Source organism: Candidatus Paceibacterota bacterium (assembly GCA_028718635.1).
In the GTDB taxonomy this organism is placed as follows: Bacteria; Patescibacteriota; Minisyncoccia; order Phycocordibacterales; family UBA9973; genus UBA9973.
The window spans coordinates 283,623-341,293 of sequence record JAQULK010000001.1 but is presented as its reverse complement, the minus strand read 5'-3'; the positions used below and the strand labels follow the sequence as shown (position 1 = coordinate 341,293).

At 36.4% G+C, this 57,671-nt stretch carries 61 protein-coding genes, 1 tRNA gene and 1 pseudogene (2 of these 63 cut by a window edge); 17 read left to right on the top strand and 46 right to left on the bottom strand.

All coding sequences use genetic code 11. The features are described from left to right. The 4 genes from trmD to PHT16_01840 form a co-directional block, all read right to left on the bottom strand. On the bottom strand, window positions 1-58 hold the start of the coding sequence (trmD, locus tag PHT16_01855) for a tRNA (guanosine(37)-N1)-methyltransferase TrmD (GenBank protein MDD5721173.1). Its footprint begins 578 nt before the window's first position; 58 of the gene's 636 nt are visible here — the first part of the coding sequence; its start codon is at window positions 56-58; the stop codon falls past the left edge of the window. Between the two features lie 104 nt (window positions 59-162). Then, a complete protein-coding gene (locus PHT16_01850) occupies window positions 163-525 on the bottom strand; it encodes a KH domain-containing protein (protein MDD5721172.1) in 363 nt (120 codons plus the stop codon). Between the two features lie 161 nt (window positions 526-686). Beyond that, the gene (gene rpsP, locus PHT16_01845) at window positions 687-995 is read right to left on the bottom strand and encodes a 30S ribosomal protein S16 (GenBank protein MDD5721171.1); all 309 of its coding nucleotides are present in this window, start codon (window positions 993-995) and stop codon (window positions 687-689) included. Between the two features lie 54 nt (window positions 996-1,049). Beyond that, window positions 1,050-1,658 (bottom strand): hypothetical protein, encoded by a 609-nt coding sequence (locus tag PHT16_01840; GenBank protein MDD5721170.1) that lies wholly within the window; start codon window positions 1,656-1,658, stop codon window positions 1,050-1,052. A gap of 73 nt (window positions 1,659-1,731) precedes the next feature. Between PHT16_01840 and rnr the strand changes: the two genes are divergently transcribed. Together rnr and PHT16_01830 are read left to right on the top strand one after the other, a co-directional pair. Further along, on the top strand, window positions 1,732-3,774 hold the full coding sequence (gene rnr / locus PHT16_01835; protein MDD5721169.1) for a ribonuclease R: 2,043 nt from the start codon (window positions 1,732-1,734) through the stop codon (window positions 3,772-3,774). Continuing rightward, window positions 3,774-5,690 carry a CapA family protein gene (locus PHT16_01830; GenBank protein ID MDD5721168.1) on the top strand — a complete coding sequence of 639 codons (1,917 nt, stop codon included), beginning with the start codon at window positions 3,774-3,776 and terminating at the stop codon, window positions 5,688-5,690. The genes rnr and PHT16_01830 overlap by 1 nt, the downstream gene beginning before the upstream one ends. Here PHT16_01830 and PHT16_01825 read toward each other — a convergent pair. The 5 genes and pseudogenes from PHT16_01825 to rpmF form a co-directional block, all read right to left on the bottom strand. After that, entirely contained in the window at window positions 5,687-6,271 is a 585-nt protein-coding gene (locus PHT16_01825) for a Maf family protein (protein MDD5721167.1), read from the bottom strand. The genes PHT16_01830 and PHT16_01825 overlap by 4 nt on opposite strands. A 4-nt stretch (window positions 6,272-6,275) precedes the next feature. Then, window positions 6,276-8,474 (bottom strand): AAA family ATPase, encoded by a 2,199-nt coding sequence (locus PHT16_01820; GenBank protein MDD5721166.1) that lies wholly within the window; start codon window positions 8,472-8,474, stop codon window positions 6,276-6,278. 7 nt (window positions 8,475-8,481) lie between these two features. Beyond that, complete coding sequence (rnc, locus tag PHT16_01815; GenBank protein ID MDD5721165.1) at window positions 8,482-9,177, bottom strand: ribonuclease III; 696 nt, start codon at window positions 9,175-9,177, stop codon at window positions 8,482-8,484. Between the two features lie 22 nt (window positions 9,178-9,199). Next, a complete protein-coding gene (nusB, locus tag PHT16_01810) occupies window positions 9,200-10,153 on the bottom strand; it encodes a transcription antitermination factor NusB (GenBank protein ID MDD5721164.1) in 954 nt (317 codons plus the stop codon). Window positions 10,154-10,331: 178 nt separating this feature from the next. Then, window positions 10,332-10,508, bottom strand: a pseudogene (gene rpmF / locus PHT16_01805) (50S ribosomal protein L32). Between the two features lie 145 nt (window positions 10,509-10,653). Between rpmF and thrS the strand changes: the two are divergent. Beyond that, window positions 10,654-12,399 carry a threonine--tRNA ligase gene (gene thrS / locus PHT16_01800; protein ID MDD5721163.1) on the top strand — a complete coding sequence of 582 codons (1,746 nt, stop codon included), beginning with the start codon at window positions 10,654-10,656 and terminating at the stop codon, window positions 12,397-12,399. Window positions 12,400-12,419: 20 nt separating this feature from the next. Further along, complete coding sequence (locus PHT16_01795; GenBank protein ID MDD5721162.1) at window positions 12,420-13,004, top strand: uracil-DNA glycosylase; 585 nt, start codon at window positions 12,420-12,422, stop codon at window positions 13,002-13,004. Between the two features lie 171 nt (window positions 13,005-13,175). Here PHT16_01795 and PHT16_01790 read toward each other — a convergent pair whose 3' ends face one another. The 29 genes from PHT16_01790 to pilM form a co-directional block, all read right to left on the bottom strand. Then, complete coding sequence (locus tag PHT16_01790) at window positions 13,176-14,222, bottom strand: hypothetical protein (GenBank protein ID MDD5721161.1); 1,047 nt, start codon at window positions 14,220-14,222, stop codon at window positions 13,176-13,178. Between the two features lie 23 nt (window positions 14,223-14,245). Further along, window positions 14,246-17,623 (bottom strand): ATP-binding protein, encoded by a 3,378-nt coding sequence (locus tag PHT16_01785; protein ID MDD5721160.1) that lies wholly within the window; start codon window positions 17,621-17,623, stop codon window positions 14,246-14,248. 122 nt (window positions 17,624-17,745) lie between these two features. Beyond that, complete coding sequence (locus PHT16_01780; GenBank protein ID MDD5721159.1) at window positions 17,746-17,904, bottom strand: hypothetical protein; 159 nt, start codon at window positions 17,902-17,904, stop codon at window positions 17,746-17,748. Window positions 17,905-18,280: 376 nt separating this feature from the next. Then, window positions 18,281-20,098 carry a phenylalanine--tRNA ligase subunit beta gene (locus tag PHT16_01775; GenBank protein ID MDD5721158.1) on the bottom strand — a complete coding sequence of 606 codons (1,818 nt, stop codon included), beginning with the start codon at window positions 20,096-20,098 and terminating at the stop codon, window positions 18,281-18,283. A 6-nt stretch (window positions 20,099-20,104) separates the two neighbouring features. Continuing rightward, on the bottom strand, window positions 20,105-20,878 hold the full coding sequence (gene pheS, locus PHT16_01770) for a phenylalanine--tRNA ligase subunit alpha (protein MDD5721157.1): 774 nt from the start codon (window positions 20,876-20,878) through the stop codon (window positions 20,105-20,107). Then, window positions 20,827-21,066 carry a hypothetical protein gene (locus tag PHT16_01765; GenBank protein MDD5721156.1) on the bottom strand — a complete coding sequence of 80 codons (240 nt, stop codon included), beginning with the start codon at window positions 21,064-21,066 and terminating at the stop codon, window positions 20,827-20,829. The genes pheS and PHT16_01765 overlap by 52 nt, the downstream gene beginning before the upstream one ends. A gap of 160 nt (window positions 21,067-21,226) precedes the next feature. Continuing rightward, window positions 21,227-24,241, bottom strand: coding sequence for an ATP-dependent DNA helicase (locus PHT16_01760; GenBank protein MDD5721155.1), 3,015 nt, complete (start codon window positions 24,239-24,241; stop codon window positions 21,227-21,229). 83 nt (window positions 24,242-24,324) lie between these two features. Continuing rightward, entirely contained in the window at window positions 24,325-25,251 is a 927-nt protein-coding gene (locus tag PHT16_01755; protein ID MDD5721154.1) for a DUF475 domain-containing protein, read from the bottom strand. 40 nt (window positions 25,252-25,291) lie between these two features. Continuing rightward, window positions 25,292-25,690 carry a cupin domain-containing protein gene (locus PHT16_01750; GenBank protein ID MDD5721153.1) on the bottom strand — a complete coding sequence of 133 codons (399 nt, stop codon included), beginning with the start codon at window positions 25,688-25,690 and terminating at the stop codon, window positions 25,292-25,294. Between the two features lie 130 nt (window positions 25,691-25,820). Continuing rightward, a complete protein-coding gene (locus PHT16_01745) occupies window positions 25,821-26,762 on the bottom strand; it encodes a thioredoxin domain-containing protein (GenBank protein ID MDD5721152.1) in 942 nt (313 codons plus the stop codon). 4 nt (window positions 26,763-26,766) lie between these two features. Beyond that, on the bottom strand, window positions 26,767-27,969 hold the full coding sequence (locus PHT16_01740) for a cysteine desulfurase (protein MDD5721151.1): 1,203 nt from the start codon (window positions 27,967-27,969) through the stop codon (window positions 26,767-26,769). A gap of 12 nt (window positions 27,970-27,981) precedes the next feature. Then, the gene (locus PHT16_01735) at window positions 27,982-28,746 is read right to left on the bottom strand and encodes a hypothetical protein (protein MDD5721150.1); all 765 of its coding nucleotides are present in this window, start codon (window positions 28,744-28,746) and stop codon (window positions 27,982-27,984) included. Between the two features lie 5 nt (window positions 28,747-28,751). After that, window positions 28,752-28,838: transfer RNA gene (locus PHT16_01730), tRNA-Ser, on the bottom strand. Window positions 28,839-28,917: 79 nt separating this feature from the next. After that, window positions 28,918-31,140 (bottom strand): NAD-dependent DNA ligase LigA, encoded by a 2,223-nt coding sequence (gene ligA / locus PHT16_01725; protein MDD5721149.1) that lies wholly within the window; start codon window positions 31,138-31,140, stop codon window positions 28,918-28,920. Window positions 31,141-31,227: 87 nt separating this feature from the next. Continuing rightward, window positions 31,228-31,716, bottom strand: coding sequence for a pilus assembly PilX N-terminal domain-containing protein (locus tag PHT16_01720; protein ID MDD5721148.1), 489 nt, complete (start codon window positions 31,714-31,716; stop codon window positions 31,228-31,230). Between the two features lie 35 nt (window positions 31,717-31,751). Then, the gene (locus PHT16_01715; protein MDD5721147.1) at window positions 31,752-32,183 is read right to left on the bottom strand and encodes a hypothetical protein; all 432 of its coding nucleotides are present in this window, start codon (window positions 32,181-32,183) and stop codon (window positions 31,752-31,754) included. A gap of 7 nt (window positions 32,184-32,190) precedes the next feature. After that, a complete protein-coding gene (locus PHT16_01710) occupies window positions 32,191-32,817 on the bottom strand; it encodes a hypothetical protein (protein MDD5721146.1) in 627 nt (208 codons plus the stop codon). Between the two features lie 5 nt (window positions 32,818-32,822). Beyond that, window positions 32,823-33,431 carry a type II secretion system protein gene (locus PHT16_01705; protein MDD5721145.1) on the bottom strand — a complete coding sequence of 203 codons (609 nt, stop codon included), beginning with the start codon at window positions 33,429-33,431 and terminating at the stop codon, window positions 32,823-32,825. Next, window positions 33,428-34,255: a prepilin peptidase gene (locus PHT16_01700; GenBank protein ID MDD5721144.1), complete on the bottom strand. Its 828-nt coding sequence runs from the start codon at window positions 34,253-34,255 to the stop codon at window positions 33,428-33,430. Before PHT16_01700 ends, PHT16_01705 begins: the two co-directional genes overlap by 4 nt. 15 nt (window positions 34,256-34,270) lie before the next feature. Continuing rightward, window positions 34,271-34,756, bottom strand: coding sequence for a type II secretion system protein (locus PHT16_01695; protein ID MDD5721143.1), 486 nt, complete (start codon window positions 34,754-34,756; stop codon window positions 34,271-34,273). Window positions 34,757-34,882: 126 nt separating this feature from the next. After that, window positions 34,883-35,356: a type II secretion system protein gene (locus tag PHT16_01690; protein MDD5721142.1), complete on the bottom strand. Its 474-nt coding sequence runs from the start codon at window positions 35,354-35,356 to the stop codon at window positions 34,883-34,885. 219 nt (window positions 35,357-35,575) lie between these two features. After that, window positions 35,576-36,784, bottom strand: a complete 1,209-nt coding sequence (locus tag PHT16_01685; GenBank protein MDD5721141.1) for a type II secretion system F family protein — start codon at window positions 36,782-36,784, stop codon at window positions 35,576-35,578. A gap of 63 nt (window positions 36,785-36,847) precedes the next feature. Continuing rightward, window positions 36,848-37,906 carry a PilT/PilU family type 4a pilus ATPase gene (locus PHT16_01680; GenBank protein MDD5721140.1) on the bottom strand — a complete coding sequence of 353 codons (1,059 nt, stop codon included), beginning with the start codon at window positions 37,904-37,906 and terminating at the stop codon, window positions 36,848-36,850. Between the two features lie 69 nt (window positions 37,907-37,975). After that, window positions 37,976-38,377, bottom strand: coding sequence for a response regulator (locus PHT16_01675; protein ID MDD5721139.1), 402 nt, complete (start codon window positions 38,375-38,377; stop codon window positions 37,976-37,978). A 37-nt stretch (window positions 38,378-38,414) separates the two neighbouring features. Then, window positions 38,415-40,157, bottom strand: coding sequence for a GspE/PulE family protein (locus PHT16_01670; protein ID MDD5721138.1), 1,743 nt, complete (start codon window positions 40,155-40,157; stop codon window positions 38,415-38,417). A gap of 117 nt (window positions 40,158-40,274) precedes the next feature. Continuing rightward, entirely contained in the window at window positions 40,275-40,706 is a 432-nt protein-coding gene (locus PHT16_01665) for a hypothetical protein (GenBank protein MDD5721137.1), read from the bottom strand. Between the two features lie 27 nt (window positions 40,707-40,733). Beyond that, entirely contained in the window at window positions 40,734-41,336 is a 603-nt protein-coding gene (locus PHT16_01660; GenBank protein ID MDD5721136.1) for a hypothetical protein, read from the bottom strand. A 6-nt stretch (window positions 41,337-41,342) separates the two neighbouring features. Continuing rightward, window positions 41,343-41,942 (bottom strand): hypothetical protein, encoded by a 600-nt coding sequence (locus tag PHT16_01655; protein ID MDD5721135.1) that lies wholly within the window; start codon window positions 41,940-41,942, stop codon window positions 41,343-41,345. A 99-nt stretch (window positions 41,943-42,041) separates the two neighbouring features. Next, window positions 42,042-43,175, bottom strand: coding sequence for a type IV pilus assembly protein PilM (pilM, locus tag PHT16_01650; GenBank protein ID MDD5721134.1), 1,134 nt, complete (start codon window positions 43,173-43,175; stop codon window positions 42,042-42,044). Between the two features lie 161 nt (window positions 43,176-43,336). Between pilM and PHT16_01645 the strand changes: the two genes are divergently transcribed. The 8 genes from PHT16_01645 to PHT16_01610 all read left to right on the top strand — a co-directional run bounded on the left by PHT16_01645 (window position 43,337) and on the right by PHT16_01610 (window position 49,329). Further along, window positions 43,337-44,074: a phosphoribosyltransferase family protein gene (locus tag PHT16_01645; GenBank protein MDD5721133.1), complete on the top strand. Its 738-nt coding sequence runs from the start codon at window positions 43,337-43,339 to the stop codon at window positions 44,072-44,074. A gap of 32 nt (window positions 44,075-44,106) precedes the next feature. Then, on the top strand, window positions 44,107-44,520 hold the full coding sequence (locus PHT16_01640; protein ID MDD5721132.1) for an adenylyltransferase/cytidyltransferase family protein: 414 nt from the start codon (window positions 44,107-44,109) through the stop codon (window positions 44,518-44,520). Between the two features lie 3 nt (window positions 44,521-44,523). Continuing rightward, window positions 44,524-45,120 carry a DedA family protein gene (locus PHT16_01635; GenBank protein MDD5721131.1) on the top strand — a complete coding sequence of 199 codons (597 nt, stop codon included), beginning with the start codon at window positions 44,524-44,526 and terminating at the stop codon, window positions 45,118-45,120. Continuing rightward, on the top strand, window positions 45,117-45,839 hold the full coding sequence (locus PHT16_01630; protein ID MDD5721130.1) for a glycosyltransferase: 723 nt from the start codon (window positions 45,117-45,119) through the stop codon (window positions 45,837-45,839). The genes PHT16_01635 and PHT16_01630 overlap by 4 nt, the downstream gene beginning before the upstream one ends. An 11-nt stretch (window positions 45,840-45,850) precedes the next feature. Further along, the gene (locus PHT16_01625) at window positions 45,851-46,558 is read left to right on the top strand and encodes a glycosyltransferase family A protein (protein MDD5721129.1); all 708 of its coding nucleotides are present in this window, start codon (window positions 45,851-45,853) and stop codon (window positions 46,556-46,558) included. A gap of 5 nt (window positions 46,559-46,563) precedes the next feature. Continuing rightward, complete coding sequence (locus tag PHT16_01620) at window positions 46,564-47,382, top strand: alpha/beta hydrolase (protein ID MDD5721128.1); 819 nt, start codon at window positions 46,564-46,566, stop codon at window positions 47,380-47,382. 74 nt (window positions 47,383-47,456) lie between these two features. Further along, window positions 47,457-48,113 (top strand): phosphatase PAP2-related protein, encoded by a 657-nt coding sequence (locus PHT16_01615; GenBank protein MDD5721127.1) that lies wholly within the window; start codon window positions 47,457-47,459, stop codon window positions 48,111-48,113. Beyond that, complete coding sequence (locus tag PHT16_01610; GenBank protein MDD5721126.1) at window positions 48,100-49,329, top strand: hypothetical protein; 1,230 nt, start codon at window positions 48,100-48,102, stop codon at window positions 49,327-49,329. The genes PHT16_01615 and PHT16_01610 overlap by 14 nt, the downstream gene beginning before the upstream one ends. On the opposite strand, the gene PHT16_01605 is transcribed toward PHT16_01610, so the two are convergent. Continuing rightward, window positions 49,319-49,804 (bottom strand): hypothetical protein, encoded by a 486-nt coding sequence (locus PHT16_01605; GenBank protein ID MDD5721125.1) that lies wholly within the window; start codon window positions 49,802-49,804, stop codon window positions 49,319-49,321. The two genes, PHT16_01610 and PHT16_01605, sit on opposite strands and share 11 nt — an antisense overlap. A gap of 172 nt (window positions 49,805-49,976) precedes the next feature. Here PHT16_01605 and PHT16_01600 point away from each other — a divergent pair, with 172 nt between their 5' ends. The 4 genes from PHT16_01600 to PHT16_01585 are packed head-to-tail and all read left to right on the top strand — an operon-like array spanning window position 49,977 to window position 51,467. Beyond that, window positions 49,977-50,354, top strand: coding sequence for a hypothetical protein (locus tag PHT16_01600; protein MDD5721124.1), 378 nt, complete (start codon window positions 49,977-49,979; stop codon window positions 50,352-50,354). Window positions 50,355-50,370: 16 nt separating this feature from the next. Then, the gene (locus PHT16_01595) at window positions 50,371-50,508 is read left to right on the top strand and encodes a hypothetical protein (protein ID MDD5721123.1); all 138 of its coding nucleotides are present in this window, start codon (window positions 50,371-50,373) and stop codon (window positions 50,506-50,508) included. Between the two features lie 4 nt (window positions 50,509-50,512). Further along, window positions 50,513-51,016, top strand: a complete 504-nt coding sequence (locus PHT16_01590; GenBank protein ID MDD5721122.1) for a hypothetical protein — start codon at window positions 50,513-50,515, stop codon at window positions 51,014-51,016. Window positions 51,017-51,068: 52 nt separating this feature from the next. Then, window positions 51,069-51,467 (top strand): tryptophan-rich sensory protein, encoded by a 399-nt coding sequence (locus PHT16_01585; protein ID MDD5721121.1) that lies wholly within the window; start codon window positions 51,069-51,071, stop codon window positions 51,465-51,467. On the opposite strand, the gene PHT16_01580 is transcribed toward PHT16_01585, so the two are convergent. From PHT16_01580 to PHT16_01550, 7 genes are all read right to left on the bottom strand, one after another. Continuing rightward, complete coding sequence (locus PHT16_01580; protein ID MDD5721120.1) at window positions 51,445-51,864, bottom strand: hypothetical protein; 420 nt, start codon at window positions 51,862-51,864, stop codon at window positions 51,445-51,447. The two genes, PHT16_01585 and PHT16_01580, sit on opposite strands and share 23 nt — an antisense overlap. 28 nt (window positions 51,865-51,892) lie before the next feature. Beyond that, entirely contained in the window at window positions 51,893-53,143 is a 1,251-nt protein-coding gene (locus PHT16_01575; GenBank protein ID MDD5721119.1) for an ABC transporter permease, read from the bottom strand. Further along, complete coding sequence (locus PHT16_01570) at window positions 53,109-53,822, bottom strand: ABC transporter ATP-binding protein (GenBank protein ID MDD5721118.1); 714 nt, start codon at window positions 53,820-53,822, stop codon at window positions 53,109-53,111. Before PHT16_01570 ends, PHT16_01575 begins: the two co-directional genes overlap by 35 nt. 1 nt (window position 53,823) lies before the next feature. Then, a complete protein-coding gene (locus tag PHT16_01565; GenBank protein MDD5721117.1) occupies window positions 53,824-55,476 on the bottom strand; it encodes an HlyD family efflux transporter periplasmic adaptor subunit in 1,653 nt (550 codons plus the stop codon). Between the two features lie 2 nt (window positions 55,477-55,478). Then, window positions 55,479-55,967 carry a DUF5666 domain-containing protein gene (locus PHT16_01560; GenBank protein MDD5721116.1) on the bottom strand — a complete coding sequence of 163 codons (489 nt, stop codon included), beginning with the start codon at window positions 55,965-55,967 and terminating at the stop codon, window positions 55,479-55,481. A 12-nt stretch (window positions 55,968-55,979) separates the two neighbouring features. Further along, the gene (locus tag PHT16_01555; protein ID MDD5721115.1) at window positions 55,980-56,351 is read right to left on the bottom strand and encodes a hypothetical protein; all 372 of its coding nucleotides are present in this window, start codon (window positions 56,349-56,351) and stop codon (window positions 55,980-55,982) included. A gap of 61 nt (window positions 56,352-56,412) precedes the next feature. Then, window positions 56,413-56,979, bottom strand: coding sequence for an RNA polymerase sigma factor (locus PHT16_01550; protein ID MDD5721114.1), 567 nt, complete (start codon window positions 56,977-56,979; stop codon window positions 56,413-56,415). Between the two features lie 415 nt (window positions 56,980-57,394). Here PHT16_01550 and PHT16_01545 point away from each other — a divergent pair, with 415 nt between their 5' ends. After that, on the top strand, window positions 57,395-57,671 hold the beginning of the coding sequence (locus tag PHT16_01545; protein ID MDD5721113.1) for an alpha/beta hydrolase. Its footprint extends 287 nt past the window's final position; the window shows 277 of its 564 coding nt (coding positions 1-277); its start codon is at window positions 57,395-57,397; its stop codon lies off the right edge, out of view.

Here is a 57,671-nt window from a genome sequence, read left to right as displayed (position 1 = left end):
ACTCATTCATGTATGAATCATAAATATTGGGAAAAATTGTAATTATATGAAAACGCATATAGACATAATACACAAAAAAAGAGCGAATACAAAAGTTTTCGCCTGCACGCACTGGACCCTTCTTGCGTGCCAGAAAATTTTTGTATTCGCTCTTTTTAAAAACTAGATTCCTTTCAAGTCTTCCATCGCCTGATCAACCGTTTTCATTGTTGGAGCAGAACTCATATGCCCTCCCATTGATCCCGCTGGTCGTTCAGCCCTTTCGGGTCTGACGGAGCCCTCAGGTTCATTGATCTTTAGGTTAACACGAGCGTTATTTTTCATACCAATGATGCGAAGCAAGGTGCGGATAGCTTTTGCCGTATTGCCCATTCTTCCGATAATTTTACCCATATCGGCAGGGTTTACTGTGAGAGTTATAAGAACTCCCATCTCATCTAAAGTACGTTCGATTTTCACATCGTTTGGATTGTCGACTAGAGCTTTCACTACGTATTCTAGAAATGTCTTATCAGCTTCTTCCATAATGTTTTTTTAATTTAATCTTTTACTAAACTTGCAGTGTTACGACCTGACATACTGCTATACCTGTAATTATAACTAATTAAAATTTTGTAGCAATAAGACCTCACCCCCAGCCCCTCTCCTTATTAAGGAGAGGGTGGCCAAAGGCCGGGTGAGGTGAATTATCTTTTGGCTTTCAATTCCTTTCTTTTAACAGTTGGTTTCTTTTTAGGCAAAACATTTACTTTCTTGCCTTCAATAACTTTTTGATACACCAAAAAATTGTGCATTGTGTCGGAAAGCTTCGCGCCTTTTGACATCCAATATTTTATTCTTTCAGCCTCGAATTTTGTCTCTCCGGCTTTTGGATTATAAGTTCCGACAATTTCTAAAAATCGTCCGCTTTTGGTGCTATTTTTTGAATCAGTCAAAACAACCCGAAACGCCGGATCATTTTTCCTTCCTATTCTCTGAAGTCTTATTTTTAACATAAGTAGAGCTTAGCATAAATTATTAAAAAGGCAAACAAAAAAATAAAATTGAATTTAACTTCCCATTCTCACAACCTGACCAGTATTATACATAGTGCCAGTATTGTATGTAGTACCGGTTCCAAAAGTTTGGCCAGTTCGGTACATAGTGCCAGTAGAGTAATTATTGCCTGTTCCTAAAAACATACCAGTTGAATAATTTTCCCCCGCATTAAATATTTGGCCAGTTTGATATGCGATTCCAGTGTAATAATTAACACCAGTTCTTAAATTTTGACCAGTTCGATAGGCAATACCGACGTATTCAGTATTACCTACTCTAAAAGTAACGCCGGTACTGAAATTTGATCCGGTATCAAAGGTTTGTCCAATTTGATACGTGACACCAGTATAATAATCAGTTCCGGTCCAAAAGATTTCACCTGTGCCGAAATCTTCACCAGTAATGTAAATTTCGCCACTTTCAAAAAAAGCACCTGAGTCGTAATTCGTACCATACATATAATTAACGCCTGTATCATAATCAACACCTGTATAAAAAGGCATATCAGTTTCGAAGCTTTCATCATATGCTAATACCGGTGTAATAGAATTCAAAAAAACCATTAGAATTACAACTGTAAACATTGAGAACTTTTTCCATTTGTTTGATACTTTATCCATAACCTTGATTCTACCATATTTTAAATGATTGTCAATCACTCTATGGTTGTTTAAATTATGCTATATTTATAAGGTGAAAAATAATTTAAATAAACAACACATACGGCAAGACCTCGCCCGTAGGTCTATGGCCGAGGGCATTATTTCTATCTCCTCAAAAGGCACGGGATATGTAGCCGTAGGAATAGGAAAAAATAAAGAACAAGATCCGGAAATTGATTTTAAGCATTTGAATACTGCGCTTCACGGAGATATGGTGGAGATACTTCTCCACCCAAAAAGCCAGAAACGCCAGACTGCCGAAGTAGTAAAAATAATTTCTCGCGCAAAAATGCGTTTTACCGGAGTTTTGGAACAAGAAAAAAATGTAGTTTTTTTGAAAACAGATGACACGAAAATGTACACGGATATTTTGATTCCAAAAGAAAATTTGAATAACGCAAAAATCGGGCAAAAAGTTTTTGTGGAAATAGTTTCATGGAAAGACGCGCAAAAAGCTCCCATTGGAAAAGTAATAAAAATCTTGGGAAAACCTGGTGACAACACTACCGAGATGAATGCAATTGCGATAGAAAAAGGTTTTGATTCAGAACTTCCAAATAAAGTAGAAGAAGAAGCAAAAAAAATAAAGCGCGAAGGAATAAGAAAAAGTGATTATGAAGGACGTCGGGATTTCACAAAAACACTAACTTTTACGATTGATCCAGAGGATGCAAAAGATTTTGATGACGCAATTTCTTTTCGTATTCTCCCCCCTCTCCTTAATAAGGAGAGGGGGCTAGGGGGTGAGGTGTATGAAGTCGGCATCCATATAGCAGACGTGTCTCACTATGTGAGACCTGGCAGCGCTTTAGATGAAGAAGCCCGCACAAGAGGAACCTCGGTTTATCTAGTAGACAGAACAATACCGATGCTCCCGGAAACTCTTTCGAATGATTTGTGCAGTTTAGTCCCCCACAAAGATCGACTCACCATGAGCGCAGTATTTATTATTAATAAAAACGCAGAAATAAAAGATGAATGGTTTGGTCGCACTGTAATACATTCTAAAAAAAGATTTACATATGAAGAAGCAGAAAAAGCCCTCGGCCATAGCCCTACGGGCGAGGCAATAAAAAATGAAAATGCTCCCCTACATAAAGAGCTTTCCATTTTGAATAATTTAGCAAAAAAATTAACCAAAGAAAGATTTGCTAAAGGCGCTATATCACTTGACCAAGAAGAAGTTAAATTTATTTTAGATGATAAGGGTACCCCGATAAAAGTAATAAAAAAAGAACGAGGTGATTCCAATAGACTAGTTGAAGAGTTTATGTTGCTGGCAAATAAAAAAGTGGCAAAAGTTCTCTCAAAAGATATTTCCATTTATCGCATCCATGATGAACCATCAAAAGAGAAAATGGCTGATCTCGCATTTTTCTTACGAAGCTTGGGACACAAAGTATCATTACAAGACGGGATAATTCCAACTCATGAAATAAATAAATTACTTGAAGATTTAAAAAGCAAAAACCCAAACAAAATAATGAGTGATACGGTACATCGCGCCGTGATCAGGTCTATGGCCAAAGCAACTTATTCTACAAAAAATATCGGCCATTATGGCTTAGCTTTTGAATATTACACGCATTTCACTTCCCCAATCAGAAGATATCCAGACATTATGATCCATAGATTATTGAGTGATTATCTTGCAAAGAAAAAAGTGACAAATAATAAATTAAAAGAAAAATTATTAGAATATGAAAGAATTGTCATAATCGCTTCTGAACAAGAAAAACGGGCAACGGAAGCCGAACGAGCATCCATAAAATACAAACAAGTGGAATATATGTCTAAACGCAAAGGGGAAAGTTTTGATGGAGTGATAAGTGGCATAACTGAGTGGGGTATGTATGTTGAAGAGATAGGTACAAAATGCGAAGGCCTCGTACGAGTACGAGATATGAAAGACGACTTTTATATTTTTAATGAAAAAAAACTAGAATTGGTCGGGCAAAAAAAGAACCCGCCTGCCGGTAGGCAAGGAAAAAGATATCGTCTTGGCGATCATGTTAAAATAAAAGTAAAAGCAGTTGATTTGGAGAAAAAAACTATAGACTATGTTTTAATATAATGAAATTTATTAAAGAAATAAAAAATAAAACAAAATTAATATTTTGGACAATGCCTCCAATAATACTTGGTATTTTTTTTGTATCCTTTATTTTTAACAATATTAATTCTATAAAAATATTCCAAACAAAAAATAACGAGGCCTCAGTAGTCCAACTTGTCGCCCCAGAATCAACAAAACTCCAATATTATTATATAAACAATGATACAAAAGGTGGACCAAAAGTTTCTGCTAAAGCTTATCTAGTCGGCGACTTGAATACCGGAGAAGTAATTCTTGCAAAAAATCAAGATCAAAAATTTCCGATTGCCTCTACCTCCAAATTAATGACCGCGCTCGTTGCCAGTAAATTAGCAAACCCAAACGAGACGACCAAAATAACCAAGACCGCCCTCTCAACTTCCGGCCAAAACGGAGAATTGAGATTGGGAGAAAAAATAAAAATCTCTGATCTAATATACCCGCTCCTTTTGGAATCAAGCAACGACGCAGCGGAAGCGCTTGCTTTATATTTCGGCAGAAGCAGTTTCATCGCGAAAATGAATCAGGAAGCGAGAGCTCTGCAAATGAATTCTACTTCTTATGAAGACCCTAGCGGACTCACTTCCCACAATCAATCAACCGTGTCCGATATGTTTAAATTGGCCGGTTATATAGCTCAGCAAAAATCGGATTTATTTAAAATCACTACCAAAAACAGTTATTCCACCAAAACTCACAGTTGGTCAAACATTAGCCAGTTCCTGAAGAATGAAGGATACATGGGAGGAAAAAGCGGTTATACAGACCCTGCAAAGGAAACCGTCGTTTCTCTCTTTGATCTGCCTCTTGGAAAAACTGGTTCTCAACCCATTGCCATTACCTTACTTCAAAGTTCTGACCGTCATAATGACGTAGAAACTCTTTTAAAATATTTAAGGAAAAATGTTTACTACGGCGGAGCTGCTGATATAAATACGAATTGGGTGCAGGAAAAAATCGGAATGCCGGACATCAGAGATCAGAATTTTATTACCTTGTCTTTTGCCGGCGACATAATGCTCGATCGCGGCGTAAAAAATTCAGTCATAAAAAATTTCAACAATGACTATTCTCAGCTTTTTGAAAAATCAGACACCTTGCTTGAATTATCAAAAAACACGGACATCTTCTTTGCTAACTTGGAAGGTCCAGTTTCGGACAAAGGGGCAGATCAGAAAAATTTATATTCCTTTAGAATGGATCCCGTCGTCATCCCGACTCTTAAAGGTGCAGGTTTAAGCGTTTTGTCTTTGGCAAACAATCATATTAATGATTGGGGACATAACGCCTTTATTGATACGCTCGCGCGTCTAAAAGAAAATGAAATCCTTTATACTGGCGGAGGAAACAATGCAACAGAAGCTGAAACTCCAGCCATTATTGAAAAATATGGAATGAAGATCGGCTACCTGGGATTTTCTGACGTTGGTCCGAACAATTTGCCTGCCGACGCTGGCAAAGCAGGCATTCTCCTCGCAAACAATCCCAATTTTGATCAAATAATTAAAAATGCAGCTAAACAAGTGGATTATTTAGTCGTCGCTTTTCACTTCGGCGTAGAGTATCAGACAAAACATAACGCAAGACAAGAGGAATTAGCCCATAGAGCGATTGATGATGGTGCAAAAATTATTATTGGTTCACACCCGCATATCGTAGAAGATACCGAAATTTACAAAAATGGTTATATTGCCTATTCACTTGGCAATTTTATTTTTGACCAATCTTGGAGCAAGCCGACAATGAAAGGCATGCTTTTAGAATTAAAATTATTTAAAGACGGCTCGATGACAGCAGTAAAAAACATTACCCAACAAAATTCTGTTTTTCAAATAAGCAATATAACAGAAGGCAAAGAAGAAAATATTAAATTCCAAATGGCAAAAACAAATTAAAAACCTATTTGGTATCCTGCTTGTTTGAGTAATTTTTTTAGTAAGGCGACAGGCATACCGACAATTGATTCTTCGTCGCCCTTGATTTCTTTCACATAGGGTCGAAGTATTGGAGATTGAACACCAAATCCGCCGGCTCGGCCGAGAACGTCGCCATTTTCTATAAAATCTTCTATCACAGCTTCCGAAAATTCATCAAAGAAAACTCGAGCTATATCAATAGCTTCATAATATTTTTTTGTTACTGTATTGTAAATTACAATGGCAGTCACGCCTTCGGGCACTATCCCCTTACTATATTCTCTCAAAAATTCCCGAGCCTCTTCTTTAGTGTTTGGCTTCTCACGCACTTTTCCATTGCACACGGCAATAACATCAGAAGTAATAAGCAAAGCAGGTTCTTTTATTTGAGGAATTAAAATCTCAGCCTTAGCTCGAGCTACAACCAAGGGTCTTTGATATGGATCATTTATTTCAATTAATTTTTCATCAATATCAGGAACTAAAATATCAAAAACATATCCAGCTTTTTTAAGAATATTTTTTCTATATTTTGAAGATGAACCAAGGATTAATTTCATAAACTTACTTTGCGATCTGGGTCGCCTCTTCGAATTTTACCGAGAGGACTTTAGACGCTTCGTCGGAGCCTATAGTGATGCCGTAGAGGACTCCGGCGCGAGACATCGTCTCTCGGTTGTGGGTGACGACGACAAGCTGTGAATGTTTTGAAAGTTTCTCCAACATATCTCCGTATTTGCGGGAATTTGCTTCATCAAGCGCCGCGTCCGTCTCGTCCAGCACTAAAAATGGCGGCGGATTTACTTGCGACATAGCGAAAAGCAGAGCGATAGATGTCAAAGATCTTTCTCCTCCGGAAAAAGCGTTAATTTCTTTTACTTTTTTATTAGGCAAAGAAACATTTATCTCTATTCCTTTTTCGACGACAGCCTCTTCTTCTTCAAACTCATCTTCTGGCTCCTCAAGGTCGGACCTTGGGCTCTCTAAAGGTCCGACCTTTTCCCGCCAGTTTCTTTTTATCTCAACCACAGAAAGCGATCCGTGTCCGCCACCAAACATCAAAGAAAAAAATTCTTGGAATTCTACGTTTATTTTTTTAACGCCTTCTTTAAATTCTATATCGATTTTTTCTTTCAAATCTAAAATAAGTTTTTGCAAGGACTCAATACTTTTTTCCAAATCTTCCATTTCCTTCATTAAAAATTGGTCTCGCTCCGTTACTTCTTTAAATTCTTTCATTAGCTCCGCTCCGTTGCCGAGCCCGGCGTCTTCTAATTTTATTTTTATGCGTTCTATTTTTCTCTTTAAATCTTCCTGGATGATTTCGGTTTCATTTTCCTCGATTTTAAAATTTTCGTAAGACAGCTCTTCCCTGCCGAGAAGCGCAGTACCTTCTTTTATCTCATTTTCAAATCCTTCCTTACGGCTCCTTAAACTCCCTTCTTTTATAGCCACAAGTTCTAGGGCAGAAGACAATTCTTGGTGCCTGACTTTCCAGGTAAACTTTTCACGCTCCAGGTCGCGTAAGGCTTCCATCTCTTTATTTATTGCTTGTTTCAATGTTTCTACCGATACCATCCCTTCTTTTTCTTCTGAGGCTATTTTTTGTATCTCAGAGAGAATATCAAGCTGTGATTTTTTTAAATCTGCTAGTTCTTTTTCTATATCATGCCTTTTTTTTATTTGTTCTTCTTCTGCATTCTTGATTTCATTTCCACACAAGGGACATTTACCTGAAATTTGCGAGGATTTTGCTCTATTTTCGATGGATTCAAGCATCCCTTCTATTCGGCCAAGTTTGCGTTCTAGTTCACCTTTGGTAGAACGGAGAGAATTCATTTTCTGCTCTACCGCTCGTAATTCTTCTATTTTACCCCCACCCAACCTCCCCCTTATTAAGGGGGAGGTGTCAGAATGACGGAAGGGGTCATTATCTTCTATGATAGAAATTTTTTCATCCACACTCTTAAGCTCATTTGAAATTTTATTTCTTTCAAGTGACAATTTGTTTTTCTCTTGTTCTAAATAAACACTCTCTCTTTTTAAATATTCCCGATAAAGAACTCCCAAGTCTGCCTGCATTTCTTTGGTCTTTTCAAATTTTTCAACCTGCTTCTTTAAGAAGTTGAGATGCGGAGCATTTTCTCTGCGCAAGAGAACTACTTCCTTCATATTTTCATTTGTTCGCTCCAGCTTTCGTTCGCTTTCTTTTATTTTGTATTGATAAATTTTGAGTCCAAGCGCATCTTCTACCATTTCTCTTTTTTCTCGAGCGTTGGCATTTAAAATACGATCGGCTTCGCCTTGGGAGATGATGTGATGCCCGGAAGAACCTATATTCACCGAGGCGAGAAGGTTGTGAATATCTTTCAACCTGACTTCTGTGCCGTTTAAAATATATTTATTCAATCCATCTGCAAAGACTTCGCGAGAAATTGAAATAACATCGTAGTTTAAATTTATATCTTCTCTTCCGTCATTTGAAAGTTTAAAAACTTTATCCGTATTATCAAAATAAATAGTGACAGAAGCCCGCGCTCCTTTTGCTAATTTCTTTGATCCCTTAAAAACTAGATCTCCCCCTCCTTTCCCGCGCATTGATTTCATGGATTGTTCCCCTAAAACAAAACGGATAGCCTCTACTATGTTTGATTTTCCTGATCCATTAGGACCCACGATCGAAACAATGGGGGTGTTGAACTCCAAAATAGTCTTTTGAGCAAAAGATTTAAAACCATTCAATTGAAGTGTTTTAAGTCGCATTTTTTATTTAATCCAACCAATTTTTTACTTTTAATGCATTTTCGGCTGCTTTTTGTTCAGCCTCTTGTTTGCTTTGACCTTTACCTTCCGCTATCAAATGCGCACCGAAATAAATACCCACGGTAAAATGCTTGTCATGATCCGGACCCGATTGATGTAAAACTTTATAAGCGGGAGTTACAGATACAAATTCCTGCGCTTTTTCTTGCACTAAACTTTTTGCATCACGCCAAAGTTTTTTCTTTACTATTTCTTCTGTTTTAGGCAAGAGAGTTTTAGCCACAAATTTATCTACAATGTCGTATCCTTGATCTATATACATCGCTCCGATGAACGCTTCATAAGTATTCGCTAAAATATATTGCCTGGCTTTGCCAAAATCTTTTGCTTCTCCTTTTGATAAAAGCAAATAATCGTTCATTCCTATTTTTAAAGCAATTTCAGAGATAATAACAGCGTTCACAAGAGCAGAACGAAGAGCCGTCAGCTTGCCCTCCGGATAATGCGGATATTTTTTGTAAAGAAAATCCGTAACAACGAGCTCCAACACTGCGTCCCCTAGAAATTCTAAACGTTCATTATGAGAAAGAGCGTTCGCTCCATTTTCATTTATATAAGAGCGGTGCGTAAAAGATTGCTTCAGTAAATTTTTGTCTTTAAAAACTATTTTTATTTTTTTTTCAAAATCTGAAAATTGTATCATGCTTGTCCCGCCATGGCGGTGATTATTGTCTATTGCTGATAATTTCAATTGCTTTCTCAAATAAAGGCACTATATCATTATAGATGCGTAGCCCGGGAATTTTAGAAAGTTCAAACCATCTCGCCCCATCCAACCCGCCTGACTTTTCTAATACAAGATCTTTGTATTCGCTCTTTGCTAAAAAATAAACTACCTTCTTTAAACTTTTTCCGTTTACAGGATGCGTCGCGACATATTCATTCTCGCCCAATTTTTCTTCTATCACAATCTCTAACCCAATTTCTTCTTTTATTTCCCTAATTGTCGCCTCATCCTCATTTTCTCCTTCTTCCACACTGCCTTTAGAGATAGTCCAATATCCAAAAACATCATGCACCAGCGCAAACATTATCTCGCCATCTTGTTTATTGTCTTTCCTCGCATAAACAAGCGCTCCTCCTTTTTTATCAACAGGCAGCTTGGTAATGTCTAGAATTTCTCCATTTTTCTTTTTTTTACTGATTTGCTCTTTGCCTGGTTCTCCTATTTCTTTATAAACAGCGCCGAGAACGCCATTGATAAACTTGCTGGAATTTTCTCCGCCGAAAGTTTTCGCTAATTCTATTGCTTCATTGATAGCTACTTTTGGAGGTACTTCTTTTCTATCACCGAAAATAAGCTCCGCCAAGCCGATTCTTAAAATATTCCTATCGATAATAGAAATCTTGTCGAGCGGCCAATCTGGCGCAGCTTTTTCTATAATCTCATCAATCACAGCACGCTTTTTAAAAATTTGATCGAATAGTGAAAATACAAAAACATCATCTTCAAGACCAGGAGCAAATTCTTTCAAATTTCTTTTTAGGATTTCTTTTACCTCATCGCTTATGGGATGAGTATTTTTTTTATTAGCAGATACGCCCGTCTGCGCAGACAGGAAATCCCACTCAAAAAGCGTCTGGAGAACTATTGATCTGGAAAGGTGCCTATTTGCCATCCCGTTAGAGGCAGGTCGCGGTCTTTATTTTAAAAACCAAACCCTGCAATCCTATTAATTTTCTTTTGTAAAAAATCATTTCCAATTCACCCGCTTGCGACCGCGGCCTCTAACGGGACTACTTACTTTCCTCTGCTTGCTTTGCTTTTGCTTTTGCTTTCTTTTGTTTCTTTTCTGTCTTTTTAATCAAATCTAGAACCTTTTTCCCTCGATAAAAACCGCAACCTAAACAGACCGTGTGGCGTCTTTTCAAAGCTTTGCAATTCTCACACTTAGAAAAACTCGTGCTCTCCAAAGCGTGGTGAGAACGTCGGTTCGCTGTATGTGATTTTGTATGTCTCATTCGTACTACCATAATGCATCTATCCTAGCACATTATAGATGAAAAGCAAAATAAACCCCCACACCTAATACATATCACAATATTGTTTTTTGCATACTTTTGACGCATAATATGTATTATATTAGGTGTGGGGGTAAAATGTGGTACTATAAAGTTTATGGAAAAAACAGAGAAATTAAAGAATTTAAGGCATTCCTTAGCACACCTTTTAGCAGCCGCAGTTTTAGAATACTATCCTGACACCAAAGTAACTCTAGGCCCGCCAATTGAGGACGGATTTTATTATGATTTTGATTTTACCTCCCCTATCTCAGACAAAGATCTGCCGAAAATAGAGAAGAAAATGCGAGAACTTGTGAAAACATGGAAAGGATTTTCACACGAAGAGAAAACAGCAGAAGAAGCTAAAAAATATTTTGCAGGCAATTCTTACAAATTGGAAATTATTAATGAAATTGCCGAAAAAGGAGAGAAAATAACTTTTTATACTTCCGGTAATTTTACCGACCTTTGCCGAGGTGGACATTTAGAAAATCCGGCAAAAGAAATTGATTTAAATTCCTTCAAACTAGACCGCATGGCTGGAGCTTATTGGCGCGGAGATGAAAAGAATAAAATGCTCACTCGTATCTATGGCCTGGCTTTTGAAACCAAAGAAGAATTGGAAGCATATTTAAAACAACGCGAGGAAGCTAGGAAAAGAGATCATAAAAAGCTAGGGAAAGAATTGGATCTTTTTACTTTTTCTGATTTAGTGGGCGCAGGGCTTCCTCTTTTTACTCCAAAAGGAACCCTTGTAAGAAACTTATTGGATGATTTTGTGTGGGAGCTACGAAAAATAGCCGGCTATGAAAGAGTAGACATACCGCACATAACCAAAAAAGAACTTTATGAAACCTCGGGACATTGGGAAAAATTTAAAGATGATTTATTTAAAATAAATACCCGTGAAGAACACACTTTTGCGATGAAACCAATGAATTGCCCTCATCATACGCAAATATACAACCGTAAACAATGGAGCTACAAAGAACTTCCTCAAAGATATGCTGAAACTACTAAAGTTTATCGCGACGAGCAAACAGGAGAACTTGGAGGACTCTCTAGAGTACGCTCTATCACTCAAGACGATGCACATGTATTCTGTAGACTAAGCCAGGCAAGTCCTGAAATGGAAAAAATTTATAATATTGTAAAAACTTTTTATGGTTCTTTTGGTTTTATTTTAAAACCTCGTCTTTCTATGCATGATCCGAAAAATATGAGCGCATATTTGGGGACTGAAGAAGTTTGGGTAAATGCAGAAAATGCATTAAGAAAAATAATTAAACAAAATGGCGAAAACGCAATAGAAGCCATTGGAGAAGCGGCATTTTATGGACCTAAAATTGATTTTCTAGCAAAAGATGCTATTGGCAGAGAACATCAAGTTGCTACAATTCAACTTGATATGAATATGCCAGAGAGGTTTGATCTTTACTGCATTAATGAAAAAGGAGAGCAGGAACGTATTGTTATGATTCACGCCGCTATTATGGGATCAATTGAAAGATTTCTTGCAATTTTAATCGAACATACTGCCGGCGCTTTCCCTCTTTGGCTCTCACCAATGCAAGTAAAAGTGATTCCAGTACGAGCAAGTCACAATGAATATGCAAAAAAGATTTTTGATCTACTGAAAGAAAATAATATCCGCGTAGAATTTGATGATGCTGAAGCAAACCTTGGTGGAAAAGTCCGCGACGCAAAAAACAACAAAATCCCCTACTGGGTTGTCGTCGGCGACAAAGAAATAGAAGCTAAAAAAGTCACCTTAGAATCTCGCGACGCCGGCCAGCTAGGACAGATAACAAAAGAAGAACTAGTTGCTAAACTTTTGGAAGAAATAAAAAGTAAAAAGTAATTTTAAATTAATTCTTTTCAATGGATAAAAACGAGGAGTTAAAAAAAATTCATGAAAAGTGGTTCGCGGACTGCAAGTGTGAACTAAAAAAAACGGCTACTCAGCCTGTGCCGGGAGATGGTAATCCAAATTCAGAAATAGTTTTTATCGGCGAAGCTCCCGGAAAAGAAGAAGACAAACAAGGCCGGCCTTTTGTCGGCGCTGCTGGAAAATTCTTGGCAGAAATGCTGGAAGCTATAAAATTAAAACGAGGAGAGATTTATATAACCAATATAGTAAAATACAGACCTCCAAACAATCGCGATCCTTTACCAGAAGAAAAAGACGCTTGTCGGGATTGGTTGATTGAAGAACTCAACTTCATAAATCCGAAACTTATTGTTTTTCTGGGAAGGCACTCCATGAATGATTTTTTCCCATTGGAAAAGATTTCAGCCGTGCACGGAAAACTTTTAATCAAGAAATTCAATAAAATTAAAACAGGTCATTTTCTCCCCCTTTACCATCCGGCTGCCGCGCTTTATAATGGAGGGATGAGAGAGACTCTGTTGGAAGACTTTAAAAAGATTCCAAAAATTTTAGAAAAAATTAACAACAAAAAATAATGATTTATATTATCATTGCATGTGTAATCATCGGTTTTTTCTTGAAAGGCTTTGCCGGAATATTTATTGGCCTGATCGTCGGCGTCTTTCTTTCCCTTCTTGCTCTACTTTTTTCGATTTAGGTGTGATAAACGCTCCACAAATCAAACCTCTGCGTATTTTAAAAAGTATTTATTTTGACACACAACACTGAGGGTATTTACCATTCAATTTAACATTGCCAACGATAGTGCCTAGGTCAATCTGGTTTTCAAGACAAGCTGTGCCGGCATCGGTAATCGCCTTACTTGATCCTTTTTGAGCTACACATTTTGCATATGTTATTGTCACAGAAGTATTCGCTGGTTGTTTGGGTGAGGTATCTGTACAAACTAATTTCTGACCAGATTTGGTAGTATATGTCGTATTCCCTTTTAAATCGCTACTGACATCAAATGAAAAACTTCCATTTTTCATATTTGTCATCGCATCCGTCAAGTAATCAACTATAGCGTTCGTGCTACTTAAACAGGTGGTTTGCATTCCGGCCGTTGATTTAAAACTGTCGTTCATTGTTTGCAATTGAGCGTTAATTTGAGCATCGGTTATCTTTCCTGAAGCCAGTTCTGCTTTGCGTCCCTTATCAGAAATACTAAAGTGGACCGCTAGATATGAAAAAGTTAGGGAGCAATCATTCATTCCAGATGATTTTTTGATTTCATACTTGTTTTGCCCAGACATAGATACATTGGGGTCAAGTGGAAATGGCACACCAGAATATGAAATGGTAACAGATATCGGTTGGCATTTTGAAGCTGCGGCAATTAAACACTGATAGTTGTCACAAACTGTATTCGCCGTCTCCGCTTGAGGAGTGGCTATTGCGTTCTCTGTATTAGTAATTGGAGTTGAGTTTTCCGTCGTAGCATTCACCGGCAACTGAGCCGTAGTAGGAAAGAATAATTTATTAAACAATCCATAATGATAAGCCGCAAAAGCACCTCCGACGCCGACAAACAACAAAAAGACAATCACTATTATCAACATCATTTTGTGTCCAAAAGAAACAACAGACGAAGTAACTATTTGGGAAGATTGTGGATTCTCAATTGAAAGAAACGCTTCATCTAAATCCTGTGAGTTCCATCCATTTACAGAAAGATTTTGCCTGATAGTATCTTTCGCAACTCCAGCTCTCAGCTGTTGGCGTATATATGTTTGAAGTTCTGGAGTAATCATATACTAATTATAATACAAATAAATTATATATCAATCTCCGCCAATTTTGCGTTGGATTGAATAAATAATTTGCGTGGAGGCACTTCGGAACCCATAAGAATATCAAAAATCTTGTTAGCTTCCTCGGCATCACTGATGTCCACTCTCTTGAGAACGCGATGGCTAGGATCCATGGTCGTCTCCCAGAGTTCTTCTGGGTTCATTTCTCCGAGACCTTTGAAGCGCTGAATATGTATTTTTGTGGATTTTTCTTTCCCGACGCCCTGATTTTCATCAGGAGTCGGGACCCCGACCTCTTCAAGCGTCGGGGCCACTTCTTCTATCTCGCTCACATCATTGCTTTTGCCGACAATTTTTAATTTCTCATCATCAGTGTAAGCATATAAAATTTCTTTGCCTTTTTTTATTTTATAAAGCGGAGGTTGAGCAATATAGATATACCCCACTTCAATCACTTGCCTAAAATATCTGTAAAAAAGAGTAAGCAATAAAGTACGAATGTGCGAACCGTCCACGTCGGCATCGGTAGCAATAATTATTTTATGATAACGCATTTTTTCTAAATCAAAAGTATCTCCGATAGAAGTACCCATAGCGATAACGAGAGATTTCACTTCTTTGGAAGCGAGCATCTTGTCTATTCGCGCGCGCTCAACATTTAAAATTTTACCTCGGAGTGGCAATATCGCTTGGATACGGCGATCCCTACCCTGTTTAGCGCTATTATGAACAAAAACTCCAGAAGCAAGAGCAAAATTATGAGTTCCCGGAACTTCTAAGTCATAAACATCTATTTTTTCTGAAAGCTGGATAATTTTTTTTATTTTATGGTTATAATTTTCCACTGCCTCAGATAATTCAGTCTCGTTTCCGTCAAAAAACCTGCTTACAAAGGTTTTAAAAGAAAGAACATTTTTATTATTTTCTCTCTTTCTTATTTCTTCAAAAAGATTTACGTCAATTTCTTTATTGTTATCATAAACTCTTCTCAACACCTTGATGGTATTTTCATAATAGGTTTTATCATAAGCAACTTTTCTTTTTTCTCTGAATTCTTCGGTCCATTGCCCTTTAGTCTTATCGCTTCGCCATTTCAATAAATCAAAGTTTGCCCATTGTTCTTTAGCTATTACAGAAAGTCCTTTTTTTAATTCAGGGTGCGCTTTAAAAAAATTCTTTACTTTTTGGGATTGTTTTTCTACATTTGCCTCATTTGACCAATATTTTTTCTGAGCAATCTTTAAAATTTCTTGGCTTTTTTTTCTATATTCTTCGTTGGAAGCATAAAAATCTAAAAATTTCTGAACCATGTATTTTTTATATTCTTCGTTTTCCCATTGGGCTTTAGCGCGAGCGCTAAGCTCATCTCTCATTAAGAGCATTTTCTGGCGTATCTTTCCCCGATATGAAGGAGTGTTTCTTATGTTCTTTAATTTTTCCAAAACATCCGGCCTCTTTAAATTTTTTTCATAAAGGAGAGCATGCAATGCCATGTGTTCTTCCTTAGTTAAACGAATAATGTTCTCAGGATTGTTGTTTCTTTTATTAAAATCCTTATGATGCCTATGTGAACCTTCAGTAATTGGATAAACGCCTTGCTCTAAATTATAATTATCAGAAAGCAAATGAGTAAATATCCACCTATGATCTTTCCCGTCATAAACCATTTCATAGTCTTCAATTGTAATTCTTTTGCCTATTTTAGAAAATTGCTTTCGCAACGGCATTAATGAATCATTTGATTCGAGATCTTGAGCTGCTTTATAATTACCATCACGAAGCATAAAAAGGTGGTCTGGAGTGCAAACAATTTCTTCTTCATTGTCTAGCATGACTTTTATAACCTCAGTATTTATTTTTGTTCTTCTTGGATTAAGAATTTTTTGAATACCGATACTTCCATCATCCAGAATCGTATAACAATAATTTGTTTTACCTAGATTGTGTTCTAAAATTAATTCTTTAAAAGAAATATCTCTGCCGTCAACTAAAGCGACCTTAGTATCTGCTGAAAAACATCCTCCTGCCGAATCCCCCTCTACCAAAAACAATTCCGATTCAGAGGCATTTTTACTTTGACAGTCTGCCAACTTCCCCGGCAAAGTCATCCCCTCCAATGCGCCTTTGCGAAGGATTGAGTCCTTGGCTGCCTTTGCTGCCTTACGCGCTTTTAGAGCTAGAATTGACTTGTTGATTATTGCTTTGGCATCATCTGGATTTTCTTCTAGGAAGCTTGCAAAAGCTTCGCCGAAAACTGTCGCCACCGCACCCTGAGCCTCCATACTGCCCAATTTCCCTTTAGTCTGCCCTTCAAATTGTATCTCTCGAAGCTTTACAGAAATAACCACCGTCAATCCTTCCAGGACATCATCGCCGGTAAATCCGCCTTCGGATTCTTTCATCATTTCATTTTTCTTGCAGTAAGTATTGAGTGTCCTAGTGAGAGCTGTTTTAAAACCAGTCACGTGGGTTCCGCCTTCTCCGGTGTAAATATTATTGGCGAAAGGAAAAATTCTATCTGAAATATCATCTACATATTGTAAAGCTATTTCTACCCCAACTTTATCTAATTCTTTTTCAACATAAAAAATGTGGTTTTGAATCGGCTTATGAAGTTTATTGTAATATTTTACGAGAGAAACCAATCCGCCTTCGAAATAAAAAGTCACTGAGGGTAACTCTAGTCCTAATTCTCTAAAATAAAAAACGTCTTCTTCGTTTAAGCCCTTCTGATTATCCCACCCTCTTGCATCAATTATTAAAATTTTTAATCCTTTTACCAAATAAGCTTGCTGGCGGATGTGGCTCATTACCGTATTCCAATCAAACACAATTTTGCCAAAAATTTCTTCATCGGGTTCAAAGGTAATGATGGTACCATGAAGTTTCGAAGCACCGCTCTTCTTAACTGCAGATTTTTTCTTGCCTTGAGAATATTCTTGGTAATACTTTCCGCCATCCCTATAAACTTCCGCTTTGCAATAAATAGAAAGAGCATTTACGACAGAAGCGCCGACTCCATGAAGACCTCCGGAAACTTTGTATCCTTCCCCTCCGAATTTTCCTCCAGCGTGAAGCGTCGTCATCACAGTTTCCAAAGCAGAAACTTTTGTTTTTTTATGAATATCGATCGGTATGCCTCGGCCATTGTCTGCCACGCGAATGCGATTGCCGGGAAGAAGGACAATTTCAATATCATTACAAAAACCACCCATCGCTTCGTCGCGTGAATTATCAAAAATCTCCCATATTAAGTGGTGTAATCCTTCGGGCCCCGTGGTGCCGATATACATGCCAGGACGGCGCCTGACGGGTTCTAGCCCCTCTAAAACGGAAATGTCAGAGGCATCATAACGGTGCCCTTTTTCGGCACCTTTTTTGTCTTCTTTTTCTTTCGCCATACATATGTATTATAGCAAAATATTATTAGTTTTGCTAGTGATTTTTTGGGTAAAAGTACGAAAGCCACAACGTTTTTCCTCCTTTCGGACGTTGTGGCTTTTGATGATGGATTACTTCACTTTTACTTCCAGGCTTTGCAGTCTTTTTTGTAGTGTTCGCAGTCAATACACGCTGTGGCGACTGGACACTCTACTGTAGTCTCTCCTTGTGGAGCTGTTTCCTGAAAAATTTCCCCCACATAAGAATTTGATTCTTGAAAATGACGTTCATCGCTTGGCATCTTTTACTACCCCCTTTCTTCTCTTCTGTTTTCGAAAAACAAAAAAATGCCTTTGGTTAGAAGGCTCATTTTTGGGTTGTAATTTTTTGGAGATTTTTACAGCACAAACATCAGCCTTCTAAATTTAAGGCTGAGCAACAGCGTGCTTGTTGAAGAATATTTACTTGGACGCATTCCTCGTTTCATAATCAGACTATAGCATTATTATTTTAAAAAGCAAGGGTAAGTTGTGGAGAAACCCCCACACCTATTTTGTTATCGTTCTGCTTTTCAAAACAATACTTTTATTATTTTAATATTCTCTTTTATATTTACAATACGAAATAAAATAAAATCAGAACAAAAAGCAATAACAAAATAGGTGTGGGGGGAAATTTTACCTCACTTGCCAATCAACATTTTCCTTTATTTTATCAGTTATTTTGGTCATAATATCGTTTACTTCCTGGTCATTCAAAGTTCTTTCATAAGATTGAAAAACTAATCTAAAAGCATAAGATATTTTATCTCCCTTTTTAAATTCATCAAAAAGTTCCGGTCCGCGAACCACCATTCCCCCCGCGTTTTCTTTTATAATTTTTGCTACTTCCTGGTTCTGGACATTTTCCGGCACCCAGACAGCGATATCACGCGCAATAAAAGGAAACAGTGACCACATTTTAAATTTACCACCCCCTGCCCCCTCCTTATCAAGGCGGGGAGGAAATTCTTCTCCTCCTTTCTGAAGAGGAGTGCCCGAAGGGCGAGGTGGTAGAAAATCTTTCAATTTCATTTCTTTTATTCTTTTTTTATCTCCGTAAGCAACGTGCATCTCTTCTCCGCTTTTCTTGAAAATTGTTCCAATCTCAAAAATTTTAACTTTTTCTATTCCAAGCAATGGGGCATTCACTTGATCTAATTTTAAGCTCTCTTTCAATCCATCTGTCAGATTCGTTCTTAAGAAATTTTTATCAGAAGCAGAAGCCAAGACCTCCACCTCTCCCTCATCGCAGAAACTGCTTGTCATCACTTCAGAATATCCTTCTTCTAGCAATTTATTTCTCGCAAAAGATATTTTGAAATAAGTCTCATTTTGCTTTGGTTGAAAACCAATTTCAGGCATTTGCGCTTTGACTTTGTCGTAACCCAAAATTCTGCCGATCTCCTCAGCCATATCTTCCTCGATTACTAGGTCAAGACGCATCGGTGGCACTACGATTTCAAACCGTCCACCATCTTCTACATATGTAAAATTATATCTCTTTAATATATTCTCTATCTCCTCAATAGATACATCTAAACCTAAAATCTTTGAAATTTTTTCAGCGGAAAAAGAAAGCTTTCTTTCTTTTTGTTTTTCCGGATAAATATCCACGATATCCTCAAATATAGCGTTTGGACACATTTCATAAATAAGCGCAGACAATTCTTTTATTCCATACTCTGCCAGCTCCGGCGACAAATCATTTTCAAAACGTTTTCGCGCATCAGTAAAAATATTCAATGCTTGAGCAGTTTTGCGGACACTCGTGGGGTCAAAATTCGCACATTCTAAAATTATCTCCGTGGTGTTTTGATTTAGTTCGGCATATGTTCCGCCTTTTATACCAGCAATATCAAGCGAATTACCTTTATCATCAGAGATAACCATCATAGTATCATTCATGATTTTTTCTCCTCCGCCAAGTAAAGTAATTTTCTCTCCGTTTTCAGCATATCGCACCTGCAATCTCAAATCTTTTACTTTTTCTAAATCAAAAACGTGCGCCGGCTGTCCACAGTCAAACATCACAATATTTGTGGCATCCACAATATTATTTATACTTCTCTGCCCCATCGATTCCAAATACTTCACGACCCATTCTGACGAAGGCGCCACTTTCACATTGCGAATAACCCGCCCCATATAACGGCGGCATTTATCGCTTTTGATTTCTTTTATTAATTTAGTTGGTTTTGATTCGGGAATTTTATATTTTAAAATCGGATCAATAAATTTTATATCTAAAAGTGAAGCAAGCTCGCGAGCAACGCCCCGATGGGAAAGCAGATCATGCGCGCGATTTGGTAAAATATTTATATCAAAAACAGTATCATTACCTTTTTTCTCTAGGCCTTCAACTTCGCAAAGATGATAGTTAAAAATATCTACAAGATTATCTGTATTAGATACTTCAGGAATATAACTTTTTAGCCAATTATAAGAAATTTTCATCTGAATTTATTTTGAAAATTGATTAAGACGCAAATCTCCCTGATAAAAAAATCGTATATCGGATATGTTCCATTTAATCATCGCAATCCGATCGAGACCTCCACCAAAAGCGAATCCTTGCACTTTTGCAGGGTCAAGTCCGCAGTTACGAAGCACATTCGGATGAACCATTCCAGCACCCATCATTTCGAGCCACTTCCCGTTGAACTTTGCGTGAACTTCAAGCGAAGGCTCAGTAAAAGGGAAAAAACTGGGACGAAATTCTATCTCAGTATTTTCGCCCAACATCTTTTTATAAAATTTCGTGAGTACTCCTTTTAAATTCGCAACAGAAATTCCATCTTCAATATTACCCACCATGATTCCATCTATCTGGTAAAATTGCATTTCGTGAGTCGCATCAGTCGCTTCATTGCGAAAAACTTTTCCAACAGAAATAAAGGCGCAAGGCATTCTGCCATCTTTACCTGCTTGTTCTATGGCTCGTGCTGTGGTAGTCGTCGTATGTGTGCGTAAAACTTTTCCTTTTTGATCCTTAATCCAAAAAGTATCTTGCATATCCAACGCTGGATGATCTTTGGGGAAATTTAAAACATAAAAATTATACCAATCACTTTCAAGCTCTGGACCAGTTGCAATTTCAAAGCCCATCTCAGAAAACGCCTGATAGGCCTCCTCAGCTAACATTGAAAGCGGGTGTATTTTACCTTTTTTATTTTCCTCGTTCATTAAATGTGATGCGCATGATGAATTACTAACTTTCCGTCTTGATGTATTAATTTGAAATTTGACTGTACTCCATTGTGAGTAACCATAAAATGAGCGCTATGCCCGCTCTCTGCCCTGTGAACCATATCTTTTAATTGTTCTGGACTCATATGACTTTCTATATAACTTAATGCATGCTGATGATCACCTGCATGAATATCAAAACCGTGTACTAAATTTTCTCCTTTTTCGTCTGACATATAAAAATTAAATTAAACTTATAATATTGTGAATCGCGAAACATAACTTTTCGAAGGGGTTTCGAGGCTGGCGAGCCGAGAACTTCAGGAATTTTTAAGCTTCAAAAATTCCGTACCGAAGAAAAGTTTATGTTTCGCGATTTAAAGATATTATAGCACATCATTTATAGATCCCTGCCATTTTACAGTATTCACAAATTGCATTTGTTTTACCATAAGATTTGAAATTACAAGGTCTATCTACCCATTTGCCATTTTTAACTAAATTATCATAATCTTTAATATCGTTGATCAAGAGGTCGATCTGCTCTTTGTTTATTACGGTACTATAAAAAATATCCTTCGTGTTTGATGCTTCCACGAATTCAAGCTTTGACTCTACTACATTTTTCTTCCATTTTGGATTCTTATTAAGCAAATACGAATACATGGCGAGTTGGCGCATATAATCACTCATCCTCCCCTCCTCGTTTATCTTTTCAATATCGGATTTTTTTCTAACACCTCCAGTTTTAAAATCTGTAACGCGAACGTTGTTCCCTTCCCCGCCCGCATGACTCGCGTCAGCGTGTCGGGCAGGTAGATTTTCTATCAAATCTATCTTTCCATAAATATTCAAATTTGGAAATCTGTCGTCGTTGACAGAAACACTCTGTTCATTTTCCCTATTTTTGCCTATCTCCGGAAGCCTTGATTTCGTCCACCTCGAAATTATTTTTAAAGCGAGATTGAATAATTCTTTTTGCTTCCTATCATTTCCAAAATTTGATTTTCGCACTTGGTGTGAAATTATATTTTTTAATTCTTCTTCGCTCGGTTTCTTGCCAAGCTTTAAAATTGCATCTATAGATCCATGAACGATATTTCCAAATTCTAAGCTCTCGCTTTTTGATTCTGGCAATTGCAATAAATTCCTAAAATACCATTTCCATGGACATTCAAAGAAATTATTAAGGAGAGAAACCGATATTTTGCGGTCTTCATAATCCCGAGAAACCAACTTCACCAAACCTTTCAAATCAAGACTTTCTTCTGCTATCATTTTATTTTCTACGTATGCAAGCTTGTCGCGTTTTAAAATTATTTTTTCTGTTTCTTCAGCACTTTGTTTTTCAAAATTATCTTCAAGGTCGGCAATGATATGCGCAAGCTCTTGATCGCCTCCGGTGTATGATTTTAAAGCATAAGAAATAGTGCAAAATCTCTTCGCGCGAGTAATGGCCACGTATAATTCGCGTTTCATCACTATTTCATCTTTTTTTTCAATTTTTTCTTTTATGGACGCGGGCAAAGCAAATCCCTCGCGCTTGCTTCCCGAAAAAGACTTTTCGTCCATGTGCGCTATCCAGACATAGTCGAACTCTAAACCTTTTGAACCATGCAAGGTCAAAACTTTCACCCCCTCATTCGGAGTAAATATTGCCAGTGGTATATTTTCTCCATAATTTTCTATACGCCCAAAGAAGCTTAGAAATTCTGCCAAAGTCAGTTTTGGATTTTTTTCTATCTCCGCCAAAACTAAATGAAGAACGGTTCGCAAAACCTCTATCCTCGTCATAAGATCTCGGTGATCCTTGGCGGTGTCAAGCAAGAATTCCGTACCTACTCTTTGAATAAAGAAATATAAAGGTTCTGTTGAAGAATCAAGCCATGATTTCAATTTTTGAATCCAAATATTTACTTCGTTTGAATCATGAAATAAATCACTTTTCTCCTCAACTATATTCAACAAAGAAAACTCGCGCATTTTATTATTTTTTAAAAATTCATGCGCCTGAAGCGGAGAAATTCCAGACAGTTTATCAAAAAAAGATAAAGCTAAAGAGTCGCCATTGTTGGGATTAGCGATTATTTTCAAAATCCTAAAAAAAGAAATAGTTTCAGGCACATCAAAAAAATTAACACTCTCCATACCAGCCACTGGAATACCCATGTCTTTTAATATAGCCACAGTGCTTCGCACTTGGCGATTCTTTGGCACCAAAATAGCTATATCATTAAAGTCATATCCGGACTTTAACTTTTCCTTTATTTCCAACGCTGAAAAAATAATTTCGTCTCTAGGGTAATAAGCTTCGATCAAACGTAATGCATGATTTTCTTTGTGATTGCTCTTTAATTTTCCTTTAGAAATGGAACTCTGTAATAAATTATGCGAAGAATCTAAAATCTTTTGAGTTGAACGGTAATTTTCTTCTAGGGTAATTAATTTTGCTTTGCCAAAAGCATTTTTAAAATTCTCAAAATATTGCAAGGATGCCCCTCCGAAACCGTAAATTAATTGCCTGTCATCACCTACGACAAAGATATTCGGTTTTTCTTCTTCTTGCCAAACTTTTTCCAAAAACTCATTCTGCACCCCGCTAGAATCCTGATGTTCGTCTATTAAAACATAAAGAAAACTTTCTTTGATATAATTTTTTGCTTCCTCGGATTCTTCCACGATATGCACCAAGGATTCCAAAATATCGTCATAGTCGAATAAATTCTTTTCTTTTTTTATTTCCTCATAAAGAGCATAAAATTTCACTGCTTCTTCTGTGCGATGAAGTCCTTCGATCTTTTTTTCCACCTCTTTTTTTATTTTGCCTTTGCTTTCTCCTCGAGAAGAAATACTCGCAGGATCACTTTTGATATTCTCAATTTCTCGGTTTATTTCTTTTTTCAAATCCTCTCCGCTTATACGTTCGCGTTTTAAGAAAGAAATCATCGCTTTTAAATCCTTGAAATATCGCGACACATCGGCTCTCGGACGAATATATTCCCAATCATTGTTTTGCAAAATATCATCACAGAGAGCCACGGAATCCCGTTCATTCATTAATTCAGGTTTTTCATCAAGCCCTAATATGTTGAAATATTTATCTAATATATCCATACCAAAACCATGAAAAGTAGAAACCTTTACCTTTGAAGCCTCAACCCCGATGTATTTACGCAAACGCTCGCGCATAGCTTTTACAGCAGAATTTGTAAAAGTTAAACACAAGATGCCATCCGCCTTAATATCAGTTTTAAGAAGAATATTACCGATCCGCAGTGCCAATATCTGAGTCTTGCCTGTACCCGGCCCCGCCACCACCATCACCGGCCCATCAATAATATCTACCGCTTCTTTTTGGGCTTTATTCAGTCTGTTATATCCTTCTTTAAAATTTTTTTCCAAATTTTTCATCCCGTTAGAAGCAGATCGCGATCAACTCGCTTATCTAATGTTTTATATTATTAATTTTTTTAATATCTAACTTCATGTTTTGTTTATTTTTTAATTGCGATCGCGGCTTCTAACGGGATTGATTTCCAAAAGAAAAATCCGATTATGATAAAAGTGCAAAGAGGAGAAGTATATTCCGGAATATTATAACCAAAAGAATGCAATATCATGATTATTCCTAAAACAAGTATAGAATACATCGCTCCATTTTTTAGATAGACATATTTCTTGATTCTTTCAATATTACCGATGGTAAGCTGGCGCACCAGAAACGCGCCGAATCCATTCCCGATTAAAATCAAAGGAACAGAAAGAGTAAACGCAAAAGCACCGAGTACTCCATCAATCGAAAAAGTCATATCAATGATTTCCAAGAAAAAAAGTTTACTTAAATCAGAATTTGTACCACCAAGCAATTTTCTTTCGCTTTCTTCCGCATTTTGTTTGAAACCGTGAGTAATAAAAAATAAACTTGAACCGACCACTGCTCCGAAAGCCATCAGATTGTTTTCCTTTAATGCAAACCAAGAAATGATGGCTAATAAAATAGAAACGGTGGCATAAAACCAAACTCCTTTAGACATAAAAAATCTCTCAGTGAGAGGCAAACCCATTTTTTTATCCTCCAGAAATAACCAGTGCAGAAATAAAAATAAAAGAAAAACTCCGCCGGCGATTAAAAGGATCGGGGCTGATCTATGAATTGAATCTTGGACTAATGGATCAGAAGACCAGGCAGCAGACAAAACTTGAAAAATCGAGAGGGTTGGATTAAAAACCCAAATTATTATAAAAGGAAGAAGCCCTCGAACAACAAAAACAGCCACTAGCATCCCCCACGTTAAAAACCACCTTTTTGCACGAGCCCCCATCGTAGAGAGAACCTCTGCGTTGATTATCGCATTATCTACTGAAGATATAGCTTCAAAAAGCGATAAGCCCAATATTGTAATTATGGCCGACAAAAACATACCTTTATTTTACTCTACTTTTCAGTTTTTGTCTTTTTTATTACTCCGTAGTTATTCCGTCAAATTCTGGTCCATCTTTTTCTGCCTCAATTTTTGTGGCTCTAACTATACCGTCTTTGTGATGAGCTGGAGAATAAATCGTGTAAAGTTTTAAATCCTCTGTGCTTGATGTATTGACGACATTATGCTCTGCTCCCGCTGGAACTATAATTACAGACCCATCCATAACATCATACTCATTGCCATCAATAAAAACTTTTCCCATACCTTTTTCAAAACGAAAAAATTGATCGTTGTCCGTGTGAACCTCCATACCGATTTCTTCATTGGGCTTAAGACTCATCAAAACCAACTGGCAATGCTTCGCAGTGTATAAAACTTTGCGAAAATTTGTATTCTCTATTGTCTCTTTTTCTATATTTGCGTTGTATCCTTTCATCCCGTTAGAAGTAGGAAATCTTTAGATTTCCGTAAATTAATTTTAATAATGACGACTATTATAACTACAAAAAGTATAACACTATTTATGACTTTAATTAACTAAGCGACTTCTAACGGGATCATATATCCTAGAAAAAAATAAATTTATTTAGAGGCACAGCGTAAACCCGGTATGGCTTTGGGCCGACAAAAGCTTTGCCATTTATAAAGATTGTTGGGGTGCCGTAGAGACCAGTCTTGTTGAGTTCTTTTATTTCATTTTCTACAGCAGTTTTTGTTTCCACACTATTCGCGCAGTCGTTTATCTTTTTTAAATCAAGATTAAACTTGCCTAAAATTTCATCTAAATTAGCTTTATTAAGAACATAATTTTCATCTGCGCTAAATATATAACTATTAAAATCCCAATATTTTTCTGGATAATTTTTATAAACACAATATCCTGCATCACCCAAAAACGTAGTGTCTCCTTTAGCTGGATAATGAGCGAAGATAAAATTAGTCTTCTTATTTTTTATTAATTTTTGAATATCGGGATATGCTTTTCGGCTATAATCACAAGCATAGCAACCAATAAACACTACTGTATTTTTTGAACCAATATTCTGAGTTGGAAAACTTGAAAGATCCACATTATTTAAAGTTACAGTTTGTTCTGTCTTTTGAGTGATCCCGCAAGCTTCATTATTATTGCCTATCGCGGTTACTTTATTGTTTGCTCCGCTCGGATCAAAAGCGCAAAACCCGCTTGCGTTCAAGCCATTGCAACTCCCATAAACATAAAAATCATATCCTCCGCGCAAAACATAAAAGGTACTGCCCAGCATTAGAATAAAAAATATCCAAGATAATATTTCGTAATGCTTGTTCACCATCTTGGCTAAAAAAGTCGAACGGGTAATTATTTTTGACAAAATTTTTCCTTTTATTTTTTCCTTAAAATTACTATTGCAAGGACGGAAAGTGATCCTCCTAAACACACAATCAAAAGCCTCTTTCGCTAGAGCTCGATGCGAAGCGCTGAATATCCCCATTATTCCAAAAACAATTAAAGCTATGATGCAGGCCATATATTTATAGTATTTTTATTATTTTATTTAAGTTGGTAATAAATGCTTCTGCCTCTTCCATCGTATTGTAAATATATAAACTAACCCGGGCAGAATTGTAAATCTTTTTCTCATTAAACCATGAATGCACGCAATGCTGTCCGGAACGAATTTCAATATTAGCCATTTCATCGAGCATTATCAAGAATTTATGCATATCTATACCATCAATATAAAAATCAATAATGCCAGATCTATATTTAGGATCTTTCGGGCCAATAATTTTTATCTGCGGGATTTTTTGTAATTCTCCAGTAATATAAGAATTTAATTTGAATTCATGTTCCGCAATATCTCTGAAATCAAATTGGTTTATATATTTAACAGCTTCTCCGAGGCCGATAATCCCGGCATAATTTTGCAGACCAGCTTCGAATTTTTCTGGAACTGGGAGCATTTTATAACTATTATAGGTGGAAAATTCTACCGTATCTCCTCCCACCAGAAACGGCGATAATTTTTCTAACAATTTGGATTTGCCATAAAAAACTCCCGTGCCAGTCGGCCCCATCATCTTGTGTCCGGAAAAGGCTAAGAAATCAACATCCAAATCTTGAACGTCGATTTTTTGGTGAGGAATGCTCTGGGCCGCATCTAAACAAACCAACGCATTATTTTTGTGTGCAATCTCTATTATTTCTTTGGCAGGATTTGTGACACCGTCTAAATTTGAAGTATGCACAATGGAAACCAATTTAACACCAGTGATTAACTTAGAAAAATTATCTAAGTTGAAACTGCCGTCTTCGTTTGAAGGAATTATTTTCAATACAATCCCTGCCCTGTCTCGAAGCAAGAGCCAAGGGATTAAATTGGAATTGTGTTCTTTATCAGAAACCAAAACGACATCTCCTTTTTGCAAATCTAAAGAATTAGCAAGCAAATTTATCCCCTCAGTGGTATTGCGCGTAAAAATTATTTCGTTTTCATCTTTTGCATTTATGAATTTTGCTACGAGTGATCTCGCTTCTTTTACTTTTTTTGTAACCGCATTCCCTAATTTATGCGCACTTCTTCCCGCGCAAGCCGGGTAATTAAAATAATAATCATTCATTGCCTCGACTACCCTATCTGGCTTCAAGCTCATACAAGCGCTATCCAAATAAATCGGCACATTTTTACCGCTCAAAAGTTTAAAATCTTGCCTTATTTTATATACATCTAACATAATATTCCCCAATCATAACACATATTTGCCTATTTTTGTCCTTTTTATTGAAAAAGCCAGAGCTGGTATTTTTAATTTATTACCGAAAGAATTCACTATCCCCCTCACATAAGTACCGCTGCTACATCTAATTTCAAAACTCGCTATTACGAACTTTCGCAAGAACTGTTCTTGCGAAAGTTTATTTTTCCAAATTTCTAAAATTTCGTCTTGTCTAAAATCCCCATTCACTTTTCCTATTCTTTTTTCTATATTTTTAAATAATTTTTTATTATCTATAGTTCGAATTTTTTCTAATTTTAATTTTTTAATATAAATTTTTCTTTCAGGAATGTCCACATCTTCTCCCGCTCTCGCATAAACGAATAATGGCTTGCCTTTGACTGTCTTTGAAGAATAAATAGGATATTTTTGAATGCTTTCACCCAAAAAACTTTTTAAATATTTTTTTATTTCCCTCGGCCGTAGCCCTACGGGCGAGGCTTTTTCTGAGTCTTGCCTAGCAGTTTTTACAATTTTTCCTAAAATGTCATAAGTATCTGTCGCAAAACCAAAAAGAACTTCAAAATTATATTCTTTTTCAAGTTTCAAATATTTTTCCTTATTCTTTATCTCTTCGCCCGCAAGGACGAGCAAAAGCCCGCTCGCCATCGGATCCAACCTGCCCGCATAAGTCATCTTCACATCTTTGTATTTTTTATGTTTTCTGCGAAAACTCTCCAAGGCCTCAAGCGGTGTTTCTCCTTCTTTTTTGTTTAAAAGTATTACCTTTTTCACCGTTGCGGAGGCGGAGAGATTTGAACTCTCGAGACCCTTTCGAGCCTGCCACCTTTCCAAGGTGGTGCACTAGACCGCTATGCGACGCCTCCGTATTTAATACGATACAGCATCTCGAAGAAAAAGAAAAGCAAAATCCTTAACTTATCATATATGATATATTAAGAAATATTATTCTATCATATGCAAGAATTCTTTTTCACTTAATATTTTTACGCCTAATTTTTGAGCATTTTTGAATTTTGAACCAGGATCTTCCCCCGCTACCACGTAAGAAGTATTTTTCGACACAGAACCCGAAACTTTTCCACTCAGAGAAATGATTCGCTCTTTAGCAATCTCACGCGACATAGTGGAAAGCGTCCCAGTCAAGACAAAATGAAGCCCGGTAAATTTTCCTGCTTTTTTCTTCTCTGCTTTCTCAATAACAACGCCATTATTTTTTAATTTTTTTATAAAATTCAAATTACTCTGATCATTGAAAAAATTGCTGATACTTTTTGATACGGCCGGACCGATATTTTCTATACTATCTATTTCTGCAATATTTTGCTTAGCTGAAATTATTAATTTATCTAAGGTGCCAAAATGCGTGGCTAAATCTCGCGCAGTCTCCTCGCCCACATGTAGAATTCCAAGCGCCCAAAGAAAACGTGAAAATGGAATTTTCTTTTTATATTCTATTTCCTTTATTATGTTTTCAGCTGATTTTTCTCCAAAACGCTCCAAGGGAGCGATGTCTTCTTTAGTAAGGACAAAAATGTCAGCTGCGTCTGTTATCAACCCTTCATCCTTAAAACGTCTTAAAATTTTCGGACCTAATTCATAAATTTCAAACACAGAGACAAAATGTTCTAAATATCTCTCATTTTTAGCAAAACATTTTGGATTGGAACAGTAATAAGCAACAGAAAGACCATCGTTCCCGCTTTTCCCTTGCAAAGACGAAGACACTTTCTTCTTTTCTATTTTCCCTCCGCATACAGGGCAAGTTTCCGGCATTTTAAACTTTTTTTCTTTACCACTACGCATTCCTTTTAAGACTTCTACTACTTTTGGAATCACATCGCCAGCTTTTTCTATCACCACCGTGTCCTCTATCCTCAGATCAAGCCGCTCTATTTGATCCATATTGTGCAAGGTCGCCTTTGATACTCTAGAACCCGCAACCATTGTAGGCTCAAAAATCGCCAGAGGTGTAAGCACCCCCGTGCGACCCACATTAATTTTCACATCTTTCACTACGGTCGTGGCTCTTTCGGCCGGATATTTAAATGCTGCCATGTAGCGCGGAGCTTTTCCGACAACTCCTAAAATTTCTTGCAATTTTAAATTATTTACTGATATAACAATTCCGTCAGTCCCATATGGGAAATTAGGCCTTTTTTTTTCAAATTTTTTTATAAAGGAAATTACTTCGTGTAAATTTTTACAAATCTTATCATTTTCATCTACCTGAAAACCTAATTTTTTTAAAAATTTATGCTTGTCGGAATGAGTTTGCATTGGTAAGGATGGCAAAGAATTTAAAGCGTCGTGGGTCCCCTGTCCTTTGTCTCCGAGGGCGAAGGCGCTAAAATTCTTTGCCATCCTTACCTCTGCTATATCATAAGCGAAAAAATCAAGTTTTCTTTCAGCAGCCAATTTGGGATCTAGTTGTCTCAAACTTCCAGCGGCAGCATTTCTAGTATTTGCAAAAAGAACTTTCCCTTTTCTTTCATTTTTTTTATTTAAAAAAACTAAGGTTTTTTTTGACATCACTGCTTCACCCCGGATTTCAATATATGATGGAACTTTATCCCCTCCTTTTTGAGGAGGGGTGCCAAAGGCGGGGTGGTTCTCTTTTGAATTACCACCCCCTACCCCCTCCTTCTCAAGGAGGGGAGATAATTTGAGAGGTATAGAATGTATAGTTTTTAAATTTTCGGTAATATCTTCACCAACAAAACCATCTCCTCTCGTAGCACCCCTGACAAATACGCCATTTTCATAAATAAGAGATACCGCCAGTCCATCGAATTTAACTTCGCAAAAATAATTCACCTCACCCCCTAACCCCCTCTCCTTAACAAGGAGAGGGGGGAGTAATTTTTTGATCCTTTTTTCCCAATCAAACAATTCTTCTTCACTGAAGGCATCGTTTAAGGAAAGCATTCTGTTTTTATGCTTCACTTTTACAAACTTATCAAGTGGTTTGCCAGCTACCCTATTTTCGGGGGCATTTACATCTTCAAATTCAGGATATATTTTTAAAAGTTCTTTAAGCTCACGAGTTAAAGCATCATAAACGTCATCCGTCACACCTGGCGCATTTTCTATATGATAAGCACTCCTTAAGCGTGCAATTTCCGCACGTAATTTTTTTATCCTTTTTTGAGCCTCAACCTTTTGCATCCCGTTAGAAATTTATTCTTAATTAGTAATACTTCAATAGTATAACTTATTTTCAATATTTTTGTTATTTCTAACGGGATACATACATTAATAACTTAATTCTATTTGTCGCTCTACAGTATTTAGTCCTGGGCTACAGACACCAGGTGTGCCTCCCCCGTTATTGTACCCTTTTGAAGTGACAGTTACTATGGGGTTTCCCTTGTCCATAGTTACTATGGCGCAACTCTGACTTGTATTACCCAATCCAGAAACAACAAAATTCCAAAGAGAAGGAGAGGTAAAAATAGGGGTAAACGTACGTCCTACGCAATTCATAGAAGATGTAGTGCCATTGCCTGGAAAAATATTTTTATCTTGATCTGATTTATCATAAAGCATTGCACATTCAAGTCCTGCATCAGCAGCAAAAAAAGCATCATTAGTATCCTTTGCTGAAGTGCTAAATTTTACTTCTCTTAAGGCAATGTTAGAAACACCGAGAGCGATAGATAAAAGAATAGCCGAAATAGTGACCGCAAAAAGTATTACAAACCCCTCCTTATTATTTTTTATTTTTGATATTATTTTTTTCATTTTACCTGCTGGGTAGTAAGCTTCGCTCTACTACCTTACTCTATCCAATTATATAAATTCTCTGACAGAATCATACTCTTTAGTCCCGAACCCTGATTCCAGGTAACGGTTGATGTAATTTTTACTTCATCGGCGCTAATTGTTGCCATTTGTATCATGCGTGTAAAACCAGGAAAATCAGAAGGCAAAGAAGGCGCAGAAGTAATAAATTTATTCCAACCTACTTGGGCGCCATCAGTATCATAAAGCACGTCCGTATCTCTCATATTTCTAACATATTCAATACCTTCTTGCGCTAAATATTCAGCTGTCATTTTCTGTTTTGCATAATTAACGTCAGAAATACCAGACGCTAAAATAGACATTAATCCCAAAATTGACATGGTAAAAATTGAAATAGAAACTAGAGTTTCCACTAGGGTAAATCCGATATTTCTTGATTTTTTAATTCGTAATTCGTAATTCATAATTATTTTATATATCTATTCGTCTTTGCGATACAGATGTTTGTAAAGAAAAAGGTGAAGTAACTCCGTTGGAAGTTATACTTCCAACTAATTTAATAGTAACAAAAGGCTGAAGCAGATTACCAGACATATTTAAAGTACCATCAGGATTATATGTCGGTGGTTCGGCACCCGTTATTGTAAAACTAGCGGAAGTAATGTCTATTTCTTTCGGAGTTAATTGTACCCAAGTTGACCCATTATCTGTAGATTTTATTATATAGGTAGAGCCGCTCATTGTTACTACTTCATAACCCCATTGGCTGCTGCCGCTGGAAGTTTTAAATGCAATTCCCCAACAATTTGAGCCGCTTTTGGCAACGCTAGAACCCATATCAACGCCTACGGAGTCGCTACCACTAATACAGTGGTAATTGTATCCCGTTCTCAAATTTCTAGACATATCTTCCATAACAAAACTTAAATTATCCATAAGGGAACGCATATTTTGTGATTTTTTATGAAGCAAATTGGTATTTAATAGAGACCCCAAGGCTATGGTAACAATAATTATAAAAAGAGAAACAGAAATCATTGTCTCTATAATGGTATACCCTCCGTTTTTTGATTTTTTAATTTGTAATTCGTAATTCATAATTTTTAATTTACCTGCACCCTTCCTGATGGATATATTTTTATATAAGCCATCGCTCCCTTAGGTGATTTAATTATTATTTGAATATGATCAGGATCAGGCGTTAATTTAACACTACTATTATAAAAATTCGCACTAGAGTCTGGTCGTTTAAAAACAATAGAAAGAAGGTTAACGGAGCTAGGTGAACTACAAGCATCATCGGTACATTTATCTATTTCATATATAAAATTATTTTTTGTGATACTTATAGTGTCTATCGCACTTTCATTATATTGAAAATCATTATTTAAATCAGCAAAATAAATAAATTGTTTTTGGGAAGCTGGAGTGGAAGTATCAAAATAGACCCCATAAGCTGGCTTCCATGTAGAAACATACCCAGAAAGTGGCAATACTCCATTTGTAGATGATTTCTGTGCTTCAACTATTTTCAAAGCAATATCACTGGCTAAATTTTTGATATCTACTCTATCTTGGAAATCTCCATAATTAAAAATTACAACAGAAGATAAAGTAGCAAAAATACTTAAAACTACTATTAGCTCCACATAAGAAAAACCTGCTTTACAATTACGGATTGCGAATTTTAAATTAAAAATTTTTTTAATCATAAAAATAAACTTCCAAAAAAACTCAAGCTAAAAATAAATGCTAAAAAGGCGCCTAAAACCAAATACGGAGCAAAAGGAAGCTCGCTTTTTATTCCATATTTTTTAGAAAAAATGACGAGCAAAATACCTACGATGGATCCAATCCAAAATGCAATTGCCACGCCAGAAAAAGCGAGCGAAAGGCCGAGCAACCACCCTAAGCCAATTGCGAGCTTTGCATCCCCTAACCCCATCCATCTTCCGGAAGACACTAGCCAAAAAAAAGCAAAAGGGGCGGCAATTATTGGGCCTGATAAAAATTCTAAAAGAGTAGGGATATGCAAAGAAAATCCTAAAAACCTACTAGAATTTAAGAAAAGTAATCCTGCAAAAGCTAAAATCCCAAAAACAAAAGAGAGAATGTCTGGAATTATTTTGTGTTTCAGATCATAAACAGCAATAACAATGAGAAGAGAAAATATGACCGCATAATAAGCGTAATTAAAGAAAAAAAGAGGAGTAAGGAAACTAAACTGCCCGCCAGAGGCGGGTCCGCCTTCGGCGGAAAATTTCAAAAATAAAAAAGCAAAAACCAAACCGGTGATAAGCTCTACCAATGGATACTGAATTGAGATTTTAGTTTTACAATTTTTGCATCTTCCACCAAGACCCAAAAAACTAAAGACAGGAATAAGCTCATACCAAGAGAGCTTATTCCGGCAAGACATACAACCGCTTCTTCCGCCAAAAGATTTTTGAGTATTAAGACGAAGAATAACCACATTTAAAAAGCTTCCAATGATCAGGCCGAGGATGAAGAAAATAATTGTAAGAATTTGGGTCATGTTTGATTAAAAACACTAATTACATAAAACATCTGTACCACCTGAAAGACTAGTAGTTGTTCGTATAGATTTTCCTGTCCAATCCACACACCACACATACCCAGATGTCTCTTTAAGCGGAACTTGCGCTGCCCAACCGTTCGCATTAAAATTACATGCTACTTTTGAAATATCAACAGTAGCTGGATTTATATTAGAAACACCATAACTATATCCATTAGCTTTTGCCGCAGCTAAAATTTGTGCACCGACACCCAAAGCACCACCCACTAAACCATTTGTGCAAACACTAGTATAACTATTTGGAGAAGCAGTATTTGTGCCATAAAAAATTTCCCCCTGCGCAATAGCATTTCGTAAATTTGCTTTTACTCCTGCATCCCCACCCTTATCCCTTGAACTTTTCAACGCTGCCACAACAACCATAGTTAAAAGACCAATAATAGCAACGACAACTAAAAGTTCAAGTAATGTAAAACCTTTCTTCAAATTTGTTTTCATAAAAGATTAATAAAATTTATAAAAAACCTATCAATATTATACCATATATATAAAAAGAAAAAGCCATTTTTCAATGACTTTTTCTGATTTTCATAAGAACTGTTTTTTTGTTATACCTTACCTACCCTAATTACATGTAGTATCTGCAGAATCGGTAAGTGCTGTTGTCGTTTCCTTTGCAGCACCAGACGAATCTACACAAAAATATGTTGTAGTAGTAGGAGCTTTTAATTTAACCTCGGCTGCCCATGCAGAAGAGGAATCATTACAATTTGCATTTCCGATTGCGCCATTAACAACAACGGTGCCAGTACCCGCTGCAGTTGAGGCTGCTTGCACCCCAGCATTGATTGTATTTACTCCACCCACTATTGGACCTAAAGCACAAACATTAGTATATGTATTAGTTGCTGCGGTATTTGAATCATAAAATATTGCTGCTTGAGCACGAGTATTGGTCAAGTTTGCCTTGATAGCAGCATCTGTACCTTTTGTCCTAGCAGTGTTAAGGGAAGCTAACACAACCGATGCCAAGATACCAATGATAGCAACGACAACTAAAAGTTCAATCAACGTAAAACCTTTTTTAAATTTCTTCATAAATTAAATTCTAATTATTAATAATAACTTATAATTTTATTCGCCTCCGGCGAAAATATTTCGACTTGTTTCTAATACATTTATTATATCATAGAGACAAAAATTTTTAGGCAAGAGAGTTATCCACAGGGAACCACCTCGCCCTTTGGGCACTCCTCCTTCATAAGGAGGAGAAGGAATTCTCCCCTCCTTGTTGAGGAGGGGTAAGGGGTGGTGACTTTAACTAATACTCCCCGCCATATTGTAAATAGGCATCAAGACAGAAACCAAAAGTATCCCTACCCCAAAACCTAAAACCACAATCATCGCAGGCTCTATTAAACCAACCAATGTATCTATCGCAGCGCCTACTTCACGCTCATAAAAGTTAGTTAGATTCTTTAAAATAGATCCCATAGAACCGGTCTCTTCTCCAACCTGAACCATTTGTACGAAAATTTTGGGAATTTGCTCTGGAAATTTCCCAAATGCTTCTGAGAGCACCAATCCTGATTTTAGACTATCTGCCACATCCCCTAATATATTTTTATACGCCAAAGACCCTACGACTTGCGCTGTAATATCTACCGATCGTATTATAGGAACACCAGACTCAATCATAGTACTCAAATTGTCGGTTATCCTCGAAAGATAAAGTTTTTTATATAAATCACCGATGCCGGGCAAAGAAAGCTTGAGATCATCAAGATAAATTTTGCCTTTTACCGTAGTTGATAAATACCAAATCCAAACCCCTATTAATATCAAAAATATCAAAATAAGAAAACCATAATGAACAAACAAATTTGAAACGACAATCACTATTTGAGTAAAAAAGGGAGCCGTTTGACCAGAATCTTGAATAATAACTGCTAATTTAGGAATAACAACTGTAAACATTAAGGTCATCACAACAAAGAAAGTGATGACAACAAAAATTGGATAAATAAGTGCATTTTTAGTTTTAGAAGTAAGAGAATATTGACGATCTAAATAATCTGCCAAATGTAAAAAGGTTTGATTGAGTTTTCCAGTTTCTTCACCTACTTTTACCATATTTATATAAAAATCAGAAAATACATCTGGATGATGAGATAGAGCGCCAGAAATAGAAACTCCTGCTTGAAGATCATCGACAATTTGAGTAAGTTTGTGTCCTAAAAGTTTATTTTCAGTATTGTTCGCAAGCATAGTGAAAGCTTTTAAGGCAGAAACTTGCGCTTCAAACAACGTGGCTATTTGGCGAGAAAGAATAACAACATCTTTCATCCTTATTTTTTCAAAAAAAGAAAACTGAAAAAAAGATTTTTTTTCAGTTTCTTCATTGATAGAAATAACAACGAGACCTCTATGTTGAAGCCCACTAATCGCCATATCACGATTGGGCGCGTCAATTTCTCCCTCTTTATTCTGACCTTTTTCATTAATAGCTTTATATTTAAATAGCATAGTTTTGTTTACCTTATTCCGGACGTTGGACGTCCGTTTTTCGGACGTCCAACGTCCGGAATCTTAAATTAATCGTTCTAGACCTTTTGGATTAAAAGAGTTCTGATAAGCGTTCTCTATAGAAATTTCCCCAGCGCGTAAAAGCTCAAGCAGGGAGTGGTTCAAGTCCACCATTCCGGATTCCATCCCCGTTTCTATAACCACATCTATTTCGTGCGTGCGTTTTTCACGAATTAAATTAGAAACCGCGTTGTTGTTTAAAAGAAGTTCATAAGCCGGAACAAGCCCGCCCGCAATTCTGGGAATAAGTCTCTGAGAAAAAATACCGAGCAAGGAGGAAGAAAGCTGAGCGCGAATTTGATCTTGTTGGCTTCCTGGAAAAGAATCAATAATTCTATCTATAGTTTGAGAAGCATTGTTGGTATGAAGAGTAGAAAGCACAAGGTGCCCGGTTTCAGCTGCCGTTACAGCAGTGGAAATTGTCTCTGGGGTGCGCATTTCGCCAACCATGATCACATTTACATCTTCGCGAAAAACTTCTTTTAGCGCGACATGAAAATCTTTGGTATCAATACCAACTTCCCGCTGATTGATTATGGATTTATTGGGCACATATATGTGTTCAATCGGATCTTCGATGGTTACTATATGGCGCGCTTGCTCATTATTTATCACATTTATCATCGCAGATAATGTAGTTGATTTACCTTGCCCAACTGGACCGACGACTAAAAAGAATCCTTGTTTTTTACGAGCCAAGTCAGCTAAAATCGGAGGCAAACGCAATTGCTCTATGGTTTGGACTTTAGGCACCAATCGAAAAACTATATTGATTAAACCTTTTTGAAAAAAAGCATTCCCGCGCAATCTGGCTTCTCCGCGAAAATCATAAGAAAAATCAGCTTCAAAATTTTCTTTGAAATTATCAATTTGCGGTTTTTCTAGAATTTCTCCCAAAATTCCCAAAACGTCTTCTTTTGTTAAAATTGAATGTTTCGTTAGAAAAATAAGTTCTCCGGACACACGAATCGCCGGCACACGTCCAACACCCAAATGCAAGTCTGAACCACCTTCGTGAATAACATTCAAAATAAGATCTTCAAGTTCTTTTTTATAATCCATCCCGTTAGAAATTTATATTAATTAATAATACTTAACTTATTATAACCCGTTTTCAATATTTTTTTATTTCTAACGGGATCCATGATTTTTTTGTTCTAAAATTTTTTCAACTTGTTCAATAACTTCTCCTGGAGTGAAATTTGCTTTCACAATATAACCCACTACCCCCAATTTGTTGCCTTCATCTATATCTTTTTGTTCACTTTTATTGGATAAAATTATTTTTACAGAATTTGGACACAACTTCTCCGCATTTATTTGAGTTAAGGTTTCAAAACCGTCCATTTCCGGCATAATTATATCAATCAAAAGAATATCGGGAGATAGTCCCCCTTTGAGTTTTTCTAATGCATGAACACCATTGCTTGCAGTGTAAACTTCAAAATTATTTTGGCTGAATTTAAGCGCATACATATCTAAAAGGAAACTATCGTCATCGACTATTAAAATTTTCTTTTTTTCACTTTCCATAGGAATGATTCATTATACTATAAAATACTTTGCAACACTATTCGCTCTCGTTGCTAAAATTATACACTTCTGCAAATGGAATTAATCCTTGCAAAGATTTTAATATCGCATCTTCTTTCATCATCAACATTCCTTTACTTCGAGCTAATTTATAAATTGCCACATCCGTCGGATTTTTCAAGATTACCGCCTGCATCTCCTTATCAATTTTGAACATTTCGAAAATAGCAATTCGTCCTCGTGTTCCAGAAGGACAATCGGTGGACGGCACGACTTCATACATTTTATCCCCTATTTTCGGCTTAAATTCGTCAGGCAAATCTTTAAACTGTTCTTCTATTTGTTTTTTTACACTTTCTTCTAATGGTATTTCTTTGCGTGAAGCCGGATAGGTCATCCTAGCCAGACGTTGAGCAATAGAAACAATCAAGGTCGGCGCAATAAGGTATGGATCGATACCCATATCAACAAGACGAGGGATCGCGCCGATTGCATTATTAGTGTGCAGAGTAGAAAGCACAAGGTGTCCGGTTAAAGCCGCCTGAATCGCAAGCTGGGCTGTTTCTTTGTCTCGTATTTCTCCAACCATTATTATATCGGGATCTTGGCGAAGAATGGAACGAAGCCCTGAGGCAAATGTATAACCAATTTCTGGCATCACTTGGGACTGATTTATATCTAGCATATGATATTCCACGGGGTCTTCCAAGGATACAATATTGCTCTCCTCTTTATTAAGTTCATTCATCATTGAATATAGGGTGGTAGATTTACCAGATCCGGTAGGACCAGTGATCAAGATGAGTCCATAAGGCTTCTTGATTGCTTCCCTAATTATATTCAAGTTTACTTCTGACAGTCCAAGTTGATCAAGAGGTTTGACTCCTTTCTCGGAATCCAAGATACGCATAACTACTTTCTCCCCATTATATGCGGGCATAGTAGAAACACGAAAATCAATTTTGCGTTCATCGATATTCGCACTAAAAGATCCGTCTTGAGGCTTGCGCTTCTCGTCCAGTCTTAATTTAGAAAGAATTTTTATACGCGCTACGATCCCGCCATAAACAGTGGGCGGTAATACTATCGAGGTATGCAGGATACCATCCACTCGAAAACGCACTTTAACTTTTTCGCCGGTATGTTCAATATGAATATCAGACGCATTTCTTTCTATGGCATTACGTAAAATAACTGCAACAATTTTTATTACTGGCGCATCTTCTACCATCTTTACCTCTTCTCCTTCTTTTATGTTTTTTATTTCTTTGCTTAAATTTTCCTCACTGACACTTTTGATATTTATTGTTTCTTCATTGCCTAACTCTTTTAGAGCTTCTTCAACTTGGCTTCCCAATCCTTTGAAGGATTGCATTACACTTTCATAGTTGCTTTTAGAAATCAAAAATATCTTAAAAGGAATACCTAATTTCGTTGAAATAAATTGTAAGGCATCTATCGCTTGGATGTTTTCCGGATCAAGCACCCCCACTTCTAGTACTCCATCTTTTAATGCCAAAGGCACAAAATGATAATGAGCGGCTGAATCTTCTGAAATATATTTCAATACATCAAAAGATATTTCTTTAGAGTTTACGTTTCTTACTGGAATTCCCAAATATTCTCCTTTTGCTTCAAGAATTTTATCCTCTCCTATGCCTAATTCAACGAGGGTTTCCTCAATATCTCCATTATGATCTTTTCTTGCACGAATATTGATTTCACCAATTTGGCTTTCATTTATTAAACCTTTTTTTGCTAATTCTTCTAAAAAACTCATCCCGTTAGAAGCAGGTCGCGGTCAGTATGCCGTGACTATGCTTTATTATTTTATTAAATTTTATATTTTTTATAAACATATTTTTTTATATTACTGCGACCGCGGCTTCTAACGGGATTATATTTTAGAATTAGACGATGCTGGAGCAGTTGGAGCGGAAGTTGAATTATTTACAGTTGTAGATGCTGGTGCAGGTGCGGCATCATTACCAAATGGAGCAAATGGATTTGGCCTACCTTCGGTACCATCTGGGATAAGTATAATACTAGAATCATGCAAGCTATTGAAGGCTGGATCAGAAAAAATAGCATCATTTAACTTTATATTTTTGATATTAGAAAATATTACAAGAAAATCTTTTGCGACTTCAGAGTTGGTATTTGAAGTACTTGGATTTGGGATAGAGCCATCCATGTTTGGCAAAGTGGCGTTTGCCCCGGAAGACACTAGACTGGCTTGTTCTCCTTCTGGTTTTGCAAAAAAAAGATAAATTAAAAAGAATATTAATGCTATTGCTACGAATATTATAATGTTTTTAATTTTTGGCATTTTTTTCTTGTTTAATTATCTTAAAAATTAATTTTTTAAATAATAAGTTTTAATTTTAAAGTCATATTTATAAATATCGGAAGAATTTATTTTTGGATTACTGCCGACACTCGAAGTATTGGATGAAAAAGTAATGGAGGATATATCCACAATTCTAAGATTGCTTTCCAAGTCTTTGGTAAAAGAAATAAAATTATCATAAGTCCCCGATATGGAAAATTCTAAATCAAAAACCCCATAATTTGGAGAAGGCTTAGAGGCTGACCCTCCTTTGATAACTGCTCCCGCTGCTGCGGTATTATCTGTGTTTATCATGCTGTATTTTACATCTTTCAAAACCATCCCATACGGTAATGCTATTTGCCCTATTTCCAAGATCAAACGAATATTGTCAACATTATCAGGCAAAAGCTTTTTTATTTTCATTAAATTGTCGGGGTCAATTTGATTATACTTGGATGTCAATTTATCACGTTCATTTTCAAACATTTTAGAATTATCCAGCGCCCCATTGTATGATGCAACGTCTGAATTTAGTGCGGAAATATTATTATAAATAGGATTGGTAAATATAAAAAAGAATGCTCCGGTAATTCCTATTAAAATAATTGGTATTGTAAATCTCATCATAAAAATTTAACTTTTAACCATAAGGGTTTGTTTATAATTAACAAAACTTGGATCGACTGAAAATTGTAGATCAAAAAGAACATTACCGCTATTATCAAGCGTTAAATTTGAAAAAATAGGATCAATCAAATTTTTATTTTTTGCAAACAAATCATATTGAAGGGCGATTGAACGATAACCGATAGCAACTCCGGACATTTTTACATTTATGGTATTTTTGTCACCGCTTTCCATGTTATAACTAAAGTTGGTATAGCGGACACTTTTCATGGTGAGCTGTTCTAGGGCATTAAAAATAGGAACGACGGTGATGTGTTTGGCTAGAATTTCGCTGGAATAAATCAAACGTTTATCAAAAGTTTGAAGCTCGGTTATTTTTGCAGGCTCAAAACGATTTTTGGCTAAGTTCAGAGTATTTTCCATATTGGCAATTTTCTTTACTAAAATTCCTTTATAAAAATAAAGTCCTCCTGTTACGATAAGAACGGCAAAAAAAATAAATAGAGAGATAATAAAAAAAACACCAATAGAACGTCCACCATAAGCAGTATTTTCTTTTATTATCGGTTTTTTGGGGATAAATGAGGTTTGAAAATTTTGTTCCATATTTTTACACTTACCTTCTTTATTATACAGCAAAAGAGGATTTCAAAGAAGTAAATTGTGTATAACTTTACCCGCACACTTGTGCACAAGTGTGCGGGTTTATTTTAATTTTCGCAAGGCTAAGCCCAAAGCAACTGCAAATTCTGGACCAATAGTCGAAAAAACTTTTTCTAAAAATGCAGGCGCGCCCACTTTCGAAAAAGGACGCCCGATTTCTATTTCTGCGCGAAAATTATTTACGGCGACTTCAGACAGCCCTTTCATCAAGGCGCCTCCGCCTGTAAATATTACCTTGCTGATAGTTCTATTATTTTTCTTTTCATATCCAAGCAGCACATTATTGGTTTCAGAAAAAATATAATCAATGTGCACCTTGATAATATCGACTAAGGTTTTTTCTGCGGGATTTCCAAAAAAACCGAATTCTTTTTTCATTTTTTCCGCTTCAGAAAAAGAAATGGAAAGGGATTTGGAGATGGAATTGGTTATGTCCGCCCCTCCCCTGTCTATGGTGTGATAGTTTGTAACCATGCCGAATTCGACAATGGAAAGCTTGGTGCGGGACGCGCCAAAATCAACCAGTAAAACCGGCGAAAGCTCATGTTCAAAATTTGCTCGAATGGAAGAAAAAATCTCAATTTCAAAAAAAGAAGCTGAGAGGTTGCATGCGGAAACGATTGAACGGTATTTGGCCACGGCGTCGTTTTGAGTCGTGACAACCAAGACATTTGTTTTTTCTTTCTTTTTTTCCGCATCCTCGGCGTTCATTTCTTCAAAAGAAGCTTCTTTTTTAGGAATGATAAAATAATCGACTGAAACTTCGGTGATGGGAACTGGAATATATTTACGGGCTTCTATGGGAACAATGGCAGCTATTTCTTTCTCGTCTATTTTGGCTGGAAGCTCAATGGTGAAAATCAAATTCGATTGGATAGGAAGAGAGAGAGCGGCAGAAGTGCTTGTGATGTCGGATTGCTTCAAAACTTCTTTCAAAGCTAAAACAATTTTTTCTACTGGGAGATTGGTAACTCCGCCGGCATCAATGTCAGCATAAGGGCCAAGGGCTATCGATCCGTAAGTCTCCAGCACGGCTTTGCCTTCTTTCAACTTAATTTCAACTACTTTAATCGCGGAAGAACCAATATCAATTCCTACAGCAGAATTTTCTCCGCCGCTTCCAAGCTTGCCTAAGCCAGAAAAAAAGTTTTTTAATGGTTTTAATGGATTATCCATCCCGTTAGAAGCAGATCGCGATCAATTCGCATATCTGATATTTTAAGTTATTAATTTCTATTTTCCTTGATTTCATATTTTGTTTATATTTTAAATTGCGATCGCGGCTTCTAACGGGATCCATTTTTAATATATGTTAAAATATCCCTTAAGTATAACATATGAGTTTTTTAGACACCATCTTAAATGTAGTTTTCCCCACGAAATGCATCTTGTGCGAAGAAGATGGGGCAGACCTATGTCTAACCTGTTTGAGAGATGCGCCCTCGGCTGAACGCGAAAGCGCCAAGTGGATCTTCCCTCTTTATGACTATCGCCACCTGCCTATTAAAAAATCGCTGTGGCTTTTAAAATATAAAGGTAAAAAAAGACTAGCCAGTATTTTTGCAGAAATTATTTACGAAAAAATTTTAGAGGAACTTTCAGAATTATCTGTGATGGAAAATTTTAGCAATATTATTTTAATTCCTGTTCCCCTCTCACCTAAGAGATACTGGGAACGAGGATACAATCAAGCGGAATTAATTTGCAGGGAAATAGTTCGCATATCAAAAACAAGACACCTCACCCCTCCTGCTTCGCATTCCTCCCCTCTCCAACAAAGTTGGAGAGGGGCTGGGGGTGAGGGAAATATAAATTTGCAATTAGAAAATAATATTTTAATAAAAATAAAAGAAACTGAACACCAAGCGCGCATCAAAGATCGACGGATTAGATTAAAAAATTTGATTGGTTCGTTTGCAATTAAAAGTGCGGAAAAAAATACAAGCTTAATAAAAAATAGAAATATAATTTTAATAGACGACATCACCACCACCGGCGCCACCTTAAGTGAAGCACGAAAGGTTCTAAAGCAAGCCGGCGCCAGAAAAATCATCGCTTTCACCGTGGCGCATTAGAAATTTTCTAAAAAAGTATATAATTTGTGCATATGTCTAAGATTATAGGATTTACTTGTGGCGCTATGGATTTATTACATGCGGGACATGTGCTTATGTTAAAAGAATGTAAAGAACAATGCGACTATTTGATAGTTGGACTAGAAATTGACCCATCAATTGATCGCCCTTACAAAAAAAAGCCCATAGAAATACTGGAGGAAAGAATGATTCGTTTACAAGGATGTAAATATGTTGATGAAATCGTAGTATATAATACAGAAATTGGCCTTTACAATCTTTTAAAAAAAATAAATCCGGATATTCGTTTCATGGGAGCAGATTGGAAATATAAACCTAATTATTCCAGAGATTTGTTACCAAACATGAAAGTTATTTACAATAGCCGTGATCACAATTTTTCGAGCAGTGATTTACGTAGAAGAATCCTGCTCTCAAATCAATAAATTATGCCAAGCACAAGTATTATCAGTCTAATACTCTCTCTGAAATATCTTATACTTTTTCCGATAGTAGTACTTGAAGGTCCCCTAGTAATGATGGTATCTGGATTTTTAGTTAAACTTGGATATTTAAATTTTTTATACACCTATTTAGTACTTGTTATGGGAGATTTATTTGGAGATATTTTATGGTATGAATTAGGAAATGTATTTGGAATGCGTTTTGTAAATAAATTCGGGAAATTTTTCAACGTCGCAGAACAAAATATATTAAAAGTAAAAAAAATATTCCATAAACACAGCGCAAAAATTCTTTTTATCTCAAAAATAACCATGGGTTTTGGTTTTTCGCTAGTCACATTAATCACTGCGGGATTGGTAAAAATTCCCATAAAAAAATTTATTTTTTGGAATGCTCTGGGAGAATTAGTATGGGTTGCCGTTTTGATGTCAATTGGATTTTATTTGGGAAATTTTTACTTAAAAGTGGATAGCTTTTTGGGTAAATTAGGAATTTTGTCTTTGATAGTTATAATATTTGTGGTATTAGTAAGTATTACTAGATATGTTCGTAATAAAATGCCTATAGACGAATCTTTATGATTTCAATCATTATTCCAACTCTAAATGAAGAAAAAATTATTGAAAAAACTCTTCTAACTTTAAAAGAACTTAGAGATTTTGATTATGAAATAATAATTTCTGATGGAAGAAGCAAAGACAAAACAATTGAAATTGCTAAAAAACACGGAGCAAAGGTAATAGTTTATGAGGGTATGACCAGACAGACTATTAGCCACGGCAGAAATTTAGGAGCGTCTATTGCATCAAAGGAGCTTCTGGTTTTTCTAGACGCAGATGTTGAAATTCCTAATATAAATAATTTTTTTAAAAAAACCGTTAAACTTTTCGAAGAACAAAAAGAATTAACCGGACTAACAACTCGTATTAAAATTCATAAGGATGTAGAAACATTGGCTGATAAAATAATTTTAGGGGCATTTGATTATATTAATTTCTTTTTAAATAATGTTGTTGGTTTTGGTGGAGCAAGCGGTGAATTTCAAATGATCAGAGCTTCGGCTTTTAAAGAACTCAGGGGATATAATGAAAAAATAGCCGTGGCAGAAGATATTGATATGTTTCAACGTTTGGCAAAAAAGGGTAAAACAAGGATAGAAATGTCACTCAAAATTATGCATCCAGGTAGAAGGGCGCATAAAATAGGCTGGCCTAAATTACTTTTTAATTGGACTATAAATGGACTAACAGTCATGACAAAAAAACATTCTTATCATGAAGTTTGGGAAGAAATTCGTTAAATTTTAAAAATATGAAAATTAGTCTTATCATCTGTGCATATAATGAAGAAAATTATATTAAAACATGTCTGGAAAAGGCTATGGAAAATTCTTCTAGAAAATTACATGAAATAATAGTTGTCGACAATAACAGCACTGATCGAACCAAGGAGATAGCAGAGAAAATTCCGGGAGTAAAAGTCGTACAGGAAATACAAAAAGGAGCGAATTTTGCCAGACAAAAGGGTTTTGAAGTTTCCAGTGGAGATATTTTAGCGTTCATAGATGCTGATAATCATATACCAAAAAATTGGATTAATATCTTAATAAAAGAATTCGAAAATAATTCAGAACTTGTGTGCTTGAGCGGACCGTATATATACTATGATTTTTCAAAATCTAAACAATTTTTGTCCTTATTGTTTTGGTACTTTGCCTATCCTGTTTATCTTTTCGTAGGATATATGGCTATGAATGGGAATTTAGTAATTAAAAAAGAAACACTTAAAAAAATAGGCGGATTTGATACAACCATATTCTACGGAGACGACACTAATATAGCCCGTCGCGCTAGTAAACATGGAAAGGTAAAATTTAAGTTAGGTTTTGTTGTATATTCCTCTGCAAGAAGGATGCACGGTCAGGGTATGGCAAAGACAACTTTTATTTATATTCTAAATTTCTTTTCTCAAGTGTTTACAAAAAAGTCTGTTACAAAGTCGTATAAAGACATAAGGTAATAACAATGAAAGAATCATATTTAAAAGAAAAAGGTTTATATTATAGAATAAACACTTTTGAACAAAATCGACCAACTTTAGTATTTATTCATGGGCTTTCAGGTTCATCCTCTGTCTGGATTCCATATGAGAAAATATTTGAAAGTAAATACAATATTTTAACTTACGATATCCGCGGACATGGGAAGTCAAAAAAATATCCTAGTTTTTCCGATTATGAAATAAAAAGATTTGCGGAAGATTTACATAATTTAATCATGCATTTAAATATTTCAAAATTAATCTTAGTTAGTCATTCGTTTGGCACGCTTATAGCTCTTGAATACACTAGGCTTTATGGAGAAAAGGTATTGGCAGGTGTTTTATTATCGCCAATTTTTAATCCAAACAAAAAATACGCGAAGAAAATTTTACGACAATTTTTAAAACTCACTTCTATTTTAAATTTATTCCCATTTAATCATAGAAAAGGTAGCCATATAGACTACACTAAACATCAAAATACTACCGATTGGGATATTAAAAGAATTTTGGCAGATATTCCAAACACAACCTTACGAGTTTATTTACATTGTTTAAAACAATGCATGCTTCCTAAACAGGAATACGCCCTGGAGCAAATAAAGATACCGATCCTTTTTATGCACGGAAAAAGAGACACTTTAGCGGTATCGGATAACTCAATTATTTTGTCCAGAAAAATAAAAGATTCAGAAATTATACTTCTGCCAGATACTGACCATTTTTTTATGATTAAAGACGTTAAAAAGACATCTGAAACTATAGAGTCTTTTATAGAAAAAAACAAAGGGGTATTTTCTTAAAAAGTACTTTTTGCTATACCCGTACACTTATTTTAAATTTTGAATTAAAATAAGTGTTGGGGTATACTAAATGCATGTGGCAGACGTATAAAACTTATTTTTCTGACAAAAAATTCATAATCTCTTTCCTGAGCGGTATGGTGCTACTGGCAGCCAGTCTCGTAACGCAATTTTACATAAGTATTTACGTCAACCGTTCTGCGAGCTCTTCTGTCACGGATATTATCCTCAGCAATACTCGAGTGTATGACGTGTCGGTTATTTTCGTCTGGGGAGCTATCTTATTAGTGGCGATAGGCGCTTTCATAGCGTTGAACAAACCTAATCGCGCGCCTTTTCTGATGAAGAGCATCGCTGTTTTTACTTTTATCAGATCAGTTTTTATCAGCCTCACGCACATCAGCCCGTTCCCTACGCGAGTGGTGATAGACTCGCCTTTTTTTAATAGAGAAGTTTTTAATGGCATCTTTACCGGCAACGACCTTTTCTTTTCTGGACATACGGGGATTCCATTTCTTCTAGCTTTAATATTCTGGGAAGATGAGATGTTACGTTTTATTTTCTTGGCTTTCTCTGTTATGTTCGCCATTGTCGTTCTGCTCGGACATCTGCATTATTCTATAGACGTATTGTCGGCATATTTCATTACTTTCTCTATTTTCCATATATGCAAGTTTTTGTTCAAAAAAGATTGGAAATTATTTCTAAAAAAAGAAGATGAAACACTGTAAAGACTGCGAACCAGCGCAAGAAAATCATTTCGTAGCGTATACCTCAGTGATTTTAGGCTGGATAGATGAGCCGTTTTTTAATTTGATGGAATATCTTTTTAAGAATACAGCGGAAACAATTTCTGATAAAATTACCCTTCCTTTTTTCAATTTAATGGTTTTTTTAAAACTTGGACACTTTTCTAATGAACCTGACGACAAAGACACCTGGCGGACGAAATGTTTTTGGGAAGAAGCGGAAAAACGCGGGATAAAAATGCGAGAATTTCATTTAGGTCCAGTTCAAGACGGCTTTGTGGCAGAGTATCAAAAAGACAATCAGAAAAAAATAATAATTTTCGACGGCTTGCCAAGACCAGGTTTCAAAGAATCCCCTGCTTTAAAATGGATGGACAATAAAGGTATTATGAAAACAAAATTCTTAAAAGAAGGTTTGCCAGTAGCGCGTGGAGGAGTTGCTTTTACGAAAAAAACTGCGCTTAAGATTTTTAATGATATAACCAAGCCCAAAAAAAGACCTGTGATTACCAAGCCTAACCTCGGTTCCCGCAGTCGGCACACTATGATCCACATAAACACGCCGGAAGATTTAATGATCGGTTTTAGAAAAGCCAAGAAACTCTCCCCGCTTGTCGTGGTAGAAGAAGAATTGCGGGGATATCTTTTCCGAGGAACTTTAATCGGAGGAAAATTAGCCGGAGTGATCAAACGCGACCAGCCTGAAGTAATCGGCAATGGGATAAATACCGTAAAAGAATTGTTGGAGGAAGAAAACAGAAGACCAGAACGTAATGGCCCGATTTTCCATAAAATAATTATTGATAAAGAGGCGGAGGAAGAACTCAAAAGACAAAAGGTGAAACTCGAGGATGTGATAGAGAAAAATAAAGTGGTAACGTTTTCCCAAAAAACAAGCCGGGGATGCGGAGGCACTACGACCGAAGTCACAGATATCACTCACCCAGAAAACGTAGAAATGCTTGAACACGCGGCTAAATTTCTTAATGACCCGCTTGTCGGTATTGATTTTATAATTGAAGACATTACAAAATCATGGAAAGAACCTGCCTACCGGACAGGCAGGGAACAACACTGTGGAATCATCGAATGCAACAGCTTGCCATTTATCGACCTGCATCATTATCCTCTTTTTGGAAAACCAAACAACGTCGCCGGCAAACTTTGGGATTTAATATTGCCAGAGTCTAAAATGTAATTTCTGACTTTGGATCAAAAGCATTCGGATCCATTTTAAGACATGAGATATATTTTTCTTGTGTCACAAAATCTCCGAGAAATTTTAAAAAATCTTCTTTTTTATCTACCTCCCCTTTTTCTTCCATATGCTCAAGCGGATGCGCTTCAGGAGTAAATTCAAAATGCCCGCATATCTCTCCATCTCTGTAAACACGCAGATGATATTGATCTTGAAAATCGGTTAATTTTCGCCAACTCAAAACTTGATCTTCATCTATCCAAGCAATGAAATGATTACCAAAACCCCACTCGTCATGAAGATGTTTTTTTAAATCCTCTAAAGTTTTCCCAGAAGCCAGCCATCCGATATGATATCTCTGCCTGCCTTTTTTATGCCAAATAATTCCAGTTTTTAAAAGAAATTTACGAATTGGCAGAAAAAAACCATAAAAAAAGTCCCAAATTTTTTGTTTTATTTTATCAAAAAAGGTCATAATTTTAACATTAACGCTTAACTATCATACTATACAATGTATGTCCCAGATTGCAACACCCGAGGGACCATCTTTGTTAATGATAAATTAAGAAATGAAGTTGAAAATATACTGCAATAATGGTCGAACCTTATAAATAAGGAAATATTATAAATTTAATAAAAATAATTTTATGGAAAAATTTAATTGGTTTAAGGTAGCAGGTTACGGAGCTTTGATCTGGGTAATAATGTTTGCTTTTGTTTGGCTCTTAATAAGTCTTTCTTTGTTTGACTCTGTAATTTCTAAAATAATTATTGTGCTTGCTGCCGGAGTTCTGTCCTATTTGTTTACACCGGATGCAAAATCGCTGAAACCTTCTACCGCTTTTGGTTATGGTGTTTCTTGGGTTATCGTAGGAGTGGTGCTTGACTTGTTAATTAGTATGCGATTTATGGCTGATTTGTTCGGTAGGTGGGAATATTGGTTGGCTTATGCTTTGATACTCCTTGCTCCAGTAATTCACACCATGATAGGTGAAACCAGCGCAAGTGTTTCAACAACACATTAACCATAAATAATAATTAATGAAAAAACATAAACTAATAGATAAAAAGAAATTTCTGCGCGAATCAAACCACCTCACTCGGCCTCCTCGGCTCGAAGGCGTGGTGAAAAACGCAAAAATGAATCCTATTAAAAAACTTAATAAATATAAAATATAAAATTATGGCTACAAAAAAACAGCAAGTAGCGGCAAAAAAGAATATAAAAAAGGCGCAAGCAAAATGGAAAAGTATGACTCACAGGCAACATGCTCTGGCTCAGCCGGAAGGTATGGCCAGACAAAAGCCCGGGACTACCGGCAAAGGAAAATTCTTCAGAATTGAAGTGCGTCCTAAAAGCGAATTTAAAACTTTTCGCATTCAAGATGTAGGCAGAAAAGGCGGACTTGAAAGATTGGCGGGGAGACGTTCAAGTGGTTCATGGGATACCGTCGCATGGTTAGTCTCCAAAGAAGATGCGAAGATAAGAGATCGAGAACTGATAATTAAAGAAGCTAAGGCAAAATCGGTTCTCAAAAACTTAAGAGGACCAATCCTTCGAGTTAAAGGCGATATTTTTAAAGCTTATCCCCGAGCGAATGTCCCTGAAAGTTCAAAACCTACTCTGAAGCAGAAAATAGCCCAAAGAACTAATATCAAAAAAGCCCAGCTGGCTAGGTGGAAATAAAAATGTTTAAAAAATAGAAGAAAAAAAATTCTATCTATGTTAAAATTTAATAATGAATACATATAATTGGTATTCGCAACTTATCAAGCCCTCATGGTCCCCGCCTGCATGGCTCTTCGGGCCAGTTTGGAGTTTTCTTTATGTCTTAATTATTTTTTCTTTCGGCAAAGTATTTCTGATGACTTGGCAGAAACAGATTCCATTTACCGTAGCTTTGCCATTTATTTTAAATATAATTTTCAATCTTGCATTTACTCCACTGCAATTCGGATTACAAAATAATTTACTTGCTGCTTTTGATATTCTTTTTGTTTTAGGAACTTTAATCTGGGCAATAATTGCCATATATCCGCACGCTCCCTATTTATCATACATTCAAATCCCCTATCTACTTTGGGTTACTTTTGCGACTGTCTTGCAGTTAACGATCACTTATTTAAATTGGAGATAGAGCCTAATTGAATCGTTTGTGCATTAATACTTCCATCTGTGTTAGCTGAACCATTAACTACTACATTTTCATTTACTACAAGGTCTGCAATAGAACCAGTTATATTTTTTGTAATTGCCGTTTTACCAGTAAAGAAAACTATTCTAGATCCTCCATTAGGAAGTTTAACCGTAATACTTGTACCATCTTTAGAAATTATTTCTCCCATAGTTACCCCACCAAGTCCTTGCCCGCCTCGCATTCCCATACCAAAACCACTCTGACTACCACGCATCTGACTAGTAAAATTTGCCTCGGGAGCTCTACTAGAGCTAGCATATTTTGTTCCTGCATAAAATGATCCTCCTCCAACGATAATTACCCCTACGATAACCGATACAATTATTTTTTTCTTCATAATTTTTATATAAATTATTAACTATTAATTACTCGTACCTCAAAGCATCAATCGGATTGAGTCCTGCTGCTCGACGAGCAGGATAATATCCGAAGATAATTCCAATTAACGCTGAAACACCAAAAGCAATAAGAACTGAAACAAGCGAAACACTTGTCGCCACAAGACCAGTCAAATTTACAACAAACGAGATTAGCCATCCAAGCGCAATACCGATGATACCACCAACAAGGGTTAATGCGACTGCTTCAGCCAAAAACTGCGTTGAAATATCATTTTTACGTGCCCCAATTGCTTTTCTAAGACCAATTTCTTTCGTACGTTCAGTTACTGTGGTGAGCATCATATTCATAATACCAATGCCACCGACTAGAAGTGAAATACATCCTATTGCCGCCAATAAATACGTCAAGGTTGAGGTGATGCTCGATGCTGACGATAGGATATCGCTCTGATTGAGAACACTAAAATCGACTAAAGTCGCATCTCTGATTTTATGCCTATCTAATAGAAGTGCTGTAATATCCGATTGCACCTGTGTCATTGTGTCTGGCGAAGATGCTTGCACAGCAATTGTTGTTAAATACTGATCGCCTGAAAGATAACGTTGCGCGCTTTTGACCGGGATGTAAATCATGTCGTCTTGATTTTGGAAACCACTTCCTCCTTTCGCTACGGTAATACCTATCACCTTGAATTCTAAACTATTAACACGAATCGATTGTCCAACTACATTTGTTGCACCTTCTCCAAAAAGATCATCGCGAGTGGTTGGTCCCAACACGGCAACTCTTGATGCAGAATTATTCTGGGTGTCGGAAATAAATGATCCTTCTGCTATTTCTATATTACGAATTTGAGAGTATTTTGAAGTAACACCTGTTACACTGGTGTTGGTATTAGTACCCTTAGCGGTAATTTGATATCGTCCGGACACTTGAGAATCTACTGCTTCAACATCCATAATCTGTTCTGCAATTGCAGCTGCATCTTCATTTGTGAGAGTCTTTGCACCTCCGCGACCGCTCGAAACACCGAATCCTTGCCTTTGCTGTGCCCCAGGCATAATCTGAATGAGATTTGATCCGAGCGATTCTATGGAGGATGAAATGGTATTTGATGCGCCTGTGCCGATCGAAACCATCGCGATGACCGATGATATGCCAATCACAATGCCGAGCATTGTAAGTCCAGATCGAACCTTGTTCGCCGATAGTGCTGCGTATGTCTCGTGAATAATATCGTTAAGTTTCATAATGTTTTGCATGCTTACGCGCATGAGATTTAGAATCCGAAACAATGATGCCATCACGGAGAGTAATAATACGTTCCGCATATTCTGCAACATCATGCTCGTGCGTAATTAAAATAATAGTACGACCATGTTCCTTGTTTAACTTCTGAAATGTCCCCAAAACAATTTCTCCTGTTTTTGTGTCGAGGTTCCCGGTGGGTTCATCGGCAAGAATGAGAGAAGGATCATTCACAAGCGCTCTCGCAATTGCTACACGCTGAATCTGTCCACCCGAGAGTTGATTGCTTTTGTGAAAAAAATGGGACTCTGTCATGCTTGCTGCAACGAGTGCCTTCTTTGATCTTGTCTCTCTATCTTCTTCATTAACCCCTGCATATATAAGTGGCAACATCACATTCCGCATGACAGTTGTGCGCGGGAGTAAATTAAAGGTCTGAAAAACAAAGCCGATATGTAATCTACGGATATCGGCAAGCTCGTCGTCAGTGAACATGGATACATCTTTTTTATTCAGGAGGTATTTGCCTGTAGTGGGAATATCTAGGCAACCTAATATATGCATCAATGTCGATTTTCCCGAACCAGAAGGACCCATAATAGCGATAAATTCTCCGTCCTTAATCGTAAAAGAAACACCTTTGAGAGCCTGGAATGCCGTATCACCCGAGCCATATGTTTTTGTAATATCGTTGACTGTAATCATGTTATCTTGGGAAATTTCCTCCTCCTGTTCTGACACCACCTCCTCCTAGAAGACTCGGAGCAGAAGTAGAGATCGGTTGTGATGTTGTTACAGTTGTAATTTTACGAACCACATACTTATCACCCTCTGTGAGTCCTGAAACAATTTCCACTGATTCGTCACTTGAAAGACCTAACGTCACAGGCACCTGAATTGGAAGAGTAGGCAGAAGAACACCCGCAGTTTGACTTGTCTGTGTTAGTGGTAGGTCTTCATTAACAATTTCCACATAACTTGTATTGCCTTGGGTTTTCACAGCACTTGATGGAACAATTAGGACATTTTGCTTCATGTTGGTAATAATATTTGCGCTCACGGTCATACCTGGCCTCACCTTATCGTCACCCGTATCAAAACCAATTTTTACGATGTAGCTTACTACTCCCTGGCTGACTGTACCTATAAGATCAACCTCTATTACTTCTCCTGTGATAGTAAGATCTTCGATTGCGTCAAAGGAGAGTGTAGCTTTCTGTCCAACTTTTATTTTTGTCGCATCTACTTCGTTCAGTGAAATTTCTGCAATCTTCTGCTTTGTGACAAGAGTTCCAATTACTGTACTGGAACTTACAGAATCCGACTTTTTAATATTTAAAATCGCTATGGCTCCTTCAAAAGGCGCTCGAATATAATAATCTGCCAGTTTGTCTTTTGTATCCTGTAAAGTATTTTCTTTTTGTTTTACAGAAAGTTCTGAAGATTGTAAATCCAAGTTTGCATTAGGAAAAGCGTCATTGTAATTTCTAATGTTAGTTTTTATTGTGAGAAGGTTATCAAGGTGTCCATTGTTTGTACTAGTATAGGTAGAAAGTGTGTTTTGATAGGAGGTAAATTCTGAAGTCCTTCCTGTATCTTCTGATAAAAAATCTACGAAATTTCGGAGTTTCTTTATGGCATCAGCGATAAGCTTAGTCGTCTCATAGGTTTGATTAATAATTTTATCAATATCTTTAGCGGGAGAATTATGGTTGAGGGTTCTGTAATATATTCTATTTTTATCAAAGGCATTTTTTGCATCATAATATGCAGTTTCAGCAGTACTTCTATAATCTTGCGCAGTTTTTCCACTCACCCGTGCAGCATTTTCTGAAAGATTGTTTTGATTTAAAAGATTTTCAAGTCCAGTTACGGTTGACGGTAAGTCTAAAAAAGTATCAGAGACAGCATTAAAACCATCATCATATGCTTTCGTTAAATTTGCATTCATATTTTCATTTGAGTTTTGAAGTTTTAATTTTTCTAAAGATAATTTGGCACTTTCCAAATTAATTTCTGCATCACGAATAGATTTCTGCGCATCCTTTGCGTCAATCTGAGCAATTAAGGCTCCAGCTTTTACTTCTTGCCCACTCTGAACGCCAATATAAATAACATCACCAGATATCTTTGGTTTTATCTCAATTTGATTTGAGGCAGATACTTGGCCTGTTCCTGAAACAGAAGAGACTATCGTGCCTCTCTCAACACTCGCAAAAACATACCGAGTTTCCTGTGCAGAGTTGTTAAAAATCTTGAAAATTCCATAGACACTTGCACTTAGAATAATAACTAGAAGGATAGCTGTTTTCTTGTGAGCAAAAACCCAGCTTTTTAGTTTTAGTAAAAATGATTTCATAATTATTGGATAGGTTGATTAGTTGGCAATTTTTCTGGTGGAGGTGGTAATGTACGAATAAGCTTTGCTTCAACCTGTCCATCATCGTTGGGAGTTCCTAAAACAACAATGAAATCTCCGACCTTCAAATCAGTAGTGGTTATATCATCACGATACTTGCGTATCTCAGTACTTTCACTTATCATAATTGTTTTTTCAATATTATCTGGACCAGCCACAACAATAAGAGGTAATGCAATGCTTACAATTTTCCCGACTGCTCCGTGACCTCCTATGGGATCCAGCCCACCAGAGAAATCTTTAAAGAACCCTTCTCCACGAGGATCAACAAAATTTCTATTGAAATTATCTCCGAATTTTTGAGAGAATCTTGCTTTGTGGTAACCGGAAACCTGTCCAAGTTTAAAAATCCCAAGAACAAGGACGGCAACTCCTAGCCCTATGATAATTCCGCGAACGGTCTTTGATTTGTGTATATCTTTTAAATCCATATTTTTTAAATATTAATTGGCTTGTAAAATAAAACGACGAGTATTAGTAAATGTATTAGCACCTGACCAGATAAGAGCTCCGAGCGCCATAAGAAAAGCAATTATCCCAATAATTGGCATTGAATCAATTAAAGAAAGTGATAATTCTTTCCAATAAGTGTATACGGCACTATCACCTGAAAAGAGAAGTGAAAGATACTCATAAAAACCTGATTGATAAAATCCTTCCGATACATATCGAATCGAGAGAACAACTCCAATTAAAGAAAAAGGGATAATACTTGCATAACTAAAAAGGTAAACTTTAGCCCTACGACGCTCTTCTTGCCTAATCCTAAAGAGGATGTTGTTTCTAAGCTCTTTTGTTGGTTTCAACTTGTTCATACTATATAAACGAAATTGCCATGCATTTTGGTGCATTACAATAAAAAATATTTATTTGAGTTTAGGCTGACTGTGCTTCCAGTAATCTACGAAGGGCAACAAGAGCTCTACGATGTTGACTTTTAACGGTATGAAGAGGTCTCTTTAAGAGTTTTCCAATTTCTTCGAATGTAAAATCACTTGAATATCGAAGCGTTAGTACGTCACGATATTGGGGATTAAGTTCATTCAAAAGTGCTTCCACAAATATTGTGTCTTCAGCTTGAGTAAGAAGTTCGAAAGGAGAAGGTTTATCGTCAACTAAGGTTTCTGAAAATATATTTACACCCTTCTCGTTTTCAAAAATAGAAAAAGAAAGGTCTTTTCTTTTTCGCAACCAATCAATAGCTGTATTTCTAGTTAAAGTTAAAAGCCAATTTTGAAAATTACTTCCTTGTCGATATTTACGAATATTTTTCCAAGCTTTTATGAAAGATTCCTGACTGATGTCATTCGCTGCTTGACGATCGTTTACTAGTTTATATACAAAATTATAGATATTTATAAGATATCGATCGACAAGCACTTCTAGAGATTTTTCATCTCCTTCTAGGTAATCTGAAATTAATTGTTCGTCGGTTTTTTTCATTACTATTGCAGTATAACATAAATAATTTTTTTATTTTTTTAGTTCTGAATACATTTTTACATTGTATATTTAAAATATAGTTAATTTACTTCCTATTTCGAATCCCGGATGGGTCATGGTTTTTTAGAAAAATCAGCGCAAAAAAGTGCGGGAAAATAAGGCCTCAACGTCTACCGATAATAAATACTGACTGCGGTGTCTAAGAGTTAAGTACTGTGCTAATGAGACCATGTAAAGGTATTCTAGCACTTTTTTCCGGGTGTTGCTGAGGCACTCGAGTCGCTAAAAGAAAAACAGGAGTGTGTCTTTTAAACGACAATATAACCTTATTTTACGTCAAAATGAGACAAATGAGACACTTTTATGCGATATCCGTTAGATGTCTCTTTTTTTGAATTTTTGATACAATCAGGGCATGATTAATAACGTATTCATCTTTCATGGAACAGAGGGGCATCCGCAGGAAAATTGGTTTCCTTGGTTAAAAGAAAAACTGGAAGAAAAAGGTTGCAAGGTTATTGTGCCTCAATTTCCAACACCAGCTGTAGTGCCAGCCAAAATCTTTGAATGGTTTGAAGTGCTAAAAAACTATGAACAGGATATTGACGAAAATACCATTATTATTGGACATAGTTTAGGTGGTGTTTTTGCTTTGAGAGTTTTAGAAAAACTCAAGTATCCAATTAGGGCAG

What these genes read in the sequence shown, in the direction of transcription:
- PHT16_01850 (MDD5721172.1), bottom strand. Translation starts at nt 525, where the DNA reads ATGGAAGAAGCTGATAAGACATTTCTAGAATACGTAGTGAAAGCTCTA.
- rpsP (MDD5721171.1), bottom strand. Translation starts at nt 995, where the DNA reads ATGTTAAAAATAAGACTTCAGAGAATAGGAAGGAAAAATGATCCGGCG.
- PHT16_01840 (MDD5721170.1), bottom strand. Translation starts at nt 1,658, where the DNA reads ATGGATAAAGTATCAAACAAATGGAAAAAGTTCTCAATGTTTACAGTT.
- PHT16_01830 (MDD5721168.1), top strand. Translation starts at nt 3,774, where the DNA reads ATGAAATTTATTAAAGAAATAAAAAATAAAACAAAATTAATATTTTGG.
- PHT16_01825 (MDD5721167.1), bottom strand. Translation starts at nt 6,271, where the DNA reads ATGAAATTAATCCTTGGTTCATCTTCAAAATATAGAAAAAATATTCTT.
- PHT16_01820 (MDD5721166.1), bottom strand. Translation starts at nt 8,474, where the DNA reads ATGCGACTTAAAACACTTCAATTGAATGGTTTTAAATCTTTTGCTCAA.
- rnc (MDD5721165.1), bottom strand. Translation starts at nt 9,177, where the DNA reads ATGATACAATTTTCAGATTTTGAAAAAAAAATAAAAATAGTTTTTAAA.
- nusB (MDD5721164.1), bottom strand. Translation starts at nt 10,153, where the DNA reads ATGGCAAATAGGCACCTTTCCAGATCAATAGTTCTCCAGACGCTTTTT.
- thrS (MDD5721163.1), top strand. Translation starts at nt 10,654, where the DNA reads ATGGAAAAAACAGAGAAATTAAAGAATTTAAGGCATTCCTTAGCACAC.
- PHT16_01795 (MDD5721162.1), top strand. Translation starts at nt 12,420, where the DNA reads ATGGATAAAAACGAGGAGTTAAAAAAAATTCATGAAAAGTGGTTCGCG.
- PHT16_01790 (MDD5721161.1), bottom strand. Translation starts at nt 14,222, where the DNA reads ATGATTACTCCAGAACTTCAAACATATATACGCCAACAGCTGAGAGCT.
- PHT16_01785 (MDD5721160.1), bottom strand. Translation starts at nt 17,623, where the DNA reads ATGGCGAAAGAAAAAGAAGACAAAAAAGGTGCCGAAAAAGGGCACCGT.
- PHT16_01780 (MDD5721159.1), bottom strand. Translation starts at nt 17,904, where the DNA reads ATGCCAAGCGATGAACGTCATTTTCAAGAATCAAATTCTTATGTGGGG.
- PHT16_01775 (MDD5721158.1), bottom strand. Translation starts at nt 20,098, where the DNA reads ATGAAAATTTCTTATAATTGGCTAAAAAGTTATATTCCTGAAGTATCT.
- PHT16_01765 (MDD5721156.1), bottom strand. Translation starts at nt 21,066, where the DNA reads ATGTCAGACGAAAAAGGAGAAAATTTAGTACACGGTTTTGATATTCAT.
- PHT16_01760 (MDD5721155.1), bottom strand. Translation starts at nt 24,241, where the DNA reads ATGAAAAATTTGGAAAAAAATTTTAAAGAAGGATATAACAGACTGAAT.
- PHT16_01755 (MDD5721154.1), bottom strand. Translation starts at nt 25,251, where the DNA reads ATGTTTTTGTCGGCCATAATTACAATATTGGGCTTATCGCTTTTTGAA.
- PHT16_01750 (MDD5721153.1), bottom strand. Translation starts at nt 25,690, where the DNA reads ATGAAAGGATACAACGCAAATATAGAAAAAGAGACAATAGAGAATACA.
- PHT16_01745 (MDD5721152.1), bottom strand. Translation starts at nt 26,762, where the DNA reads ATGGCCTGCATCATAGCTTTAATTGTTTTTGGAATAATGGGGATATTC.
- PHT16_01740 (MDD5721151.1), bottom strand. Translation starts at nt 27,969, where the DNA reads ATGTTAGATGTATATAAAATAAGGCAAGATTTTAAACTTTTGAGCGGT.
- ligA (MDD5721149.1), bottom strand. Translation starts at nt 31,140, where the DNA reads ATGCAAAAGGTTGAGGCTCAAAAAAGGATAAAAAAATTACGTGCGGAA.
- PHT16_01720 (MDD5721148.1), bottom strand. Translation starts at nt 31,716, where the DNA reads ATGAAAAAAATAATATCAAAAATAAAAAATAATAAGGAGGGGTTTGTA.
- PHT16_01715 (MDD5721147.1), bottom strand. Translation starts at nt 32,183, where the DNA reads ATGAATTACGAATTACGAATTAAAAAATCAAGAAATATCGGATTTACC.
- PHT16_01710 (MDD5721146.1), bottom strand. Translation starts at nt 32,817, where the DNA reads ATGAATTACGAATTACAAATTAAAAAATCAAAAAACGGAGGGTATACC.
- PHT16_01705 (MDD5721145.1), bottom strand. Translation starts at nt 33,431, where the DNA reads ATGATTAAAAAAATTTTTAATTTAAAATTCGCAATCCGTAATTGTAAA.
- PHT16_01700 (MDD5721144.1), bottom strand. Translation starts at nt 34,255, where the DNA reads ATGACCCAAATTCTTACAATTATTTTCTTCATCCTCGGCCTGATCATT.
- PHT16_01695 (MDD5721143.1), bottom strand. Translation starts at nt 34,756, where the DNA reads ATGAAAACAAATTTGAAGAAAGGTTTTACATTACTTGAACTTTTAGTT.
- PHT16_01690 (MDD5721142.1), bottom strand. Translation starts at nt 35,356, where the DNA reads ATGAAGAAATTTAAAAAAGGTTTTACGTTGATTGAACTTTTAGTTGTC.
- PHT16_01685 (MDD5721141.1), bottom strand. Translation starts at nt 36,784, where the DNA reads ATGCTATTTAAATATAAAGCTATTAATGAAAAAGGTCAGAATAAAGAG.
- PHT16_01680 (MDD5721140.1), bottom strand. Translation starts at nt 37,906, where the DNA reads ATGGATTATAAAAAAGAACTTGAAGATCTTATTTTGAATGTTATTCAC.
- PHT16_01675 (MDD5721139.1), bottom strand. Translation starts at nt 38,377, where the DNA reads ATGGAAAGTGAAAAAAAGAAAATTTTAATAGTCGATGACGATAGTTTC.
- PHT16_01670 (MDD5721138.1), bottom strand. Translation starts at nt 40,157, where the DNA reads ATGAGTTTTTTAGAAGAATTAGCAAAAAAAGGTTTAATAAATGAAAGC.
- PHT16_01665 (MDD5721137.1), bottom strand. Translation starts at nt 40,706, where the DNA reads ATGCCAAAAATTAAAAACATTATAATATTCGTAGCAATAGCATTAATA.
- PHT16_01660 (MDD5721136.1), bottom strand. Translation starts at nt 41,336, where the DNA reads ATGATGAGATTTACAATACCAATTATTTTAATAGGAATTACCGGAGCA.
- PHT16_01655 (MDD5721135.1), bottom strand. Translation starts at nt 41,942, where the DNA reads ATGGAACAAAATTTTCAAACCTCATTTATCCCCAAAAAACCGATAATA.
- pilM (MDD5721134.1), bottom strand. Translation starts at nt 43,175, where the DNA reads ATGGATAATCCATTAAAACCATTAAAAAACTTTTTTTCTGGCTTAGGC.
- PHT16_01645 (MDD5721133.1), top strand. Translation starts at nt 43,337, where the DNA reads ATGAGTTTTTTAGACACCATCTTAAATGTAGTTTTCCCCACGAAATGC.
- PHT16_01640 (MDD5721132.1), top strand. Translation starts at nt 44,107, where the DNA reads ATGTCTAAGATTATAGGATTTACTTGTGGCGCTATGGATTTATTACAT.
- PHT16_01635 (MDD5721131.1), top strand. Translation starts at nt 44,524, where the DNA reads ATGCCAAGCACAAGTATTATCAGTCTAATACTCTCTCTGAAATATCTT.
- PHT16_01630 (MDD5721130.1), top strand. Translation starts at nt 45,117, where the DNA reads ATGATTTCAATCATTATTCCAACTCTAAATGAAGAAAAAATTATTGAA.
- PHT16_01625 (MDD5721129.1), top strand. Translation starts at nt 45,851, where the DNA reads ATGAAAATTAGTCTTATCATCTGTGCATATAATGAAGAAAATTATATT.
- PHT16_01620 (MDD5721128.1), top strand. Translation starts at nt 46,564, where the DNA reads ATGAAAGAATCATATTTAAAAGAAAAAGGTTTATATTATAGAATAAAC.
- PHT16_01615 (MDD5721127.1), top strand. Translation starts at nt 47,457, where the DNA reads ATGTGGCAGACGTATAAAACTTATTTTTCTGACAAAAAATTCATAATC.
- PHT16_01610 (MDD5721126.1), top strand. Translation starts at nt 48,100, where the DNA reads ATGAAACACTGTAAAGACTGCGAACCAGCGCAAGAAAATCATTTCGTA.
- PHT16_01605 (MDD5721125.1), bottom strand. Translation starts at nt 49,804, where the DNA reads ATGACCTTTTTTGATAAAATAAAACAAAAAATTTGGGACTTTTTTTAT.
- PHT16_01600 (MDD5721124.1), top strand. Translation starts at nt 49,977, where the DNA reads ATGGAAAAATTTAATTGGTTTAAGGTAGCAGGTTACGGAGCTTTGATC.
- PHT16_01595 (MDD5721123.1), top strand. Translation starts at nt 50,371, where the DNA reads ATGAAAAAACATAAACTAATAGATAAAAAGAAATTTCTGCGCGAATCA.
- PHT16_01590 (MDD5721122.1), top strand. Translation starts at nt 50,513, where the DNA reads ATGGCTACAAAAAAACAGCAAGTAGCGGCAAAAAAGAATATAAAAAAG.
- PHT16_01585 (MDD5721121.1), top strand. Translation starts at nt 51,069, where the DNA reads ATGAATACATATAATTGGTATTCGCAACTTATCAAGCCCTCATGGTCC.
- PHT16_01580 (MDD5721120.1), bottom strand. Translation starts at nt 51,864, where the DNA reads ATGAAGAAAAAAATAATTGTATCGGTTATCGTAGGGGTAATTATCGTT.
- PHT16_01575 (MDD5721119.1), bottom strand. Translation starts at nt 53,143, where the DNA reads ATGCGCGTAAGCATGCAAAACATTATGAAACTTAACGATATTATTCAC.
- PHT16_01570 (MDD5721118.1), bottom strand. Translation starts at nt 53,822, where the DNA reads ATGATTACAGTCAACGATATTACAAAAACATATGGCTCGGGTGATACG.
- PHT16_01565 (MDD5721117.1), bottom strand. Translation starts at nt 55,476, where the DNA reads ATGAAATCATTTTTACTAAAACTAAAAAGCTGGGTTTTTGCTCACAAG.
- PHT16_01560 (MDD5721116.1), bottom strand. Translation starts at nt 55,967, where the DNA reads ATGGATTTAAAAGATATACACAAATCAAAGACCGTTCGCGGAATTATC.
- PHT16_01555 (MDD5721115.1), bottom strand. Translation starts at nt 56,351, where the DNA reads ATGAACAAGTTGAAACCAACAAAAGAGCTTAGAAACAACATCCTCTTT.
- PHT16_01550 (MDD5721114.1), bottom strand. Translation starts at nt 56,979, where the DNA reads ATGAAAAAAACCGACGAACAATTAATTTCAGATTACCTAGAAGGAGAT.